The organism is Amycolatopsis sp. NPDC005961, assembly GCF_040629235.1.
In the GTDB taxonomy this organism is placed as follows: domain Bacteria; phylum Actinomycetota; class Actinomycetes; order Mycobacteriales; family Pseudonocardiaceae; genus Amycolatopsis; species Amycolatopsis camponoti.
On sequence record NZ_JBEXVF010000013.1, the window covers coordinates 112447 to 167819 of the forward strand.

The following is a 55373-nucleotide window of genomic DNA, read 5'->3' on the forward strand; positions in this document are numbered from 1 at the left end:
TGACCGCGGCCTTCGACGCCGCGTACGCCGCCATGTTCGGCAGCCGGCCGTGCGCGCCGATGTTCGACGCCATGTTGACGATCTTGCCGCCACCGTGCGCCCGCATGTGCGCGACCTCGTGCTTCAGGCACCGCCACAACCCGGTCACGTTCGTGGCCAGCACCGCCTCGAAAGCGTCCTCGTCGAGGTCGGCGACCGGGGCCGGCGACCCGAGGATGCCCGCGTTGTTGAACGCGACGTCCAGTGCGCCGTGTCGCGCGACGACCGTCTCGACCATCCGCGCCACGTCCGCCGAGTCGGTCACGTCGACCCTCACCGCACTCGCCGCGTCGCCGATCTCCTTGACCGCGGACGCGAGCCGCTGCTCGTCCCGGCCCGCGACGACCACCGTCGCGCCCTCGGCCGCGAACGCTTTCGCCGTCGCCAGCCCGATGCCCGAGCCGCCGCCGGTCACCAGGACGACCTTGCCCGCGAACCGTGCCCCCATGTCTGCCTTCTTTCTGGTCTGATCAGTCTCGAATGAGTACACGAATCGCCTGCGAGACGGCCGCGTGCAGCCGGCTCGCCGCGTCCGTGCCCTTGCCCAGGACGCGCAGTCCCTGGAGCACGGTGAGCAGGAACCGGGCCAGCGTCGCCGGGTCGCTGCCGTCCGGGAGTTCACCCTGCGAGCGAGCGCGTTCGAGTGCCATCGTCAGCGCGACTTCGAGCGTGTCCCAGCTGCGCTCCACGATCCGGGCGACCGCCGGATCGTGGGGGAGCAGCTCGATCGCCGCGTTGACTACGAAACAGCCGATCGGCCCGTCTTCGCCGAGGATATCCGCCACATAGCCGTCGAGAAGCCGCCGGACCGCAGCGACGCCCGGGCCCGGTTTCGACAGCTCGGACATGACCCGCGTGTCGGTCCGCTCGGCGTAGCGCTTCAGCGCCGTCACGTAGAAGTCGTGCTTCGTGCCGAAGGTCGCGTACAGGCTCGCCTTCGCGACGCCGAGGTGCGTGACGAGGTCGCTGACCGACGTCGCTTCGTAGCCTTGACGCCGGAAGAGCGCGAGTGCGGCGTCGCAGGCTTCGTCGACGTCGAACTCCTTGACCCTGGACATGATCGAACCCTAGCCATATCCAGAACGATCGGTCAAATAAACCGGCCGCGGTGTGTCGCCTCCGATGACGGCCCGTGCGGTGGCACGATGGCTGATCTGACGGCCGGAGGGGGTGAGCGATGCAGGACCTCACGCTGCCGCCGACGGTCCTCGCCACCCACCTGCGCTCCTGTGCCGAAGAGCTCGCCGCGAGCCTGCGCTGCGGCGGCCCGGGCGCCACGACCACCGAGCTGACCGACGTCGTCGCGCACCTGGTCGCAGGCCAGGAAGCCATCTCCCACGCGCTCGCCGGCCTCGCCGCCCGCGTCGAAGGCGGCACGAACGCGCTCGCCGCGGCCCCGCCCCTCGACGTCGAGGTCGTCACCGAGGTGCTCCGCGAGGCGGCGATCGCGGCCCGGTGCGCGGCCGAAGCGCTCGACGAGGTCACGCCGTCGTTCGAATGTGTGAGCGAATCCGTCGCGCCTGACACCCGTTTGTAGCTGTCGGGGCGCGCGGGCGCCTGTCTAGCCTGGGAGCTGCGGAGGTGGCTCGCATGCGCGCGATGTGGATGGGCACGATCGGGTTCGGCAGTTACGCCATTCCGGTGAAGGCGTACAGCGCGACCGAGGACCGCGAGATCCCGCTGCACCAGGTGCACGAGGCCGACGGCGGCCGCGTCCGGGTCAAGCGGGTGTGCGAGGTCGACGGCGCCGAGGTGCCGCCCGAGCAGATGGTCCGCGGGTACGTCGTGCCCGGCGGTGACGTCGTCCTGCTGTCGGACCACGAGCTCGCGTCGCTCCCGATGCCCGGCCGCACGATCGCCATCCGCGGGTTCGCGCCGCTCGCCGACGTCGACCCGATCTGGTTCGCGAAGAGCTACTACCTCGAGCCGGAGCCGGCGGGCACGAAGCCGTACGTGCTGTTCAGCGAGGCCCTGCAGCAGTCGGGGCGGATCGCGCTGGTCACGGTCGCCCTGCGCCGCCGCGAGACGCTCGGCGCCCTGCGCGTGCGCGACCAGGTGATCGTGCTGGAGACGATGTTGTGGCCCGACGAGGTGCGCACGCCCGACTTCCCGTTCCGGCACGCCGACGTCGACATCCGGCCCGGTGAGCTGCGGCGCGCGGTGAACCTCGTCGAGGAGCTGACCGGCGAGTTCGACCCCGGCCGCTATCCCGACCGTTACCGCGAGGCCTTTCAGGCGTTGGTCCAGGCGAAGATCGACGGCGCGGAGGTCGTCCAGCCGACGGCCGCCGCGCAGGCGGAGGGCGTCACGCGGCTGCTGGCGGCCCTGCAGGAGTCGGCGTCCGAAGCCGAAGACGAGCGCACCGCGTCCGTCGCGAAGGCCAAGGCTGCGGCGTCGAGGGCGGCGAAGGCGCGTACGACGGCGAGGCGGGCCGCGGCCCGCAACCGCGCGAAGACGTCTTGAGTAGTACTACCCACGGGTAATTGAGGGTTCTCCCACTGCTGGCCGGGTGCCCGGCGCGGCAAACTTCGTTCTGCCAGCGGGTACCGGACCGCTGGTGAGGGGGAGGAAACCGGACGGCCCCTGGGGAGGTGAGCCGTCCGGGCACCAGGGTTCCGGGGCGGGCCGACGGAGGAGCGGCCCGTTCCCGGAACCCGTGCCGCACCGCGGGGAGGCGGAGCGGAAGAGGGGATGGCCCGGAGCCGCCGTGGAGGGATCGAGGGGTCTCCGCGGCGGCTTTCAGGCGTCCGCGACCCGGAGCATCAGCTCCGAAGCCAGGCTCAGCAGCTGCCGCTCGGTCGGCGACAACGTCGACTCGATCGCGCCGGCCAGCCAGCGTTCCCGCCGGATGCTGTACTCGCGCAGCACGGCCAGCCCCGCCGGCGTGATGCTCACCAGCGAACGGCGCCCGTCCGCCGGATCCGGTGAGCGCGTCACCAGCTCGCGTTCGGTCACCCAGGCCAGGATCCGGGTCAGCGACTGCGGCTGCAGCCGCTCCGCCTCGGCCAGCTCGGTCGGCGTGTGCGTGCCCGCCCGGTAGAGCCTGCTCAGCACCGCCAGCACCGCCGGGCCCGGGCCGTTCGGGTCCCGCTCGGCGCGCATCCGCCAGTTCAGCCGCCCGACGCCCTCGCGGACCCGGCGGGCCAGGTCGGCCAGCTCGGCGTCCGCGCTGACCTGCAGGGTGACTCGGCCGGGGGCGTCGGGTTCGGGCTGCATGGCCCCAGGTTAGGCGGTTCCCCGGACCAGCCGGGCATAACGCCCGTCGCGCGCCAGCAGCTCTTCATGCGTCCCGCGTTCGACGATCCGGCCCTCGTGCAGCACCACGATCTGGTCGGCGTGCTCCACAGTGGACAGCCGGTGCGCGATCGTCAGCGTCGTGCGGCCCGCGGCGAGCCGGTCGAGCTCGGCCTGCACCGAGCGTTCGGTGCGGGTGTCGAGCGCGCTGGTCGCCTCGTCGAGGATGAGCACCGGCGGGTTGCGCAGCAGGATCCGCGCGATCGCCATCCGCTGCTTCTCGCCGCCGGAGAAGCGGTAGCCGCGCTGGCCCACGACCGTGTCGTACCCGTCGGGCAGCCCGGCCAGGGTGTCGTGGATGTGCGCGGCCTTCGCCGCCGCCTCGATCTCCTCGTCGGCCGCGTCCGGTTTCGCGAAGCGCAAGTTCTCGCGGACGGTGTCGTGGAACAGGTAGGTCTCCTGCGACACCATCCCGACGCCCGCCGCGAGCGAGGCGAGCGTGACGTCGCGGATGTCGGTGCCGTCGATCTCCACGGACCCGTCGCTCACCTCGTACAGCCGTGCCACCAGGTACGCGAGCGTCGTCTTGCCCGAGCCGGTCGAGCCGACCAGCGCCGTCGTGGTCCCGGCCGGGACGTCGAGGTCGATGTCGTGCAGCGTCAGCGGGCCTTCGTCGTCGTAGCGGAAGGAGACGCCGCGCATCGAGACGTCCCCACGCCGGACGTCCAGCGTGCCCGCGCCCGGCTTGTCGCTGATCTCCACCGGCAGGTCGAGGACCTCGAAGATGCGCCCGAACAGCGCCTTCGACGTCGCCACGTTCTGCCCGATCGTCTGCATCGCGCTGGCCGGCGCGACCAGGCGGTTGAGCATGCTGGTGAACGCCACGACCGTGCCGAGCGAGAACGGCGACGCGCCGCCCGCCAGCGCCAGCCCGGCGATCCAGTAGACCAGCGCCGGGATCACGGTCAGGCTCATCGCCCGCGACGCGAGCTGCCAGCGTCCGGCCAGCGCCGCCGCGCGTTCCAGCGACGCGATCTCCCGCGACTCCGCGCCGAACCGCTCGCGCATCGCCCGTTCGTTGCCCATGGTCTTGGCGAGCAGCACGCCGGTGACCGACAGGGACTCCTCGACCATCGTCGTCAGCCGGGCCATCCGCCGGGTCCGGCCGCGGGCCAGCGTCCGCCGCTTCTTGCCGAGCCGCAGCGTGAACAGCAGGAACAGCGGGACGACGATCAGCGAGAGCGCCGCGAGCTGCCAGTCGAGCGCGAACAGCGCCGCGGTGATGGCGATCGTCGTGGTCGCGTTCTGCACCATCGACCCGGCGGTCGTGGTGATGACGTTGTCGACGCCGCCGATGTCGTTGAACACCCGCGAGAGCACTTCGCCGCTCTTCGTCCGGGTGAAGAAGCCCAGCGACATCCGCTGCAGGTGGCCGTAGACGGTGACGCGCAGCTCGTTCATCACCCGCTGGCCGATGGTGTTGGACAGCCCGGTCGTGGCGACGCCGAGGGAGCCGCTGCCGACCGCGCAGGCGATCATCCCCGCCGCCAGGACGCTGATCAGGAGCGTGTCGCGGTGCGGGAGCGCGTCGTCGAGGATCTCGCGCAGCAGGAACGGCGAGACGACGCCGAGGCCGGCCTGCAGCACGATCAGCGCGAACAGTGCGCCGAGCGGCCCGCGGTGCGGGCGGAACAGGCCGGCGATCCGCCGGAGGGGGACCGGCTCGTCGGTGTCGGCGGCCGGTTCGGCGAGCGACGGCCGGGGTCTGGTCGCGGAAGTCATACACGCATGTTTACCTAATGCGGCCATCGTCACCAGTGAATTACCGTAATTAAAGGCAACTTTACGTCGATCTAGCCCGTGAAGTGGTACATTTATGTGTACTAATCGCGTGCGCGAACTTCGCGTACCCGTGAGGTGGGGGAGCCGGAGCGACTACCCTCGGGAGGGCCGGCCTCGTCCGGCGCGCCACTCTCGACCCAGCTGGAGCGTGCACACCCGTGTTCGACACCCTGTCCGATCGGCTCACCGCCGCCCTGCAGACGCTCACGCGCAAGGGCAAGCTGTCCGACGCCGACATCGACGCCACCGCGCGCGAGATCCGCATCGCGCTGCTGGAGGCCGACGTCGCCCTCGGCGTGGTCAAGACCTTCATCGCGCGGATCAAGGAGCGGGCGAAGGGCGCCGAGGTCTCCCAGGCGCTCAACCCCGCCCAGCAGGTCATCAAGATCGTCAACGAGGAGCTCGTCGGCATCCTCGGCGGCGAGACGCGCCGCCTGAACCTGGCGAAGAACCCGCCCACCGTGATCATGCTCGCGGGCCTGCAGGGTGCCGGCAAGACGACGCTCGCCGGCAAGCTCGCGCTGTGGCTGAAGAAGCAGGGCCACGCGCCGATGCTGGTCGCCTGCGACCTCCAGCGCCCGAACGCCGTGACGCAGCTGCAGGTCGTCGGCGAGCGCGCCGGGGTCGTCACCTTCGCGCCGGAGCCCGGCAACGGCGTCGGCGACCCGGTCGACGTCGCCCGCCGCGCCATCGCCGAGGCGAAGCACGCGCAGCACGACATCGTCGTGGTCGACACCGCCGGCCGCCTGGGCGTCGACGAAGAGCTGATGAAGCAGGCCGCGGACATCCGCGACGCCGTCCAGCCGGACGAGACGCTGTTCGTCGTCGACGCGATGATCGGCCAGGACGCCGTGACCACGGCGGAGGCGTTCCGCGACGGCGTCGGCTTCACCGGTGTCGTGCTGACGAAGCTCGACGGTGACGCCCGCGGTGGTGCCGCGCTGAGCGTCCGCGAGGTCACCGGCCAGCCGATCCTCTTCGCGTCCAACGGCGAGAAGCTCGAGGACTTCGACACCTTCCACCCGGACCGGATGGCGTCGCGGATCCTCGGCATGGGCGACGTGCTGACCCTGATCGAGCAGGCCGAGCAGGCCTTCGACCAGGACCAGGCCGAGAAGGCCGCGGAGAAGCTGTCGAGCGGCCAGCTCACCCTCGAAGACTTCCTCGAGCAGATGCTCGCGGTCCGCAAGATGGGCCCGATCGGCAACCTGCTCGGCATGCTCCCGGGCGCCGGCCAGATGAAGGACCAGCTCGCCCAGGTCGACGACAAGCACCTCGACAAGCTGCAGGCGATCATCCGCGGCATGACGCCCGCCGAGCGCGACAACCCGAAGATGATCAACGGGTCGCGCCGGCTGCGCATCGCCAACGGCTCGGGCGTCTCCGTCCGCGAGGTCAACGACCTGGTCAACCGGTTCTTCGAGGCCCGCAAGATGATGGCCCAGATGGCCGGCCGGTTCGGCTTCGGCGGCGGGGGCGGCGGCTCCAAGACGCGCAAGGGCAAGAAGGGCAAGAAGGGGCGCGGCCCGACGCAGCCCAAGGTCCGCGGCGGCTTCCCCGGCGGCATGCCGATGCTGCCTCCCGGCGGGCAAATGCCGGGCGGGATGCCCGACCTCTCGAAGCTGGGCGGCATGAACGACGTCCCGGGCTTCGACCCGTCGAAGTTCAAGCTGCCGAAGAACCCCAAGGACAATTGAGCACCGCGCTCCACGCCGCCGGGGTGGTCCTGCCCGGCGGCGAGTCCCGGGACCTCTGGATCACCGGCGGCCGGATCTCCTTCGAGCCGGTGGCGGACGCCGAGACGCTGGGCCGGGACGTCTTCCTGGTGCCCGGCCTGGTCGACGCGCACTGCCACCCTGGCATCGGCGTCGGCGGGCCGGTCTCCCTGGAAGAGGCGACGGAGCAGGCACTGGCCGACCGCGCCGCGGGCACGTTGCTCATCCGCGACTGTGGCCTGCCGATCGACGTCCGGCCGCTGCAGCGGCGCGCCGACCTGCCGACGATCATCCGCGCCGGGAAGCACCTCGCGCTGGCCAAGCGCTACATCCCCGGCCTCGGCATCGAGCTGGACGATCCCTCGCAGCTGCCCGAGGCGGTCGCCGAGCAGGCTCATGACGGCGACGGCTGGGTCAAGCTGGTCGGCGACTGGATCGACCGCGGTGCGGGCGACCTGGCGCCGCTGTGGCCGGACGACGTCCTCGCCGAAGCCGTCAAGGTCGCGCACGACCACGGCGCCCGCGTCACCGCGCACGTGTTCGGCGAAGCCGCGCTGCCCGGGCTGATCGCGTCCGGCATCGACTGCCTCGAGCACGGCACGGGACTGAGCGCCGACCAGCTCGCGGAACTGGCGCGCACCGACGTCGCGCTCGTGCCGACCCTGATCAACATCGAGAACTTCCCGGGCATCGCGGACAAGGCGGGCAAGTACCCGGCGTACGCGGACCATATGCGGGCCCTGCACGCCGGCGTCGGCGAGATGGTCGCCACGGCCATCGAAGCGGGTGTACGCGTCTTCGCGGGCAGTGACGCCGGTGGCATGGTCGAGCACGGCCGGCTCGTCGACGAGATCGAGGCGCTGCACCGCGCGGGCATGACCCGCGAGGCGGCCCTGGCGAGCGCGTCCTGGGCCGCCCGCGACTGGCTCGGCCACCCGGGCATCGCCGACGGCGCACCCGCCGACCTGCTCGTCTACGCGAGCGACCCGCGGGAGGACCTGGGCGTCCTGCGGCACCCGGAGCACATCGTGCTCGGCGGTGTCGTCTACGCGTAGACCCCCGCCGTTTTCCTTGCGGGGTCGGCACTTTAGCGTGGGGCGCGTGACGGACGACGACGGCGCACGACGTGTGCTCAAGGCGCACTGGTGTTTCGTGGCGTTCTTCACGGGCATCGCCGGCTACTACCTGATCAACCTCGTCATCGCCGCCGCGGTCAACCGCAACGTCGGCGAGTTCGACCCTCTCGAGCTGCACGACATCGGCCCGCTGCTGCTCCTGGCGTTCGTGCCCAACCTCCTGCTCGGCCTCGGCCCGGCGGTGGGCTCGTGGCGCTGGGGCGAGGGCCTGCGCGCGGACTTCGGGCTCAAGCCGACCTGGCGCGACGTCCGGATCGGCCTCGCCTGCGGCGCGCTCGCGCTGGTCGTCGGCTACGGCCTCAACCTGGTGCTGATCGCCGTCTACGGCGCCGACGACGTCTCCGACAGCCCGCTGAGCGACCTCGCCGACACCTTCGACGGCGATACCGTCTGGCTGGTGCTCGCCGCGGTGATCGTCATCGCCGGCGCACCGATCACGGAAGAACTGCTGGTCCGCGGCACGCTGTGGAACGCGCTGCAGTTCCACCGGGTCCCGCCGTGGGTGGTGCTCCTGCTCACCTCGCTGGTGTTCGCCCAGCTGCACGGCGAGCCGACGCGCACGATCGCCCTCTTCGGCCAGGGCATCGCGATCGGGCTGGCCCGGCACCTGTCCGGCCGGGTGAGCGCCGGGGTCATCGCGCACGCGGCCAACAACCTGCCGCCGGCGGTCCTGCTGTTCGTCGCGCACTGAGGGTGTTGCGATGATCGATGGACAGTAGTCGGACGGATACTGTGTGATCACTTCCCGGCCGCTAGGCTCGTCGTAGGAGCCGACCGATCGCGGAGGGCAACGCGTGACCACTTCCCAGCCCCGGGACCCGGCTCCCGACGCCGCGCCGTTCCCCGAGCCCGAGGAACCCGCCGCGACTGCCTTCCTGCCGCCCGCAAGGCGGCACCGGTGGGGCTTCGGGGCCTTCCTGCTCGTCGAGGCGGTGCTGCTGTCCTCGGCCGCGTTCGTGTCCGTCCTGGTCGGCGACACCGGCCCCGGCCCGCTGCCGATCCGGGTCGTGCTGCTCGGCACCATGCTGCCGACGATGATCGCGGCCGGCGTCGCCGTGCTGATCACGTACGTGCGTGGCAACGGGCCCGTGATCGACCTGCGGATCGAGTGGCGCTGGGCCGACGTGAAGACCGGGTTCCGCTTCGGCTGCGTCGGGCTCGTCTTCACCACCCTCGGCGCCTACCTGTGGACGCAGCTGGTCGGCAACGCCAACGCGACGTCGGCGATCAGCGCGCTGGTCGAGGACCGGAAGATGTCGATCTCGGCGGCCATCGTGATGTTCGTCTACCTGTGGCTGCTCGGGCCGATCTGCGAGGAGATCATCTACCGCGGCCTGCTCTGGGGCGCCGCCGAACAGCTGCAGTGGCGCAGCGAGCGCTGGGGCCGCGTCGCGGCGTTCCTGCTGTGCACGGCGGTGTTCGCGGCCAGCCACCTCGAGCCGCTGCGCACGACGTTGCTGCTGGTCATCGCGGTGCCGATCGGGCTGGCGCGGCTCGTCACCGGACGGCTGCCGGCGAGCATCGTCGCGCACCAGGTGAACAACTTCCTGCCGGCGCTCACGATCCTGCTCGGTGCGCTCGGAGTGGCCTCTTTCTGAGCCTCTTCCCAGGCCTCCGTCCCGGTGCGCGGGGGCCGTCTGGCAGAATGAGTCACTGCTTGCTTCCGCCGGACCCTCTCACCGCGCGAAAGCTCCTGACCTTCGGGTGCCCGCGTCCGTGTCCCCACTCGGACAGCGAGTGCCCACCCCAGCATCAGAGAGATACGAGGAGTACCCACACCCGTGGCCGTCAAGATCAAGCTGCAGCGCCTCGGCAAGATCCGTGCGCCGTACTACCGCATCATCGTCGCCGACGCGCGCACCCGCCGGGACGGCAAAGCCATCGAGACGATCGGCAAGTACCACCCGAAGGAAGAGCCGAGCCTCATCGAGGTCGTCTCCGAGCGCGCCCAGTACTGGCTGGGTGTCGGCGCGCAGCCGACCGAGCCGGTCCAGCGTCTGCTCGAGATCACCGGTGACTGGCAGAAGTTCAAGGGCCTGCCGGGCGCCGAGGGCACCCTGAAGGTGGCCGAGCCGAAGCCGTCCAAGCAGGACCTGTTCAACGCGGCGCTGGCCGCGGCCGGCGAGGAGCCCTCCACCGAGGCCACCACGCCGAAGAAGAAGTCCGCCCCCAAGAAGGCCGAGGCCGAGAAGGCCGAAGCCGCCGAGGGTGAGAAGGCCGAGTGAGCTTTCTGGCTGACTCCCTCGAGCACCTGGTGCGCGGGATCGTCGACAACCCGGACGAGGTCCGGGTCGAGCTGCTGACCACGCGCCGTGGCCGCACGCTCGAGGTGCACGTGCACCCCGACGACCTGGGCAAGGTGATCGGCCGGGGTGGTCGCACGGCGACCGCCCTGCGCACCGTCATGGGCGGCATCGGTGGCCGCGGCGTCCGCGTGGACGTCGTCGACACCGACCGCTGAAGCCTGTTCGGAAACGGTCATGGACGTCGTAGTCGGTCGCATCGCCAAGGCGCACGGAATCCGCGGGGAACTCGCGGTGGACGTGCGCACGGACTCGCCGGAAGAGCGGTTCCAGGTCGGTGCGGCCGTGACGACCAAGCTGCGTGACGGCAGCAAAAGGGAACTCACCATCGCAGCCGCCCGCGAACACAGCGGGCGGCTGCTGGTGCGTTTCGAGGAGGTCCCGACCCGCGACGTCGCCGAGACGCTGCGGGGCGCCCTTCTGCTCGCCGACACCGACACCCTGCCCCCGACCGGCGACGACGACGAGTTCTACGACCACGAGCTGGCCGGCCTCCGCGCCGAGCTGCTCGACGGCACGGTGATCGGCAAGGTCGTCGAGGTCGTCCACTCGCCCGCGGGCGAGCTGCTGCAGCTCGACGTCGAGGGCCGCGAGGTCCTGGTGCCGTTCGTCCACGCGATCGTCCCCACCGTCGACATCGCGGGCGGCCGGGTCGTGCTCGACCCGCCGGAAGGGCTCCTGGACGCCTGAGATGCGCATCGACGTCGTCACGATCTTCCCCGAGTACCTCGACCCGCTGCGCGCCGCGCTGCTGGGCCGGGCCATCGACCGCGGCCTGATCGAGGTCGGCGTGCACGACCTGCGCGACTGGACCCACGACGTGCACCGCGCGGTCGACGACGCGCCGTACGGCGGCGGCCCGGGCATGGTGATGAAACCGCAGATCTGGGGCCCGGCGCTGGACGACGTCTGCCGTCCGGAGACCCGGCTGGTCGTGCCGACGCCGGCCGGGCGGCCGTTCACCCAGGAGCTGGCCCACGCCTACGCCGCGGAAAAGCACCTGGTCTTCGCCTGCGGGCGGTACGAGGGCATCGACCAGCGCGTCGTCGACGACGCCGCCAAGCGGATGCCGGTCGACGAGGTGTCGATCGGCGACTACGTCCTGGTCGGCGGCGAGGCGGCGGTGCTCGTCATGGTCGAGGCCGTCGTCCGGCTGCTGCCCGGTGTTCTGGGGAACTCGCGGTCCGCGGCCGAAGACTCGTTCTCCGACGGCCTGCTCGAAGGGCCCAGCTACACGCGTCCCGAGGTGTGGCGGGAGCTGCCGGTGCCCGACGTGCTGCGGTCCGGGAACCACGCCCTGATCGACCGCTGGCGGCGCGACCAGGCCCTGGAACGCACCGCTCAGCGCCGCCCGGATCTCCTGGCGCGGCTGCCGGAAGGTAGTCTCGACAAGCATGATCGCGGGGTCCTGGAGGGCTTGGACCCCGCGCAGCCGTAGGGCCGGTTACTCCACCGGAACCCGGTCTGTAATACTTGACAGGTTGGCGTGAGTGGACCTCGTCGTCCACGAGCCCGCCAGCAGCCCCCTGGGTCGCCCGCAGCGGCACCGTTGCGCGCCCGGGGACGTGTACGCAAGCCATACGAAGACGAGGACGGACCACCGATGAACACCCTGGACGCGCTGGACAAGCAGTCACTGCGTTCCGACATCCCGGCCTTCCGCCCGGGCGACACGCTCAAGGTGCACGTCCGCGTCATCGAGGGCAACCGTGAGCGCAACCAGGTCTTCCAGGGCGTCGTGATCCGCCGTCAGGGCGGCGGCATCCGGGAGACCTTCACCGTTCGCAAGGTCTCCTTCGGCGTCGGCGTCGAGCGCACCTTCCCGGTGCACTCGCCGAACGTGGCCGAGGTCGAGGTCCACAAGCGCGGTGACGTGCGGCGCGCGAAGCTGTACTACCTGCGCGACCTGCGCGGCAAGAAGGCCAAGATCAAGGAGCGCCGCGAGAACCGCGAGACGGCTTCGGCTAACTGAGTCACAACCCGGTTACCGGTAGCCTGACGACGTGGCCGAACCCGTGTCCCAGAACGCTCCTGAGGATGACCCCGATCGCTCCGAGGAGGACCAGCCGAGGCGGTCCCGCTCCGAGGAGCGCGGGGGGTCCCGACGGCGGCGAGCCAAGCCCGCCAAGAAACGGTCGTTCTGGAAGGAACTGCCGATCCTGCTCGTGATCGCCCTGGTGCTCACGATCTTGATCCAGACGTTCCTCGCCAAGGTCTTCATGATCCCCTCGGGATCCATGGAGGCCACCTTGCACGGGTGCCCTGGCTGCACCGGTGACCGGATCCTCGTCGATCGGGTCACCTACGACTTCACCGAGCCCTCGCCGGGTGACGTGATCGTGTTCAAGGGTCCGCCGGCGTGGGTCAACAACGAGATCGCGCCGCAGGAGTCGAGCAACATCATCGTCCAGGGCCTGCGCGGTCTCGGCTCGCTGGTGGGGTTCGCCCCGCCGGACGAGCGCGACTTCGTCAAGCGCGTGATCGCGGTCGGCGGCCAGACCGTCCAGTGCTGCGACACGCAAGGTCGCGTCGTGGTGGACGGCAAGGGGCTCGACGAGCCGTACGTCCACTGGGAAGACGCGTCCAACCAGAACGAGCGCGCCTTCGAGCCGGTCAAGGTCCCCGCGGGGACGGTCTGGGTCATGGGCGACAACCGCAACAACTCCGACGACTCCCGGTTCCAGGGCGGCGGCGGCGTGAACGGCGCGGTTCCCGTGGACAACATCATCGGCAAGGCGCGGATCATCGTCCTGCCGCCGGGCCGGTGGGGCGGGATCACCGACCACAACCCGCAGGAAGCGGCCCAGCCGGCGGCGCTCGGCGCTCCGGCGTGGCAGAGCGGCGTCCCGCTCGGAGCCGGCATCGCGGCGGCCTGGCCGGCGCTCTTCCTCGGGCGCAAGCTCAAGTCCGGACTGCGCCGGGCGGCCGGGCGGAAACGCTAGCCACCCCGATCCGTGCCGGCAGACGGGTGATCCAGCCTTGACTCTTCCCGTTCCCCTCACCGCGGCCGAGCCGATCCGGCCGCCGCGGGCCGTGGTGCGCGGCGACCTCTTCTGGGGTCTGCAGGGCGCGCTCGACCGCCGTGGCCTCGGCCCGGTCGCCGGTGTGGACGAAGCCGGCGCCGGGGCGTGCGCGGGGCCGCTGGTGGTCGCGGCCTGCGTGCTCAAGCAGGGCGACGCGGCGAAGCTCACCGAGCTGACGGACTCCAAGCTGATGACGGCCAAGGCGCGTGACCGGGTCTACGACCTGGTCCTCGCCCGGGCCGTCGACTATTCGGTCATCGTCATCCCGACGGCCGAGGTCGACCTCTACGGCATCCGGGTGATGAACCTGGAGGGCATGCGGCGCGCCGCGGCGGCGTTGCGCGTGTCCCCGGGCTACATCCTCACCGACGGTTTCCGCGCCCCGGGCCTCACGGCCCCGAACGCGGCGGTGATCAAGGGCGACCGCTCGGTGGCGTGCATCGCGGCCGCGTCGGTGCTCGCGAAGGTGACGCGCGACCGCATCATGGCGGGCTACCACGACGACCTGCCGCACTACGGTTTCGACGTGCACAAGGGTTACAGCACGTCCGACCACCTGGCGGCGCTGCGCGAGCACGGCCCCAGCGACGTCCACCGCTGGTCGTACACGAACGTCGCGACGGTGGCCGTCAAGCACGGCGTGCGGCCCGCACGACCGGTCCTGCTGACCTACGCGGCGCTGGAAAAGGCCATGGAGGGCGGGGCCGGCGCGGAGCTCGCCGCGGTCCTCGACGAGGCACTCGAGCCACAACTCAGCCTGCCGCTGCATGCCCCGGCCGCGGGTGTGGGTCACAATGAACGCTCCGCCGGCGGAGCAGCAGCACGATCCCGAGGAGGGGCGCGGATTTCATGAGCGCAGAGGATCTCGAGAAGTACGAGACCGAGATGGAGCTCTCGCTGTACCGCGAGTACCGCGACATAGTGGGTCAGTTCTCGTACGTGGTGGAGACCGAGCGGCGGTTCTACCTGGCGAACGCGGTCGACGTCCAGGTCCGCGACGGTGGCGGCGAGGTGTACTTCGAGGTCCGCATGTCCGACGCGTGGGTCTGGGACATGTACCGCCCGGCCCGCTTCGTCAAGCACGTCCGCGTCATCACGTTCAAGGACGTCAACGTCGAGGAGCTCGACAAGCCGGACCTCCGGCTGCCCGAAGACGGCCCGTTCTCGGGCTGAGCCCGGTCTTCCACCCGCGCCGGTTCGTCCCTGGACGAGCCGGCGCGGTGCGTTTGGCGTGTCGACCCTCCGGTCACGTGAGTTGCCCCCTTAGCACAGCAGTCCGACGGTTCGGGCCGTTCCGGCGCGTTCGGTGGACCGGTTGTCCACATACCCCCGGTTGTCCACAGTCCGGCGATCCTGCTCTGGTTTCGCCGCCCCGCTCCCTGGCATCGTCGAACGCACACGCACCGTGATCGCCGAGACCTCCTCGGTGACCGGGCGTGCCGACGAGGGGGCGACCACGATGACGGGCACCGACCAGCTCGCAAGACACCGCCGCGACCTGGGCGCGTGGGGTGAGGACCTCGCTTCCCGGCACCTGCAGGACCGCGGCCTGGTCCTGCTCGGCCGCAACTGGCGCTGCCGCGAAGGCGAGATCGACCTCATCCTCACCGACCGCACCCGCGTCGTGTTCTGCGAGGTCAAGACCCGCACCGGCACCGAGTTCGGCCTGCCGTCGGAGACGGTCTCGGAGGAGAAGGCCGGCCGCGTACGCCGAGCGGCCCAACGCTGGCTGCGCGAGTTCCGGATCGGCTGGTGCCCGGTCCGCTACGACGTGGTGACGATCCTCGCCGAGCCGGGCACGCGCGCCCGCGTCCAGCACATCGAGGCGGCGTTCTGATGCCCATCGCCAAAGCCTGGTCCGTTGCCTTGCTGGGCATCGACGGCCGCGTCATCGAGATCGAGGCCGACCTCGGTGGCGGCCTGAGCCGCGTCACCCTCGTCGGTCTCCCCGACGCCGGGCTGCGCGAGGCCAAGGACCGCGTCCGCTCGGCCGTCCGCAACTCCGGCCAGCCCTGGCCGGACGGCAAGGTGACGCTTGGCCTGTCCCCGGCGAACCTCCCGAAGGTCGGCTCGGCGTACGACCTCGGCATCGCGGCCGCGGTGCTCGCGGCGACGGGCTCGGTCCCGGCGACGCGGCTGCTCGGCACGGTGCTGCTGGGCGAGCTGGCTCTCGACGGCCGCGTCCGTCCGGTCCGCGGCGTCCTCCCGGGTCTCCTGGCGGCCCGCGCGGCCGGCTACGAACGAGCCGTCGTCCCGGCGGACTCGCTGGTCGAGGCGGGGCTGGTGGACGGCATCGACGTGGCGGGCGCGGCCCACCTGCGCGATCTGGTGGCGTGGCTGAAGAGGGAGGCCGACCTCGTGGCGCCGGAGCCCCCGGTACAGCCCGTACCGCCGGCGGTACCGGACCTCGCCGACGTCGTCGGCCAGCCGGAGGCGCGCTGGGCGCTGGAGGTCGCGGCCGCAGGCGGGCACCACCTCCTGCTCACGGGCCCACCGGGCGTCGGCAAGACGATGCTGGCGCGGCGGTTGCCCGGTCTCCTGCCGCCGCTGTCCCACGAAGAATCCTTGGAGGTGACGGCGGTGCATTCGGTCGACGGGTCGCTGTCGAGGTCGTCGCCCTTGGTCACGGTGCCGCCGTTCGTGGCCCCGCACCACTCGATCACGGTGGCGGCACTGATCGGCGGCGGCAGCGGCCTGGCCACCCCGGGGGCGATCAGCCGTGCCCACCGTGGGGTCTTGTTCTTGGACGAGGTCTGCGAGTTCGGCGGCCAGCGCCTGGAGTCGCTGCGCACGGTCCTGGAGGAGGGCGAGGTCCGCATCGCGCGGGTGAAGGGCTCGATCACGTACCCGGCGCGGTTCCAGCTGATCCTGGCGACGAACCCGTGCGCGTGCGCGCCCCCGAAGGAAGTCGACTGCGTGTGCTCCCCGGCGGCCCGCCGCCGCTACCTCGGCCGCCTGTCCGGCCCGCTGCTCGACCGCGTCGACCTCCGCGTCCGCCTGAGGCCCCTGAGCGCGATCAACGCTCACGACACGGGAGCGACGGAGTCGTCGGAGACGGTTCGCACCCGGGTCTTGCAGGCCCGCGACCGGGCAGCCCACCGCTGGCAGGCCCACGGCTGGCGGTCGAACTCGGAGGTCCCCGGCCCAGCTCTGCGGCGCGAGTTCACGCTCTCACCGGCAGCGACGCAGCCACTGGACCGGGCAATGGACCGCGGAGCCCTGAGCGGCCGCGGAGCAGACCGCTGCTTGCGCATCGCCTGGACCCTGGCCGACCTGGACGGAGAGCCACGCCCAGGCCCAGACCAGGTCGGCTCGGCCCTGGCCTTCCGCGAGCGGGTGGTGGCATGAACCCCGACGAGCCGCACCTCGCCGCAGGCGTGGAAATGAGCCTCTTTGGAGCGCACCCTGCTGCAGCCGGTGGCATGAGCCTGGCGGAGTCGTGCCGTGGCGCAGGTGGCGGTACGAGTCTGGACGAGCCATACCCCGCTTCGGGTGGCACCAGCCCGGTGGAGTCGGGCCGTGCCGCAGGTGGCGGTACGAGTCCCGACGAACCAACCCCGACTTCGGGCGGCGACACGTTCCCGGCGGAGCCGTGCTCCGCGGTTTGCGACATGAGCCTTGGGGATTTCCGCACTGCTGCAGCCGTGGGCGCGCGCCCAGAGGAGTCACACCCTGCCGCAGGTGGCGGCAGGAGTCCCGACCGGCCGCGCCCCGCCGCGAGAGGCGGCACGGCTTCCGACGAGTCGCGTAGTGCTGCGTGTGGTGGCCTGAATCCCTGCGAGCAACGCCCTGCCGCAGGTGGGGAAATGAGCCCGGACGAGTCACGCCATGCTGCTTGCGGCAGCACGAGTTCCGACGAGTCACGAGCTGCCGTAGGCGGCGGCACGAGTGCCGACCAGCCGCGCCACGCCGCGCGTATCGGCGCGAATCCCGACGAGTCGCGCCTTGAGGCAAGTGGCGGTAAGAGCCCGGACGGGCAGCCCAAGTCGCTCCCTACCGCAACCGCGGCAGTCGACGAGTTGCGCCGAGCCCGCGCCTACCTCCTGCGGGTGGCCGAACCCCCGGCCCCCGCGCTGGTCGCCTTCGTGGCCCGGCACGGTCCGATCGACGCCGCCGCCCGGGTCCGTCGCGGCGACTGTCCGCCGGATGTGCTCAAGGCGACCGAAGCCCGCCGCGAGTACGACCTCGTCGGCCAAGACTTCGCGCGGGCCGCCGCGGCCGGGGCCCGGCTGGTCGTTCCCGAAGACGACGAGTGGCCCGCCTGGCCGCTGCTCGCCCTCGAACTCGCGGCCCGGCGCGGAGTGACCGAAGCCGTGCCTCCGCTGGCGCTCTGGGTCTCCGGTGAGGTCGCGCTCGGCACCGCCGCCGATCGCGCCGTCGCTGTCGTCGGGGCGCGGGCGGCCACCGAGTACGGCGAACACCACGCCGCCGAGCTGTCCTACGGTCTCGCCACCCGGGGCGTCCCCGTGTTCTCGGGTGCGGCCTACGGAATCGACGGCGCCGCTCACCGAGGTGCGCTCGCCGCCGGAGGGGTCACCGTCGCGGTGCTCGGCTGCGCCGTCGACGCGGGCTATCCGGCGGGGCACGTCGGGCTGCTGAACCGGATCGTCCGCAACGGCGGTGCGGTCGTCAGCGAATACCCGCCCGGCACCCCGCCGGCCCGGCACCGCTTCCTCGTCCGCAACCGGCTCATCGCCGCCCTCACCGAGGGGACGCTGGTCGTCGAGGCCGGGCGCCGCAGCGGGGCCCGCAACACCGCCGGCACCGCCGGCGCCCTCGGCAAGGTGGTGATGGCGGTGCCGGGGCCCGTCTCGTCCGGGATGTCCGTCGGCTGCCACGAACTGATCCGCGACGCCCGGGCGACACTTGTCTCGACGGTCGACGAGGTCCTCGAGACCGTGGGCCGCTTCGGCATCGCCGAAGACCAGGCCGCGCGGCCGAAACGCCCGACGGACCGGCTGGGACCCGAGGCGTTGCGGGCGTTTGAGGCGCTGACCGCACGTTCCGACCGGTCGGACACCGAAATCGCGGCCGAATCCGGGCTTCCGCTGCGGAAAGTGCGGGCCCTGCTGCCCGCGCTGGAGATCGACGGATTCGCCGTCCGCGGGGAAGCGGGGTGGCGACGACGGAGGGAAAGCGCGTGAACACCACGAAATCCGGGCGAAATCGTCGAAAGTGTTCGGCCGGTCCGGTGGGCCCGCGTGGCGATCCTTGACCGATGGCGGTTGTTCGCGCAGCGTGACAGCCATGCCGCCGCCATCACGCTCCGGCCGGGAGCGCCGCCCGGACCTGCGCGCGCTCCGGGCCGCGTTGCCCGCGCCGGTCCAGGACGTCGTCACCGGCTACGAACGGCACCTCGGGCTGGAGCGGGGGCTGTCCGCGCACACCGTCCGGGCGTACGTCGGCGATGCGGTGGCGCTGCTGGGGTTCGTCGTGGACGGCGGTGGCGGGCTCGCGGAGCTGGACCTCGCCCGGTTGCGGGCGTGGCTCGCCGCCCAGCAGTCCGGTGGGGCGAGCCGGACGACGCTCGCGCGGCGCGCCGCCTCGGCGCGGACGTTCACCGCCTGGGCGCACCGCACTGGCGTCCTCGCGACCGACCCGGGCGGGCGGCTCGCCGCCCCGCGGGCGCACCGCACCCTGCCCGGGGTGCTGCGGGCGGCGCAGGCGGGGGAGGTCATGCAGGCGTCGGCGGCCGGCGCGGCCCAGCGCGATCCTGTCGCACTGCGTGATCGCGCGATGGTCGAGCTGCTCTACGCCACCGGCATCCGCGTGTCCGAGTTGTGCGGGTTGGACGTCGGCGAGGCCGATTTCTCCCGTCGTGTCGTGACGGTGCTCGGCAAGGGCGGCAAGGAACGCGTGGTGCCGTTCGGCGTTCCGGCGGCGGAAGCGCTGGACGACTGGATCACCGGTGGGCGGCCGAAGATCGTCGCGGAATCCGCCGGTGACGGCGTCGAGCCCGCGCTTTTCCTCGGTGTCCGAGGGAAACGCGTCGACCCGCGCGCGGTACGGCGTGTCGTTCATGACGCCGTCACGGCGGTGCCCGGAGCGGCCGACATGGGGCCCCATGGCCTGCGGCATTCGGCGGCGACGCATCTGCTGGAGGGGGGTGCCGATCTCAGGAGCGTTCAGGAACTGCTTGGTCACGCTACGCTTGCCACGACGCAGCTCTACACTCATGTGACCGTCGACCGGTTGAAAGCGATCCATGACCGAGCGCACCCCAGGGCCTGAGGCGGCCCGGGGAGTCTCGCCGGGGTCGTCGCCAGCGGGTCCGGCGGCGCACGCGCATCCGCACGAGCACGGAGACGACACTGAGCCGCATGCCGAGAACGACTGTGCAATGACCGCAGGACCGCACGTGACCGACGCCACCGGAGTGACCACTCACGGTGACGCCGCCGTGTCCGCGGAAGCACGGGCCGGCAACGACGTCGACGCCGGGATCGCGGCGCTGTGGCGGCAGTTCGCCGACAGCCCCGACCAGGCGTCGCGCGATCGGCTCGTGCTGCACTACGCCCCGCTGGTCAAGTACGTCGCGGGCCGGGTCGGCACCGGTCTGCCGACCCACGTGGACGTGGGTGACCTCGTGCAGTCCGGCATCTTCGGGCTCGTCGACGCGATCGAGAAGTTCGACCCCGAGCGCGGCCTGCGCTTCGAGACGTACGCGATGCAGCGCATCCGCGGCGCGATCCTCGACGACCTCCGTTCGCAGGACTGGGTGCCGCGCGCGGTCCGCAGCAAGGCCAAGGAGGCCGAGCGTGCGATGGAGCGGCTGGGCGCCCGTCTGAACCGCACCCCGACCGACGCCGAACTCGCCGCCGAGCTGGGCATCGGCCTCGACGACCTGCGCGACTTCTACGGCCAGCTGCAGCTGACCAGCGTCGTCGCGCTGGAGGACCTGGTGGCCGCGGGCAAGGACAGCGGCTCGCTGGTCGACACGCTGCCCGACGACGACGCCGTCGACCCGGTCGCGGTGCTCGTCGACCAGGACAACCGCCGTCAGCTCGCGCAGGCCATCGCGCAGCTGACCGAGCGCGACAAGATCGTGGTCAGCCTCTACTACTTCGAGAGCCTGACGCTCGCCGAGATCGGCAAGGTCCTCGGCGTCACCGAGTCGCGGGTCAGCCAGCTGCACACGCGGGCGGTCATGCGGCTGCGCGCCAAGCTGGTCGAGCAGACCGGCTCCTGATCAAGGACCACCTCCCCACGGCTTGAGCCGGAACTCGCCCACCTCACCGGTCAGGGCGAGGGGATCGACGTACTCGTCGCCCCGGCGCACGCCCCAGTGCAGGCAGGCGGCGATCGTGCAGCCGGGGTGCCCGGCGAGGACGGACCCGAGCACCTGCCCCCGGTAGACCTGGTCGCCGACGGCCACCTTCGGCTCGACGGGCTCGTAGGTGGTGCGCAGGCCGCCGTCGTGGTCGACGGAGATCACGGGGCGCCCGGCCACAAGCCCGGCGAAGACGACGACACCGGCATCGGCGGCCAGCACGTCCTGGCCGGGCGCGGCGGCCAGGTCGACGCCGCGGTGGCCGGGACCGTAGGGCGTTTCCGGGGCGTCGAAGTACTTCATGACCACTGGAACGGGTGAAAGTGGCCAGGACAGCCGCGCCTGCGGCACGGCTCGCGGATCGGCTGCCGGGATCCAGCGGTCGGCCGAGGTGCCCGGCCTGACCGGGATCGCCATGGGTGCGACGGCCCGCGCTTCGGTCGGCGGCAGCCTGACTGCCACGGCCGTTGCGACCGACCCGCCACCTGGCGCCGAAGCCCAAGCACAAGCTCCACCCACTCCGACAAAACCGGCCGTGACCAGGGTGATCACGACCAAACCACGCCCCATGACCCACCGCCGGAAAGCATTGATCAACTCCATCTCTCCAGCCTGCGGCACCGTCGGCTGCCGTGGGGACCCGCAGCGGAATCTGTGGACAACCGGACCCGATGTGGACAACTGCGTCCGTCCGCGGCCGCCGGTGGGGGAGGGGCTGGTGGCAGGGGGTAGAATCTTTTCCGCGGTCCGCGTGAGCGGGCTGACTTCGCGTGCACGTGCGCGATCCCCCGGCTTTCGCACCACCTGGCCGGGCGAGTCGCACGGCGTCCGGCGGTCCCTGGGGTTCCTCACTCCTCGGGGTCCGGACACCGCCGCGGGCACCAGGGCGAGCGGCCACCCGGCCGCGAGCGACAAAACCGAGTAGCGCGTGACCGGCGAACCGCCGCGAGCGCGCACGACACAGAAGAGGTTGATTCCGGCAATGGCCGTCGTCACCATGAAGCAGCTGCTCGACAGCGGCGTGCACTTCGGGCACCAGACCCGTCGGTGGAACCCGAAGATGAAGCGCTACATCTTCACCGAGCGCAACGGCATCTACATCATCGACCTGCAGCAGACGCTGACCTACATCGACCGTGCCTTCGAGTTCATCAAGGAAACCGTCGCGCACGGTGGCACGATCATGTTCGTCGGCACCAAGAAGCAGGCTCAGGAAGCCATCGCGGCCGAAGCCTCGCGCGTGGGCATGCCCTACGTCAACCAGCGCTGGCTCGGCGGCATGCTGACCAACTTCCAGACCGTGCACAAGCGTCTCCTGCGCCTCAAGGAGCTCGAGTCGCGTGAGCAGACCGGCGGCTTCGAAGGTCTCACCAAGCGCGAGATCCTGACGCTGACCCGCGAGAAGGACAAGCTCGAGAAGACCCTCGGCGGTATCCGCGACATGGCCAAGGTGCCGAGCATCGTGTGGATCGTCGACACGAAGAAGGAGCACATCGCCGTCGGCGAGGCTCGCAAGCTGAACATCCCGGTCGTCGCGATCCTGGACACCAACTGCGACCCGGACGAGGTCGACTACCCGATCCCGGGCAACGACGACGCCATCCGGTCGGCCGCGCTGCTGACCAAGGTCGTCGCCGAGGCCGCGGCCGCCGGTCTCATGCAGCGCTCCAGCCGCAACGGTGCGTCGGCCGACTCCAAGCCGGAGCCGGGCGTCGCCACCGACGAGCCGCTGGCCGAGTGGGAGAAGGAGCTGCTCGCCGGCTCCGAGACCGCCGCCGCCGACGCGACCGAGGCCGCCGCGGCCGTCGACGCTCCGGTCGAGACGCCGGCCGAGGCCCCCGCCGAGCAGGCGACCGCCTCCTCCTGATGCACCGCTGCCCGTGCGGCCGGCCCGGTTCCCGGCCCGGCCGCACGGGTGTAGCACCCCCCAAAGATTTCACGTACCTGAAAAGGACGGATTTAGCAGAATGGCGAACTACACCGCCGCTGACGTGAAGCGCCTGCGCGAGATGACCGGCGCCGGCTTCATGGACTGCAAGAAGGCGATGGAGGAGAACGACGGCGACTTCGACAAGGCCGTCGAGTTCCTCCGCATCAAGGGCGCCAAGGACGTCGGCAAGCGCGCCGAGCGCGCCACGGCCGAGGGCCTGGTCGCCGGCGACGGCGGCGTCCTGATCGAGCTCGACTCCGAGACCGACTTCGTCGCCAAGAACGCCGACTTCCAGGCGCTCGCCGCGAAGATCGTCGAGGTCGCGAAGACCGTCAAGACCAGCGACGTGGACGCCCTCAAGGGCGCCGAGCTGGACGGCAAGACCGTCAACGAGGTCGTGCAGGAGCTGTCCGCCCGCATCGGCGAGAAGCTCGAGCTGCGCCGGGTCGTGTCCTTCGAGGGCCAGACCACGAACTACCTGCACCGCCGCGGCTCGGACCTGCCGCCGGCCGTCGGTGTGCTCATCGAGTTCACCGGTGACGACACCGAGGCCGCCCGCGCCGCCGCCATGCAGGTCGCCGCGCTGCGCGCGAAGTACCTGACCCGCGACGAGGTGCCCGCCGAGATCGTCGAGAACGAGCGCTCCATCGCGGAGAAGACCGCTCGTGAAGAGGGCAAGCCGGAGCAGGCCCTCTCGAAGATCATCGAGGGCAAGGTCAACGCTTACTACAAGGACAACGTCCTGCTCGAGCAGCCGTCGGTCAAGGACAACAAGAAGACCGTCAAGGCCCTGCTCGACGCGGCCGGCGTGACGATCACGAAGTTCGCGCGCTTCGAGGTCGGCCAGGCCTGAGGCCAGGTCCGGGTATAGGTTTCACCCCCAGTGCCCCGTCTCCGTCCATCGGGGACGGGGCACTGTCAGGTCCAGAAGAAGATTCTTGAGGGTCCAAGGACCTAGGAGGCGACATAGATGGGTGACCGGGTCGAAGGTGGCTACCGGCGGGTGCTGCTGAAGCTGGGCGGCGAGATGTTCGGCGGTGGTTCGATCGGCGTCGATCCGGATGTCGTCCACTCGGTCGCGCAGCAGATCGCCGACGTCGCCCGCACCGGCGTCCAGGTCGCGGTCGTGATCGGCGGCGGCAACTACTTCCGGGGCGCGGAGCTCTCGCAGCGCGGCATGGACCGCGACCGCGCCGACTACATGGCGATGCTGGGCACCGTGATGAACTGCCTGGCGCTGCAGGACTTCCTGGAGAAGGAGGGCCTGCCCACCCGCGTGCAGACCGCCATCACGATGGGCCAGGTCGCCGAGCCCTACATCCCGCGCCGCGCCGAGCGGCACCTGGAGAAGGGGCGCGTCGTGATCTTCGGCGCCGGGGTCGGCATGCCGTACTTCTCCACCGACACCGCGGCCGCGCAGCGGGCGCTCGAGCTGGGCTGCGAAGCCGTGCTGATGGCGAAGGCCGTCGACGGCGTCTACACCGCGGACCCGAAGGCCGACCCGACCGCCGAGATGTTCCGCGAGATCACCCACCGCGAGGTGCTGGAGCGGGACCTCAAGGTCGCCGACGCGACGGCGTTCAGCCTCTGCATGGACAACAACATGCCGATCATCGTGTTCAACCTGCTCACCGAGGGGAACATCGCCCGCGCGGTGAGTGGTGAAAGAATCGGCACGTTGGTCAGCACCCCCGCCGACGGGGTGCCGGCCTAGACCTGCTGGGATCAGCAAGCGCCACACCATCACAACACCGGGAGTAGCCGTGATCGACGAGACCCTCCTCGACGCCGAGGAGAAGATGGAAAAAGCGGTGTCCGTCGCGAAGGACGACCTGACGTCGGTGCGTACCGGCCGGGCCACTTCGTCGATGTTCTCGCGCATCGTGGTCGACTACTACGGCGCGCCGACCCCGCTGAACCAGCTGGCCAGCGTCAACGTGCCCGAGGCGCGGATGGCGCTGATCAAGCCCTACGACCAGACCCAGCTGAACGCCATCGAGAAGGCGATCCGCGAGTCCGACCTCGGGGTCAACCCGAGCAACGACGGCAACGTGATCCGGATCGTCATCCCGCAGCTCACCGAAGAGCGGCGCAAGGAGATGGTCAAGGTCGCGAAGAGCAAGGGCGAGGACGCGCGGGTGACCATCCGCAGCATCCGCCGCAAGGCCAAGGAAGAGCTCGACCGCATCGGCAAGGACGGCGAAGCGGGCGAGGACGAGGTCGTGCGCGCGGAGAAGGAACTGCAGAACCTCACCGACACCTACTCGCACAAGGTCGACGAGCTGGTCAAGCACAAGGAAGCCGAGCTGCTCGAGGTCTGATGGCACAGGTGAGCGAGGAACGCGAGGACCGGGTGGAAGCCACCGGAGACCAGCCGGCGGCCGCTCCCGGGACGCCGGGCACGGCGGACGCCGGCACTCCGGCGACGCCGGAGTTCCCGGGTACCACCGGGGAGGGCCGCACTCCGGACGTTCCGGCGACCTCGGGTTCGGGCTCGGGTTCGGCCGAGACTCCCGCGGTGCCGGGCACTTCCGGAAGCGGCAGCTCGGCGGCTTCGGGTGCGGCGACTCCCGCGGTTTCCGGCACCTCCGGCGCCGGAAACCCGGCGATATCCGGCGATGCGGCGGAAACGCCAGTGGCGGCCCCATCGCCGGGAAGTACAGTGCCGGGCAATGCCGTGCCGGAAGGTGCCGTGCTGGGAACCGGCGAAGCGGACCGGTTGTCCGCCGCCGGGAGCGCCACGGCCGGACCGGCGGTGGCGCCCGAGGCCAAGAAGGCCTCCAAGGCCGGCCGGAACCTGCCCGCGGCCATCGGCGTCGCCCTGCTGCTCGGGGCCGCGATCATCGTTTCCCTGCTCACCGTGCGCTTCCTGTTCATCGGGATCATCGCGGTCGCGATCGCCGTCGGCACCTTCGAGTTCGCCGGGGTGCTGCGCCGGGTCGCCGACACCCGGGTCGCCATGATCCCGGTGCTCGTCGGCGGGCAGGCGATGATCTGGCTGGCCTGGCCGTTCGGCCGCGAAGGCGCGCTCACCGCGTTCGTCCTCACCGTGCTCGCCTGCCTGCTGTGGCGCCTGCCCGGCGGCGCGAAGGGCTACCTGCGCGACATCAGCGCGTCGGTGTTCGCCGCCGCCTACCTGCCGCTCTTCGGCGCCTTCGCGGCGATGCTCGTGCCGCCGTCGGACGGCGTCGGGCGCGTTCTCACGTTCCTGATCGGCGTCGTCGCGTCGGACACCGGCGGCTACATCGCCGGCGTGCTCGGCGGCAAGCACCCGATGGCGCCCGCCATCAGCCCGAAGAAGACCTGGGAAGGCTTCGCGGGTTCGGTCGTCGGCGGCGTCGTGGCCGGGGCGCTGACCCTCAGCCTGCTGCTGGACGGCCACGTCTGGCAGGGCGTGATCTTCGGTGTCGCGATCGTGTTGACGGCGACCCTGGGCGACCTCGTCGAGTCGCTGATCAAGCGCGACCTCGGCGTCAAGGACATGGGCACGCTGCTGCCCGGGCACGGCGGGATCATGGACCGCCTCGACTCGCTGCTGCCGTCGGCCGTGGTGTCCTGGCTGCTGCTTTCGGCGTTCGTGCCGCTCGGCTGACCTGCGGTGCGAGGCTCCGCCTAACAGACCTAGACGACGCGTCGTGGACCACCGAAGCTTCCCCGGGTTTGACTGGGGGCATGCTCACCGAATCCCGCGCCCGGCTCGCGCTCGCCGCCGTCTGCCTGGGCTTCGTGATGATCACGCTCGACGCGACCATCGTGAACCTCGCCCTGCCCGCGATCGGCGCCGACCTCGGCGAACCGTCGACGGCGGCGCTGCAGTGGATCGTCGACGCCTACACCGTCACGCTCGCCGCGTTCCTGCTCACCTGGGGCGCCGCCGGTGACCGGTGGGGCTCGCGTCGCGTCTTCGAAGTGGGCGTCGCCTTGTTCGTCGTCGCGAGTGTCGCCTGCGCACTCGCCGGTGACGCCGCCTGGCTGATCGCCGCCCGGGCGGTGCAGGGCGCGGGCGCCGCCGCACTGCTGCCGTCGTCGCTCGCGCTGATCGTCCACCAGTTCCCGGACCCGCGGGAGCGCGCCCGCGCCCTCGGCGTGTGGGGCGGCATGAGCGGCGTCGGGCTCGCCGCCGGGCCGGTGCTCGGCGGGCTCGCGGTCGGCCTCGCCGACTGGCGGCTCGTCTTCGCGGTCAACGTCCCGGTCGGCATCGTCGCGATCGTCCTGACGCGGCGCGCGGTCGCCGAGCCGCCCCGGCACGAGACGACCCGTCTGGACCTGGCCGGGCAGCTGACGGGCACGGCGTCGCTCGCGGGGCTCGTCGCCGGGTTCATCGAATCCGGGCACGCCGGCCGGCTCGCGCCGACGACGATCGCGCTGCTCGCCGCGGGAGTGGTGGCCGGCGTGGTGTTCGTGGCGGTCGAGCGGCGCGTCGGGGAACCCGTGCTCCCGCTCGGGATCCTGAAGATCCGGAACTTCGCGGTGGCGACGGCGATCGGCGGCCTGTTCAACTTCTGCCTCTACGGCACGCTCTTCTGCCTCGCGCTGTACCTTCAGCGTGCCTGGTCGCTCGGCGCGCTCGCGGCCGGGCTGACCCTGGTGCCGCTGACGGTGGTGGTCGCGCTCAACGCGTTCTTCAGCGGCCGGCTGACCGGGCGGTCCGGCCCGCGCGTCCCGATGATCGCGGGCGCGCTGGCCGGGCTCGTGGGCTCGGCCGGCTTCGCGCTGCTGCCGGCGGACCGCGCACTCGTGCTGTTCGTCGTGGTCTCGGCGGTGTACGGCTGCTGCTCGCTGGCCATGCCCGCGATGACGTCGCTGGCGATGAACTCCTTGCCGGGCCAGGCCGGGCTGGCCGCGGGCGTGCTCAACGCGTCGCGGCAGACCGGGGGAGCGATCGGGGTCGCGCTCGTCGGCGCGCTGCTGCCCGCCACCGGGATGTGGCTGGTGGCGGGCGGGTTCGCGCTCGTCGCGGGACTCGCGCTGGTCGAGCGTCAGTCGTCGTAGGGGTCGTCGACCTCCGCGCGGCCCCAGTCTTCGGAGACGCGTGAGTGGTCGATCACCGCGAAGACGGCGCCTTCCGGATCGGCGAGGATCGCCATCCGGCCGAACGGCGTGTCGTAGGGCTGGATCACGACGGTGCCGCCGTTCATCAGCGCTTCGCCGGCGACGGCGTCGACACCGCGGGCCGGGTCGATGTCGAAGTAGACGAGCCAGTGCGGCGGGGTGTCGAGGCTGTACTCCGAGCCCATCACGTACCGGTACAGCACCGGCTCGTGCTCGATGAGCCATTCGACGTAGTCGAGCGACTCGCCGTCGCCGATCTGGTGGCTCCCGTAGGTGAAGAGCTTGGTGTAGAAGTGATCCGCCGCGACGCCGTCGTGGGTGTTGAGGTCCGCCCCGCTGAAGGTGTTGGGGATCCCGGTGACGAACTCCCAGTCCGGCGGCACCTCCCAGAACACCACCGGCGCGCCGCTCGTGTCGTAGGCGTGCAGGATGGTGCCGCGCTCGGGGATCGGCATCGGCCCGAGCGTCAGCCGGCCCCCGAGGTGCTCGACCCATTCGGCCGCGCTCGCGGTGTGCGGTACGGACAGGTGCGGCATCCAGCCCAGCGGCGCGCCCTGGGCGGCGCGGTAGAGACCGCCCACCGGGACGGCGCCGAGCGTCGCGATGGCGTACCGCCCGTCGGACGTCGCCGGGTCGCGCTGAGTGGCGTAGGTCCATCCGAAGAGGGCACCGTAGAATCTTTCCGCCACGGCCTGTTCGCGGCAGGCCAGCTCGATCCAGCACGGGATTCCGGCCGGGATCGGGGACGCGGTGGTGGACGGGTCGATCGCCATGGGTGCTCCTCCCGAGACCCACCGAATTCTATGCGTGAACCGTGTGGTTTCCGCCAAGATTCGGCCGCCGGAAAATCACTGCCGGCGGGGGAAGGCCCCGAAAGGAGCAGCGGTGCGGTGGTCGTCCCGGCGCGCGGAGGTCGTGCCGAGTCCGAACATCTGGTACTACCAGGCCGATTACGAGCTGGAGAACCGGGCGCAGGACAGCGGCGGCGAGATCTGGCGCGTGCTGCGTGAAGAGGGCGACTGGGCCGGCCGGGACGTGCTGGACGTCGGCTGCGGGGACGGGTTCCACTTGCCGCGCTTCGCCCGCGACGCGCGTTCGGTGCTCGGGGTGGAGCCGCACGAGCCGCTGGTGCGAAGCGCGCTGAAGCGTGTGGCGGGACTGTCGAACGTGGACGTCAAGATGGGCCGGGCCCAGCGGCTGCCGGTCCGCAGCGCGAGCGTCGACGTCGTCCACGCGCGCACGGCGTACTTCTTCGGGCCCGGCTGCGAGCCGGGGCTGGCGGAGGCCGAGCGGGTGCTGCGGCCGGGCGGGGTGCTGTTGATCGTCGACCTCGACGTGACCAGCGAGCCCTACGGCTCCTGGATGCGCGCCGACCTACCGCGCTACGACCCGGCCGCCGTCGAACGGTTCTTCGCCCGGGCCGGCTTCGGGTGCCGCCGGGTCACCACCGAGTGGCGGTTCGAGACGGCGGCGGACCTCGAAGCGGTGCTGAAGATCGAGTTCAGCAAGCGCGTCGCCGAACAGGCGATCGCGGAGTCGGTGCAGCGTAATGGGAATCGCGCGCACGACCTGACGTTGCCGGTGGGCTACCGCGTCCACGCGCGGGTCAAGCCCACCGGCCTCGTCCTGCCAGGTCACTCGGCTGCTTCTTCGGAAGAGGCCGAGGACTCGTCCTCGTCTTCGCCGAGGATGCCGTAGAGCGAGCGCCGGGCGTCGTTGAGGACCTCGGCCGCGCGGGCCTGTTGGCTCTCGGTGCCCGCGCGCATGATCTGCACGACGGCGGCGGCCAGGTTCTTGCCCGCCTTCGCGAGCCCGACCTCGGACGCGTCGACGTCCTGCGCGATGTGCTCCCACGGCGGGGTGCTGTCTTGCTCTTCCGCGGCGGTGCGGCCGGCGTCGGTCAGCTCGAAGAGCTTCTTGCCGTGCTCGTCCTTGCTGATGACCAGGCCTTCGTCGGCCAGCAGCTGCAGCGTCGGGTAGACCGAGCCGGGGCTCGGGCGCCAGAAGCCGCCGGAGCGCTCGCCGATTTCGCGGATGATCTCGTAGCCGTGCCGGGGCTGCTCGGCGAGCAGCGCCAGGATCGCGGCGCGGACGTCACCGCGGCGGCTACGCCGTCCGCCGTGACCCCGCCGGCCCGGCCCGTGACCGCGACCGCGGCCCCGCCCGCCGGGACCGAAGCCCGGGGGGAAGTCGCCGAAGCCACCGAAGGGAGCGCGTCCGCGTTCCTGGGCGAAGGGGTGGTCTTGCATGAAGGGGTGTCGTTGCCTACGCATGTCGTTGTTCCTTTCTCGAACGGTTGCGACTGGTTCACGATATATCGGAAACAGTCGGATTGCAACCATGCTTCGGTGATCCCGCTCACGGAACCCGAGGCGCACTCGCGGCCGGCACGCTGCTCGTCGCCTGTGGTCGGCCCGAGAGGCCGAGCGCGTCCGGCGTCGGCGACCAGGTCTTCTGCTCGAGCTACAGCGCGGGCCTTCGCGAGCTGTGGGCTGGGCGTGGTCAAGGCCCGGCGCGCCATCGCGGTCGACGACGACGTGGTTCCCCGGCCTCGGCCCGATCCGGGCGAGGCAGGTCCTCGACGACCCGACGAAGGACCTGAACTGAGAAGATCGGGCCGTGCCCGAAACCATCGACGAGATCGACGCGCGCCTGCTGGAAGCGCTGGGGGAGGACCCGCGGTCCACGGCGGTCGCGCTGGCCGAGCGGCTGGGCCTGTCCCGCAACACCGTGCAGGCCCGGCTCGCGCGGCTGGAGCAGCGCGGCGTCCTCGGGTCGTTCGAACGCCGCATCGACCCGGCGCGGCTGGGCTACCCGCTGCGGGCGTTCGTCAACGCGCAGGTCGACCAGCGGCGGCTGGCGGAGATCGCCGACGCGCTCTCGACCATCCCCGAGGTCACCGAGGTGTGCGGGCTGACCGGGGCGAGCGACCTGATGGTGCAGGTGGTGGCCGTCGACGCCGATGACCTCTACCGCATCGCCGGGCGGATCCTGGCCTCGCCGGGGGTGGAGCGGACGAACATCTCGCTCGTCATGCGCGAGCTCGTTCCCTACCGCCTGACGCCCCTGCTTGAGCGCGTGCATTCTGCGCACCCGGAGGCCTGAGCCGTCCGATTCCCGTGTGCATTCTGCGCACTCGGCGGGGCATCGGTTGTGCGTTGCGTCCACCAGTGGTGTCCTGGTGTGCGCTTCCTGCACGAAAGGTGTCGACGATGACCCAGACCACCCCGGCGGCTCAGGCGACGGGCACGCTCGCCTCCATCGAGCAGCGGGTGCTGTGGCTCGCGACGGCGATCGTGCACCAGGCCAACCGCGTCCGGCCCAACCCGTCCGGGCTGAAGGTCGGCGGGCACCAGGCGTCGTGCGCGTCGCTCGTCTCGATCATGACGTCCCTGTGGTTCCGGCACCTGCGTCCCGAGGACCGCGTCTCGGTGAAGCCGCACGCGTCGCCCGTGCTCCACGCCATCAACTACCTGCTCGGCGAGCTGGACGAGGCCTACCTGCCGACGCTGCGCGAGTTCGGCGGCCTGCAGAGCTACCCGAGCCGCGCCAAGGACCCCGACCCGGTCGACTACTCGACGGGCTCGGTCGGCATCGGCGCGACCGCCCCGATCTGGGGCGCGCTGGCCCGCCGCTACCTGACCACCCGGGGCTCGAACGCCGGCACCGGACGGCAGTACTCCCTCGTCGGCGACGCCGAGCTGGACGAGGGCGCGATCTGGGAGGCCATCCTGGACCCGGGCGTCGCGGAGCTGGGCGAAATCGTCTGGATCGTCGACCTGAACCGGCAGTCGCTCGACCGGGTCGTGCCGAACATCGCGGCCGGGCGGCTGCAGGGCATGTTCGACGCGGCCGGCTGGCAGGTGCTGACGCTGAAGTACGGGCGGCTGCTGGAAGAGCTGTTCACCCGGCCCGGCGGCGCCGAGCTGCGCGCGCGGATCGACGCGATGCCGAACCCCGAGTACCAGCGGCTGCTGCGTTGCGACGCGGCCCAGGTGCGCGACCGGCTGCCCGCGGGGAACGCGGCTCTCTCCGAGCTGGTCGCCTCGCTCGACGACGAGACGCTGCTGGCCGCCATCCGGAACCTCGGCGGCCACGACCTCGGTTCGCTCGACGAGGTCTTCGCGTCCATTTCGGACAGTCGCCCGACGGTGATCTTCGCCTACACCGTCAAGGGGCGCGGTCTCCCCACGCAGGGGCACCCGCAGAACCACTCCTCGCTGCTGACCGTCGCGCAGATGGAAGAGCTGGCGACGTCGCTCGGGACTGACCTCGCTTCGCCGTGGGAGGGCTTCGCATCGGGCTCGCCTGAAGCCGCGTTGTGCACTGAAGTTGCTTCGCGCCTTCGCCGTCCCGCTGTCCCTTCGGCGCCTTCGCTGGAGCTGCCGGTCGATATCGGCCGGACGCCGTCCGGGACCGCGACGACGCAGGCCGCGCTGGGCCGCGTCCTGCTCGACCTGACGCGCGAAGCGCCCGAAGCGGCGAAGCGCGTCGTGACGGTCAGCCCCGACGTCAGCTCGACCACCAACCTCGGCGGCTGGGTCAACAAGGTCGGCGTCTGGTCCGCGACCGAGCGCCGCGACTGGTTCGACGACGATCCCGAGACGATCATGCACTGGCGGGAGAAGCCGACCGGCCAGCACGTCGAGCTGGGCATCGCCGAGACGAACCTGGTCGGCCTGCTGGGCGAGCTGGGCGCGACCTGGAGCCGCTGGGGCGAGCCGCTGCTGCCGATCGGCGTCATGTACGACCCATTCGTCGAGCGCGCGCTGGAGCCGTGGTCGTTCGGGATCTACGCGGGCGGCCAGTCGATCCTGATCGGCACGCCGTCCGGCGTCACGCTCGCGCCGGAGGGCGGCGCGCACCAGTCGATCACCACGCCGTCGATCGGCATCGAACAGCCCGGCTGCGTCAGCTACGAACCGGCGTTCGCGATCGACACGGAGTGGACGCTGCTGGCGGCGCTCGGCCGGCTCGGCAAGCCGGGCGGCACGTCGTCGTACTTCCGGCTCTCGACGCGGCCGGTCGACCAGACCCTGGCCGACGTGCCCACGGACCCGGCGGCGCGCGAACGGCGCCGCCGTCAGGTCGTCGCGGGCGCGTACCTGCTGCGTCGCGCGGCTTCCCCGGCGGTCACGCTGGTGGCGATGGGCGCGCTGGTGCCGGACACCCTGGCGGCGGCCGAACGGCTGGCCCAGGTGGGCGTCGAGGCCGACGTCGTGTGCGTGACCAGCCCGGGCCTGCTGTTCGAGGCCCTGCAGGCCCGGTCGGGCCGGGGCAGCGGGGAGTCGTGGATCCTCGACCAGGCGTTCCCGGCGTCGCGGGCGAAGCCGCTGGTCACGGTGCTCGACGGCCACCCGCACACGCTGGCGTTCCTGGCCGGGGTCAACCGGGTGCCGTCGGTCGCGCTGGGCGTCACGGGCTTCGGGCAGTCCGGGTCGCTGGAGGACGTGTACCGCCACCACAGCATCGATGCGGACGCGATCATCCGGGCCGCGCTGGACGTCGTCAGCTGAACGTCGCCGAGGCGAGCATCGCGTCCATCTTCGCGTCCCAGTCGGCCGCGGACCCGTACTCGACCACGAGGATCTTGCTCGTCGGCAGCCACCACATCCGGACCTGGTTGTTCCGGGTCGCGTCCTCGCAGGTGACCTGCCACTTGCCGTACTCGGCCTTCTTCGGGCCGATCGGCTTGAACCCGGAGTCGAGCAGGTCGCTGCCGGTCGCGACGGGGGCGTCCCCGGGCGGCGAGGTGGCGGTGATGCACGTCGGGACGTCCGTGCCGGTGTACCAGCCGAAGGGCCGCTTCGCGCTGGGGAGGTTGATGGGCGCGTTGGGGTCCGAAGTGGCTTCGCGCAGGTCCAGCAGCCGCGCCCGGCAGACGGCGCTGCCTTCGGCGACACAGCCGTCGAGCAGGCCGTCCTGGCTCTTGCCGGTGTACGTCGCGCCGGCGGGCAGGGCGACGCGCATGGTCGCGACCTCGACCTGCGGCCCGGCGACCTTGGTCACGGTCGGGACGGGCTGCGCCTGGCCGGCGGTGGAGGTGCTGCAGGCGGCAGCGCCCAGCACCAACGCGACGGCCAGGAGGAAACGGCTCCGCACGGGTTCACCTCTTTCGTCCGCTCTTGGACTCACGACCGCCCCGGCCGGTTTCCCGGGCGATCGACAATCTAGCCAGGCGTCCGGACGCGGTGTCGTCCAGGCGGGTGACCTGGCGTACATCCGGCGAGGGCGGCCCGGGCGGCGGCTTCGGGCCCATGGGACACTGGTTCGGTTATGACTGCCCTCCCGCTCGTCTTCGACGCTCCCAAGCGCGGCCTGCCGCCGCGCCACCTCGCCGACCTCACGGTGGCCGAACGCGCCGCCGCCGTCGCCGAGCTGGGGGAGAAGCCGTTCCGCGCGAAGCAGCTGTCGAACCACTACTTCTCGCGCCTGACGGTCGACCCCGCGGAGATGACGGACATCCCGGCGGCGTCCCGCTCGCGCCTCGTCGAGTCGTTGATGCCGACGCTGCTGACCGAGGTCCGCGCGCTGGAGGCCGACAACGGCGCGACCCGCAAGACGCTGTGGCGCGCGCACGACGGCACGTTGCTGGAGAGCGTCCTGATGCGCTACCCGGACCGCGCGACGCTGTGCATCTCGAGCCAGGCCGGCTGCGGCATGGCATGCCCGTTCTGCGCGACGGGCCAGGGCGGTCTCGACCGCAACCTGTCGACGGCGGAGATCGTGGACCAGGTCCGCTCGGCAGCGGCGGTCATGCGCGACGGCACGATGCCGGGTGGTCCCGGGCGGCTGTCGAACATCGTCTTCATGGGCATGGGCGAGCCCCTGGCCAACTACAAGCGTGTGGTGGCGGCGGTCCGGCGGATCACCGATCCGGCGCCGGGTGGTTTGGGGATCGGTCAGCGGTCGGTGACGGTGTCGACGGTGGGTTTGGCGCCGGCGATCCGGAAGCTGGCGGACGAGAAGATGCAGGTTCGGCTGGCGGTGTCGTTGCATACGCCGGATGACGAGCTGCGGGACACGCTGGTGCCGGTGAACGAGCGGTGGTCGGTGGACGAGGTTTTGTCCGCGGCTCGGTACTACGCCGATACTTCCGGGCGTCGGGTGTCCATTGAGTACGCTTTGATCCGGGACATCAACGACCAGCCGTGGCGGGCGGAGCTGCTGGCTCGCCGGTTGCGGAAGCATCTGGGGCAGTTGGTGCACGTGAACGTGATCCCGTTGAACCCGACGCCGGGTTCGAAGTGGGACGCGTCGCCGAAGCCGGTGGAGCGGGAGTTCGTGCGGCTGGTGAACGCGGGCGGGGTAGCGTGCACCGTGCGCGATACGCGTGGCCAGGAGATCGCCGCTGCTTGTGGTCAGCTGGCTGCCGAAGGCTGAGTTTTCGTTTCTATGATGGAGTGTTTGTCGTGATGTATGCCCCCAGCCTGCTGGATCCGGCTGCGGAGTCGTTGAAGCTGGCGGACTTCGTCGGCGCGACGGATGTCGCCCGTGAAGCGCGGACCCTGCTCGGTGAGCGGTTCAGCTCGGTGACGTTCATGTACGTGCTGATGCGGGCGTTCGAGGTCGAGTACACGGCGGCGTGTGACGCGTCGCGGTGGCACGAGTTCCACGGCGGCCCGCGGGCGTTGTCGGATGCCGATCTGGAGAAGCTGCTCGCTCCGTGGCTTGATCGCTGATCTTCGCGCACACTCGCACGAACGCGATGCCTGGCGAGAGTCACCCTCGCCAGGCATCGGTGCGTCAGGCGGGGTTGTCCAGCGTCAACGCCGTGCAGCGGATTCCGCCGCCGCCCTTGCGGAGCTCCGTTGTGTCCAGCTCCGTCACCGTCAAGCCGAGCGAGCGGAGGTCCGCCGCCAGCCGGGGTGCTCCCGCGGTCATCGTCACCGTGCGGCCGTCGCTGATCAGGTTGAGCGCGAACGCCGCCGCCTCGGCCGGTGCCACCTCGATCAGCTCCACGCCCAGTCCGCGCAACGTCCGCAGGCTGGGTGCGTCCAGCGCCCACGGGTTGTAGGCCAGCAGGCCCGGAGCGATCACCGCCACCGCCAGGTCCAGGTCGTACCACTGGGAACTCGTCGTGCGCAGCGGCACGATCTCGTAGTCCAGGTGCCGCGCCAAGGTGCGGAACGCGCGGATGTCCGTGCGCTGTCCGTGTGCTGCCAGCAGCAACGGCCCGCACGCCAGCGCGTCACCCTGTCCGCTGAACGCGTACCGCGTCGAAGCCACTTCGAACTCGTGGGACTCCAGCCACGCCCGGTGGTGCGGCGTCTCGGGAGCCCGCTCGGCGGGCAGCGTCGCCAGCACCGCGCGGTTTCCCCGCACCACGGCCGCGTTGGCGGTGTAGGTCATGTCGGGGCACGCCGGGTCCGCGTCGACGAACTCGATCTTGCGGCCCGCCGCCAGGTGCGCTTCCACGATGTTCTCGTGTTCCACGATGGCGGCTTCGAGGTCGGGCTGGACGTCGACGTGCATGTACGGGTTGATCTCGTAGTCCACGCGGAAATACCGCGCGGAACACATCAGGAGTCGTTGGTGGGTCATGGTTCACTCGATTCGTCGGAGTGGGCGGGCGGTCCGGGGCGGGGGAGAACCCCGCCCGGGAGGCGCGCGGCCGACGAAGCGAGCGAGCCGGGTCAGCCCAGGCCGCGCAGGCGGAACAGCTCGATCGTCATGAGGTAGTCCGGTTGCGACCGGGCCGCGTCGATGCGCTGCGCGACCGTCGTGGCCGACGGGGCCGGACGCAGGGCCGCGCTCACCACGCGCACCAGTTTGGTGATCATTGCTTCTTCCTTTCTCCGGGGAACTCGGGGGAAACCCAGGGTGCCGGTGCGCGGGGCCACCGGTCTGGCCAGATCCGGACAGCTTCATCGGGTGGCGTTCAGGAAGCCGATGACGACCGCGCCCCACCAGCACAGCTGCGAAACCGCCGTGGTGAGCCCGCCCCGCACGAGCAGGCGCACGGGGACCGGGCCGTCGACGAGCGCCATGCGGTGGCCCAGCACCGTCGCGTGCACGCCGTTGACGGCGAGGACGCCGACGAGGCACAGCTTCACGATCGTCGCGGCGGAACCGAGGTCGGGGGAGAGCAGCGCGCCGCTCGCCACCAGGCCCGTCAGCCCGCCCCACACCAGCAGGTGCAGCCGGGACGCGCTGCGGACGGCCTCGGCGAACGGCACGCGCCCGAGTGCCCACAGGGCGAAGAGGTAGTCCGCGACGAGGACCGCGCCGAAGCCCAGCACGAGGGACGCGAGGTGCGCGAACAGCGCGATGTCGTGCCACGCCGTGTTCGGCCGCAGCCGCGTCGACAGCCAGATCGCGCCGGCGAGGAGCATGATCGAAGCAGACATGGCGTAATAGGCCGCGTAGCGTCGGTGAACACCGAGCCCCGGCGGACGCGGGGCGGGCGGGATCCGTACCGGGATGCCGTTGTCGAGCATGACCTGTCCTTCCGGGAAATCCGTGGGGGAACGGGTTCCGCCGGAACGACCGGTGCGTCCGACCTGCCTGCGTCAGCGGGAAACCCGTGCTGTGCTGATTACAGGCCATCGCGGACTTGGCTGGGAGCGTTGTCCGCAAAGGACAATCAATCCCGGTCTTTCGGGGAGAAGACAGGGGCGGCGGCGCCGTTGCCGGGCCGTCCCGGGCTAGGCGGACACGGGCCCCGCGAGGGCCGAAAGGTCGTGTCCGCCGGCTTCGGCGGTGCTGAGCACGAAGTCGCGCACCGGCGGGGGCACCCCGCGACCGTCGAGGTACGGGTCGGCGTGGGTGAGCAGGCCCGCGTCGGCGATCTCCTCGACGAGCTCGTCCAGTGCCGCGGTCACCGCGTCGAACCCGCCGGGAGGCGTCCGCGCCAGCTGCTCCAGCAGTTCCCGCGCGGGCGCGCTGAGCGTGCGGTAAGCCGACTCGAAGGAGTCGCGCAGGGAAAGGTCCCCGACGCTCAGCCAGTCCGCGCTGTTGCCGTTCAGGCGCCACTCTTCGACGACCCGCCGCAGCGTCAGCCGCGGCCGCGAGGCGATCTTGCGCAGCGCCAGGTCGAGCGCGAGCGGCAGGTCGCCGCACAGCTCGGCGAGGCGGTCGCAGTCGGGACCCGCGGAGACGGCGACGTGCGGGAGCGCCGTGGTGATCATCGCGATCGAGTCGCCGCGCGGCAACGGGGTCAGCTGCAGGCGGTGGACGTCGCGCAGGCCCAGCAACCGCTTGCGGCTGACCAGCAGCGTCGTGCTCGTGGTGGTCTCGGCAAGCAGCGGGCGCACCTGCTGCTCGTCCTGGACGTTGTCCAGCACGACCACGAGCCGGCGTTCGGCCAGCAGCGTGCGGTACAGCCCCGCCCGGTGGTCGAAGGTGCCCGCCAGCTGGTCGTCGTCGACGCCGAGCGCCCGCAGGAAGCCGTCGAGGACGTCGGTGGGCGCCGGTGCGGGTGGAGCCCCGCCGCTGTGGCGCAGGCCGCCTAGGTCGGCGTAGAGCTGCCCGTCGGTTTCCTCCGCGGCGATCGAGTGCGCGTAATGCAGCGCGAGGTCGCTCTTCCCGACGCCGGCCGGGCCGCTGATCACCAGCGGGGTGTCACGGGGCGACCGCAGCCAGGCCAGCTCGGCCGTGCGGCCGGTGAACCCCCGTGGTCGTTGCGGTAGCTGCGCCGGGTGCGGTGCGCCGCCCCGTCGCTGGAACAGGGTCGGTCTTCTCTTGCGCCCCCCGAACGGAGACTGCGTATAGCCGCTCGTCGCGACGTGCCAGTGCCGGCGCCACGCCTCGTCGTCGCCGCCGCACGCGGCGACGAACGCGAGCGTCACCTGCAGCGACGGCATCCGGTTGCCGCTCGCGGCGCTCGAGAGCACCGACGACGAGAACATCGCCGACCGGGCCATTTCCCGGTAGGTCGGGTTGCCGGCCCGGGCCCGCAGTTCCCGCAATTCCCGGGCGAACTGGGTCGCGATGCCACCGGACGTGTTGACGGGCTTTTCTGGTCTGCCCATGTGATTCCCCTTCCCCTCACTTACTCAGCGTCGCTCTTCGCGCCCGGTGTCTCTTCCGCTGTCTGGCGGTCTTGTTAGCCCGTTCGTGCATTGCTCTGACGCTTCGTGGATCATTACCGGTGCTTATTTACGTCATTCAGGTGAATTGCGGCAACACTCGACGGCCGCCCGCGTGCAGCGGACGGCCGTCGGGGTGGCGGAGCTCAGGGGGTGGCGGGGCGGGCCGTCATGCCGAGCAGGGCGCACAGCGCCGCGACCAGGCCGAGCGCGCCGCACAGCCACCAGACGCCGTTGCCGAGCGCGACCCACGCGGCGACGCCGAACAGCGGGCCGAGTGCCATGCCGAGGCCGAAAGTCGCCTGGTGGGCACTGATGTAGCGCGCTTTGACCGCGGCCGGGAACGTCGAGGGGTAGGCGAACATCGTCGGTCCATTGACCATGATCCCGAACACGAACACCACCGTGCACGCGACGAGCGCGACCGCCGAGCCGCCGCTGAGGCCGAAACCCGCGACGCCCAGGCCCATCAGCACGGTCCCGGCGGTGGCGGCGACGTGGCCCGGCCAGCGCGTGACGAAGGAGGTGATCTTCAGCTCGCACAGGATCAGCACGGCCGACGCGGTCACGAGCACGACGCTGTAGAGGCCGGCGGAGTGGCCCTCGGAGGTGATCTTCAGCGGCAGCGAAACCGTGTACTGGACGTAGATGACCGACCCGATCAGCACCGAGGCCAGGAAGAACCAGAAGCGTCCGTCGCGCAGCAGGGCCCCGTACGCGGCCCGGGTTCCGCTCTCCGCCGGCGCCTGCGCTTCACGGCCGACGCGGAGGTCGGGCAGTAGCCGGCCGGCCAGCACCGCGTAGAGCAGCGCGGTCGCGGCGTCGAACCACAGCAGGAGGTTCCAGTCGAGCAGGATCAGCCCCGCCGCGATCAGCGGGCTGAGCGCCGCGCCGAGGTTGAGGGCGATCCGCATCATCGAGAAGCCCATGACGCGGTCGGAATCGGGCAACAGCTCGCTGAGCAGGACGGCGGCCGCGGGCCGGTAGCTCTGGGTCGCGAGGCCCGCGAGCAGCAATGCGGCCAGCAACGGGACGAAGAGGCCGGGACGGCCGAAGAACGGGACGAGAGCGAGGATCACGGCCGAACCGGACATCGCGGCGGTGATGGTGGCGCGCGGGCCGATGCGGTGCACCAGCTCGCCGCCGGCCAGGCCGCCGAGCACCGAACCGATGCTGTACGCGGCGATGGCGATGCCGGCCTGTCCCGCGGAGAAGCCGCGGAAGACCAGGTACAGCACCATGAACGTCTGGACGAACGCGCCGAGCTGGTTGACCAGCACACCGCCCAGCAGGTAGCGGACGGGCGTCGGTGTCCGGCGCAGGACGGCCAGTACGCCGGCGGGTTTTTCGGTGGTGGTCACGGCCGAGCCTCCAGGGCGTGCGAAGGGGGGTGCCGCACCTCGGTCGGGTGCCGGCTTCTCCATTGCAGCGGCCTGGCCGGTTGACCGGCAGAGTTGTTTCCACCGGAAAATCAATTCCCGCGTGACGTGGACTACGCCGGTAATCGGAGCGTAACGCCGTTGTCGCGGAATTCGTCTTACCCGCGCCCGGCCGGACGCGGCGATTGCTGCATCCGGCCGGTAAGCGGGGAAATCAGAGCCCGACGACCAGTTCGTGGTCGATTTCGACGAACTCGGTGATCAGGTCGGCGAACTTGCCGGAGATCAGTTCCTTGTAGGCGGCCGAGCCGGTGTGCGCGTCGTAGGCGGCCTGGTCGGCGAAGTGCTCGACGAACAGCAGGAAGTCCGGCTTGGCGGGGTCGCGGTACACGCGGAAGGACAGGGTGCCGTCCTCCTGCCCGGGGCCGAGCGGCGCGAACTCGTGCACGAGCCGCTCGGCCTCGGCCTGCTTGCCCGGCTTGAGGGGGATGGGGAACACCTTCGCCAGCATGGGAAACCTCTCGGTAGTGCGGTGCTTGTCCGGCGACCACTCTGCCGAGCGCGCGCGCTCGCGTCCGGCCAGATCCGGACACGTCTCTGCTGACTCGGGGCTTCGTCACCCGGCCCCCGCGGGAAAGTCTTCTCCCGGGGTGCGGACCTGCGCGGTCATGTCCGGATGTGGCTAGCGCCGGCCGGGGCTGATCCCCTACACCTGGGACATGACGACTTTTTCGGCCGTGGTCACGACCGGCATCTACTGTCGTCCCGGGTGCGGGGCGAAGCCGCTCGCGGAGAACGTGAAGACGTTCGAGCTGGCCGCGGAGGCCGAGGCGGCCGGGTTCCGGGCGTGCCTGCGCTGCCGTCCCTACCGCGTCGCCGGCCCGGTCGGCGCGGACGCGCCGGAGCTCGTCTGCCGCGCGGTGCAGCTGATCATCGCCGGGGCACTGGACACCGGCACCGAAGCGGAGCTGGGCCGGCGGCTGGCGGTGTCCCCGCGGCACCTGCGCCGGCTCTTCCACGACCACCTCGGCGTGACGCCGGACCAGCTCGCCCGCTCCCGTCGCGCCCACTTCGCCCGCCGCCTGCTCGACGACTCCGACCTGACCGTCGCGGACGTCGCGTTCGCCGCCGGGTTCGGCAGCCTGCGCCAGTTCAACCGGGACATGAAGCTGGTCTTCCGCGCTGCGCCGGTGGAGCTGCGCAACCGGCGGCGGCGGACCGACCGGCTCGCCGCGGACGGCGGCCTGATGATGCGGCTGCCGTTCGCGCCGCCGCTGCACTGGGAGGCGCTCAGCGCGTTCCTCGCCGAACGCGCGGTCCCCGGCGTCGAGTCGGTGCAGGACGGCGTCTACCGGCGCACGATCAGCCTCGACGGCGAGGCCGGCGTCATCGAGGTGCGCCGCGGGGGCGAGGACCACCTGCTGCTGACCGCGCACATTCCGTTCTGGGAGGGCCTGATCCACGTCGTCGACCGCGTCGGGCGGATGGTCGGGGTCGACGCCGACACCGCGCCCGCCGAAGCCGCCTTCGCCGACGATCCGGTCCTGGGCCCGCTGCTGCGCAAGCGGCCTGGCCTGCGGGTGCCGGGCGCCTGGGGCTTCTTCGAGGTCGCGGTGGAAGCCGTGCTCAGCCAGTACGGCGTCCGCACGCGCGTGCGGCGGCAGCTGGCCGCGCTCGTCGAAGCGGCGGGCCAGCGGGTGCCGGGCCTCGAGCACGGCCTGACCCACCTGTTCCCCTCGGCCGAGACCCTGGCGCAGGCGGACCTGGAGGGGGCCCGGCTGCCCGCCGCGACCGCGCGGACGCTGCGCGCGTTCGCCTCCGCCGTGGCCGCGGACGAGACCCTGCTCGACCCCGGGGCGAGCCTGGCCGACTGCACCGCCGCGTTGACGGCGTTGCCCGGCATCGAGCAGAGCACCGCCCAGCAGATCGCGCTGCGGCTGGGGCACGCCGACGCTTTCCCGGCCGCCGAGCGCACGGTCGAGGCCATGCTGCTCGACCACGACGTCTTCGCCGCCGCCGGCCGCCTGGCCGCCGCCTGGCACCCGTGGCGCGCCTTCGCCGCCACCCACCTGATCGCCGCCGGTGTACCGACATCGGCCGCCTGAACACCCAGAAGGAGAACGGATGTCTGCCACCCGGCTCGCCGAACGGCTGCGCGCCCTGCACACCGACCACACCTTGGTGCTGCCGAACGCCTGGGACGCCGCCAGCGCGGCCCTCATCGCGCGGGCCGGCGCCCCGGCGATCGCCACCACCAGCGGCGGGGTCGCCTGGTCCGCCGGGCGCCCCGACGGGCACGGCCTCACGCGCGAGGAGATGGCCGAGCTGGTCGCGCGGATCGTCCGCGTGGTCGACGTCCCGGTGACCGCCGACATCGAAGGCGGCTACGGCCCGTCCGAAGCCGACGTCGCGGCGACCGTCCGCGCGATCATCGAGGCGGGCGCGGTCGGGATCAACCTCGAGGACTCGACGGCCCCCGGCGGCCCGCTGTTCGACGTCCCGGCCCAGGTCGGGCGGGTCCGCGCGGCCCGTGACGCGGCGACCGCGGCCGGCCTGCCCGAGCTGTGGATCAACATCCGCACCGACGTCTACCTCTTCGGCGTCGGCGAGCCCGAAGGCCGCCTGGACGACGTCCTGACGCGGGCGGGCGCGTACGCCGCGGCGGGCGCGGACAGCCTGTTCGTGCCCGGCCTGATCGACCTGGAGACGCTGCGCGTCCTGGTCAAGGAGAGCCCGCTGCCGGTCAACGTGATGGTGTGGCCGGGCGCCCCGACCGTGGCGGAGCTGGAAGCGGTCGGCGTCCGCCGCATCAGCGTCGGCACGGCGATCGCGCAGGGCGCCTACGCGGTCGCCCAGCGCGCCGCGGTGGAGCTGCTGGAGCACGGGACGTACACCGCGCTGGAGGGCGGCCTGGACTTCGGCGCCCTCAACAGCGCCGTGACCGCCTGATCTTCCCCCGGACAGGGCCGCGACGGATCTTCGTCGCGGCCCTGTCTACTTCCGCGGTGCACCCCGTTGATTTTCCTTGGTGGACAACCGTTTCCATCAATTAAACCGCTGGCTTCAATCACTTCCACGACCGAGAAGAAGACCTCGAGGGAAGTGATGTGATGACCGTAGTCGAGCCGCTGCCGGTGCGTCCGCCGGAAACCGCGGTGGAGATCCTCGCCCGGGCCCAGGCCCTCGCCCCGGTGCTGCGCGAACGCGCCGAGGAGATCGAACGGGCCCGGCGGCTGCCCGCGGACGTCGTGGATCTGCTGCGCGGCACCGGAGTGTTCCGGATGGGGTTCTCCCGCGCTCACGGCGGACCCGAGCTGACGTCGATCGAGCAGACCGAGGTGATCGAGGCACTGGCCTACGGCGACGCCGGGGCCGCGTGGTGCGCGATGATCGGGTCGGACACCGGCCTCTACGCCTCGTTCCTGGACCACGCCGTCGCCGAAGAGATGTTCCCCAGCCTGGACATGGCGACCGCGGGGCTGCTCTTTCCCAACGGCCGGGCGGAAATCGTCCCGGGCGGCTACCGCTTGACCGGCCGCTGGCAGTTCGGCAGCGGCGTCACCCACGCCGACTGGGTCGTCTCCGGAGCGTTCCTGTACCGCGACGGCGGGCCCGTGCACGACTCGATCCTGCTCATGGTGCCGAAGGCGGACGTCGAGGTCCTCGACACCTGGCACACCACCGGCCTGGCGGGCAGCGGCAGCTGCGACTACACGATCACCGACGTGTTCGTCCCGGCCGAGCACACGTTGACGTTCGCCGAGGTCCGCGGCGGCACGGGCCCGCTGGCCCAGCCCGAGGTGCACATGCGGAACATGCCGGGCGTCGCGCTCGGCGTCGCCCGCGCCGCACTCGACCACGCCACGGACGCCGCCGTCTCCGCGGGTCGCGAAGACGACTACCGCACGCAGACCACGATCGCCGACTGCGAAGGCGACTTCGCCGCGGCTCGCGAGGGCGTCTACGGCGCTCTGCGGCGCCAGCACGAAGTCCTGTCCGCGGGCGGCTGCCTCGACGACCTGACCCCGCGCGAGCGGGCCGCGCTCCCGCTGTCGCGGCGGCACGCGTTCCGCACCGCCCGGGCGATCGTCACCCGCCTCTACGACCTCGTGCAGACCACCGCGATCTACCGGCCCTCGCCGCTGGACCGGTGGCTGCGCGACACCACCACGATGTGCCAGCACATCGTGGCGCAGGACCGGATCCTGCAGACCGCCGGCGCCCACCTCCTCGGTGGCCGCCCCGCGTTCCCGCTGGCCCTCGGCATCACCTCCAGCCGGCGCTGACTCCACCCCCACCCCACCGAAGAAGGAAGACACCCATGCGAAAGCTCCGGGCCGCCGTGTGCGCGGCCGCCGTGCTGGCCGTCACGCTCAGCGCGTGCAGCACCCCGAGCGGCACCACCGCCGCTCCCGCGCCGGACGGCGCCGCCGCGCCCGCCGGCGCGGCGAACATCGACCGCGACGCGGTCATCAGCTACAGCGAGACCGAACCGGCCAGCCCGCTCGTGCCGGGCAACACGACCGAGGTCGGCGGGATCAGCGTGCTGGGCACCCTGTTCCGCGGTCTCATCGAGTACGACGCCAAGACGGCCGCCCCGCACAACGCCGTCGCGGACTCGGTCACCACCACCGACTCCAAGGTGTGGACGATCAAGCTGAAGGACGGCTGGACGTTCCACGACGGCACGTCCGTCACCGCGAAGAGCTTCGTCGACGCGTGGAACTACACCGCGTATTCCCCGAACCTGATGGCCGGCGCCAGCTACTTCTCGCACGTCGTGGGCTTCTCCCAGGTCAACAACGCGACCGCGGACGGCAAGCAGCCGGCGGCCCTGCCGGCCGCCAAGACGCTGTCGGGCCTGAAGGTCGTCGACGACAGGACGTTCACCGTCACGCTCGACGCGCCGTTCTCGGAGTTCGGCGTCCAGCTCGGCTACGCGGCGTTCTTCCCGATGCCCGCGAGCTTCTTCGCCGACCGCAAGGCGTTCGAGGCGCACCCCGTCGGCAACGGGCCGTTCAAGTTCGACTCGTACACGCCGGGCAAGGACCTCGTCGTCAAGCGGTTCGACGGCTTCTCCGGCGCGCAGAAGCCGAACATCGGCGGCATCGACTTCCGCTTCTACACCGACCTGGACAAGGCCTACGCCGACGTCCTCGCGAACAAGCTCGACTTCCTCTCCTTCACGCCGTGGACGTCGACCCAGGGCGGCAAGATCAAGAAGGACCTGCCCGACGACCGGCGCAAGACCTACACCTACCTCGGCTACCAGGCGATCGCGTTCCCGCTGTTCGACAAGCGCTACGAGAGCCCGCAGTTCCGCCAGTCCATCTCCATGGCCATCGACCGGAAGGCGCTGATCCAGCAGGTGTTCAACGGCGGCCGCACGCCGGCCGACGGCCTGGTCGCCCCGAACGTCCAGGGCCACCTGGACAACCAGTGCGGCGAGCTGCGCACCTACCAGCCGCAGAAGGCCAAGCAGCTGTTCGACGCGTCGGGCTTCCAGGGTGACATCGAGCTGACGTCGAACATCGACTCCGGCAACCAGGAGTGGATGGAGGTCATCTGCAAGCAGATCCAGGCTTCGCTGGGCCACACCTGCAAGTTCACTCCGCAGACGACCCTGGGCGACTTCCGCAAGCAGCTGAACAACCGGACCGTCACCGGCATCTACCGCTCGGCGTGGGTCGCGGACTACCCGTCCATCGAGAACTTCCTCAACCCGCTGTTCCGCACCGGGGCGGCCTCGAACGTCGGCCAGTACTCGAACCCGAAGGTCGACGACCTGCTCAAGCAGGCCGACGCGGCGCCGTCGCAGCAGCAGGGCCAGGCGCTCTACCAGCAGGCCGAGAAGCTCGTCCTGCAGGACATGCCGACCATCCCCATCTGGTGGCAGTCCGGCACCGCCGCCTGGGCGTCCCGGCTGCGCAACGTCCAGCCGACCCAGTTCCGCGAGCTCGACCTCTTCAGCGTCACCGTCAGCAAGTAGCTCCGTGCGGCGCGCCGCGACCCGGCGCGCGCACGTCGATCAGGAAAGAAGTACAGAGATGACTGTCCACGAAGTGGATGTCCTGATGATCGGGGCCGGCCCGGCGAACCTCGCGCTGGCCGTGGCCCTCGAGGAGTGCGGCCGGGCCGGGGTGGCCCGCGGTGCGATGATCCTCGAACAGCACGAAGACGTGAAGTGGCAGCGGAACCTGATGCTGCCGTGGGCGCGCAGCCAGGTGTCGTACGTCAAGGACCTGGTGACCCTGCGCAACCCGCGCAGCCGCTTCTCCTTCCTCAACTTCATGCACGAGCGTGGCGAGCTCGACGAGTTCGTCAACCTCGGCACCTTCAACCCCTTCCGCTGGCAGATCTCCGCCTATCTGCAGTGGGTGGCCGACTCGCTGGAGCAGGTCCGGATCCGGTACAACGCCCGCGCCGAGCGGGTCCTGCCGATCCACTCGGAGTCGGGCCAGGTGCTCGGCTTCACCGTCCCGCTGTCCGACGGCGACACGATCCTCTGCCGCGACCTGGTCGTCGGCGGGGGCCGGGACGCCCACGTGCCCGAGGTGTTCCGCGGGCTGCCGGCCGAGCGGGTCGTGCACAGCACCGAGTTCAGCACCCGCGTCGCCGAGACCACCGCGCTCGCCCGCCCGGGCAAGCCGCTGCGGCCGGTCGTGGTCGGCGGCGCGCAGAGCGCGGCCGAGATGTTCATGGCCCTGCACCAGGAGGCGCCGGGCTCGTCCCCGACGCTGCTGCTACGCGCGATCGCCCTCAAGGACTACCAGACCAGCAAGTTCGTCAACGAGCTGTTCTTCCCGTCCTTCGTCGACGAGTTCTTCACGATGTCCGACGCGGCGCGGGAGAAGGTGCTCGCCGAGATGCACCTGACCAACTACGGCGGCCTGGCCGCGCCGTTCCTCGAAGAGCTCTACACCATGCTCTACAAGCAGAAGATGCTCGGCCAGCCGGTCTCCACGATCCGCGGGTCCGCCGACGTCGTCGGCGCCCGGGCCGAGGGTGACGAGCTCGTGCTCGACGTCCGCGACCTCAAGCACGACACGGTCGAGCAGATCCGCTGCGACGCGGTGTTCCTCGGCACGGGCTTCGACCCGCGGATGCCGTCGATGGTCCGCGGCCTGGCCGACGCGATCGGGCTGGACGCGGTCTCCGTGAACCGGCGGTACCGCGCCGACCTCGGCGCCGGCGCCTACGGGGCGCTGTACCTGCAGGGCGTCAACGAGGCGACGCACGGCATCTCGGACTCGCTGATCAGCGTGCTGGCCCAGCGGTCGGCCGAGATCGCCGGGGACATGGTCGAACGCCGCGTCACGGGCGCGGGCCCGGACGACGACCTCCGCCGCACCGGCGAGTCCGTGGTGGTGGCGGTATGATCGACATCCGCCCCCTCGACCGCACCAACCTGGAACGCGCGTACGGGCTCGACTCGCAGCGGCTGCTGCCCTGGCCGGAGCTCAACGCCCCGTTCGAAGGCGCCTGGTGCGTCCTGCGCCCGCACACGACGTCCACCGCGCACTCCCACCACGAGTACGAGATCTTCATCGCCCTGGCCGGCGTCGCCACGCTGGTCGTCGACGGCGTCCGGCACCTGTTCTCCGCCGGCGACATCGTCCGGCTGCCGCCCGGCTCGAACCACTGCGTCACCAACGAAGGCGACAAGGACTTCGAGTACTACGGCGTCTGGTGGGACACCGAGATGTCGGCGCAGTTCACGGCCCGCCACGAAGCGGGCGTGTCATGAGCGCCCGGACGGTCGTCATCTCGCCCGCCCCGACGGCGAACGGCGACCTGCACCTCGGGCACATCGCCGGGCCGTTCCTGGCCGCCGACGTGCACACCCGCTACGCCCGGTCCCAGGGCCGGGAAGTGTTGCTGGGCACGGGTTTCCAGGACACGTCGACGTTCGTGGTGACGACCGCGCACCGCCGCGGCGTCACCCCGGCGGAGCTGGTCTCCACGTCGGCCGCGCAGATTTCCGCCAGCCTCGAGGCGATGGGCATCGGCGTCGACGGCTACACCGGCGACGACGACCGGTTCACCAAGTGGGTCGTCGACTTCGTCGCCCGGCTGCACTCGGCGGGCAAGCTGGAACTGCGCACGATGAAGTTCCCGTACTCGTCGCGTTCGGGCGAGTTCCTGGTGGACGGCTTCGCGTCCGGCAGCTGCCCGGAGTGCCTCGCCGAATGCTGCGCGGGGCTCTGCGAGAGCTGCGGGCAGCTGGTCGCCGCCGGGGACCTGCTGGACGTCCGGTCCACTTTGGACCCGTCGGACCCGGTGGTGCTGCGCGAAGCCGACGTGCTCGTGCTGCCGGTCGAGCGGTACCGGTCCCGGCTGCGGGCGCATTTCGCCGCGCACGCTTCGGGGATGCGGCCGCACATGGCGCAGGCGATGGCGGCCATGCTGGCGCGGCCGTTGCCGGACTTCCCGGTGACGTACCCGACCTCGTGGGGCATCGAGGTGCCCTTCCCGGAGGTCGCGGGGCAGCGCGTCAACCCCAACGCCGAGCCGATGGCGTGGAGCATGCACTGTTCCGCGCTGTCCGCGGAGAAGCGTTCGGGCCCGGTGTCGTCGGAAGACGCCTTGTGGCTGGCCGGCGCGGGTTCGGAGATCGTGTACTTCCTCGGGTTCGACAACATCTACCCGTTCGCGATCGCCGGCCCGGCCATGCTGCTGGCGCTGGACGGCCGCTACGACCTGCCGACGCGCTACCTCACCAACGAGTTCTACGAGCTGGACCACCGGAAGTTCTCGACCAGCCGCGGGCACGTGGTGTGGAGCCGCGACCTGGCCGCCGAGGTGCCGCGCGACCTGATCCGCTTCCACCTGGCGGCGACCAGCCCGGAGCACCAGCGGACGAGCTTCAGCCGGGACGCGCTGGCGCGGGTGACTTCCGCGCGGCTCGTCGCGCCGTGGAACCGGGTGGCCGACAAGGTCAACCGGTGGGTCGGCCTCGGCCCGCTGCCGGTGTCGTCACGCTCGCGTCGCGCGGCTTCGCGGATGGCTTCGCGGTTCGCGGAGTCGTACGAGCTGGCGGGGTTCAGCCTGAACCGCGCGGCGGAGACGATCGCGGAGCAGCTGGGCCGCCTGGACGGCCGCACGGTGACGGGCGCGGACGCGGGCGACTTCTGCTTCGAGGTCGACCGCCTGGTGCGGGGAGCCGCGCCGATCCTGGTGGACCTGGCATCGCAGGTCCTGGGGGCGGACGCGGGGGTGGACGCGGAGTCGTTCACCCCCGTCGCGCTGCCCCGGCTGCGGGAAGCGGAGGCCGGGAGATGAGCACCGGCATCCGGCAGCGAAGCGCGGCCGTCGCGGTGGATGGTGCGGCGTCGCCGCTTTCCCGGGAAAGCGGCCACCTGGGCCGGAGCTTGCACGTGAAAGCTCCGGCCGGGGTGCGGCGCGACGGCCTGCGGGTCGTCGTCGTCGGTGGGGGGATCAGCGGGCTGCTCACCTCCATCCGGTGCGTGCTCGCCGGGCATCGCGTCGTCCTCCTCGAACGCGGGCCCGTGCCGCATCCCGGGGCCACCTCCTTCGACCAGCACCGGGCGCTGCGGGCGCTCGTCGTCGGGGATCGGGCCGCCACGCGGCGGGCCGCCGAGCTGCACCGGCGGTGGCGGGAGCTCGATGCGCTGCTCTGCGATCACCTGCCGGGTGCCGGGCTCTACCGGCGCGTCGGGGTGCTTCAGGCCCTGCCGCCCGGGCTCATCCCCGCGGCCGTCGCCACCGCGAGCGCCGCCGGCGTTCCGCTGCGGATCGTCCACCCGTCCGCCTACCCCCTCATCGGGTTCCCGCGGGGCAGCGGTGCCGTGTTCGAGCCGCACGCCGGGACGCTGCTCGCCGACCGCGTGCTGCACGCCGCCGCCCGCTGGCTGCGGCACCACCCGGACGCCGAGCTGCGGCCCGGCCGGGAAGCCGTCGCCGTCGACCCGGACCAGGCGAAAGTCCACCTGGCCGACGGCACGACCGTGCCCGGTGACGTCGTCCTCGTCGCCGCCGGGCCGTGGACCGCGGCGCTGGTCGACCGGCCGGTCGCGCTGCACCGGCAGACGATGGTCTACCTGCGCCCGCCCACCGCGCTCGCCCACGCCTGGGCGGCGACGCCCACCGCGGGCGGGCTCGGCGCCGACGGGCGGGCGTGGCTGCTGCCTTCGGTGGCGGGCACGCTGCTCAAGGTGAGCACCGACGCCGTCCGGCGCGAGGTGACCACCCTCGCCGGCCCCGACGACGACGCGGGCTGGGCGGCACGCGTCCTCGCGGCCGGCGTCGTGTCCGATGTGGACGGTTACGACGTCGTGCGCGTCAAGCACTGCCACTACGCCACCGCCGAAGGCGGCGACACGGGCTTCGTCCGCGTCGGGCCCGCCGCCTGGGCCCGCCCGGCCAGCGGCCCCGACGGCTTCCGCACCGCTCCGCAGGCCGCGGACGCCGTCGTCGCCGAGCTCGCCGGCGAAGCCCTCGTTCCCTCGATCCGAAAGGACCTTCGATGAACCCGAACCCGGGCGCGCTGCTCGTCATCGGCAGCGGCCTCAAGCTCTACCGCGAATACCTCGTCCGATCCGTCGCCGCCCGCGCCCGCGAAGCCGGGCTGCGGCTGGTCCTGATCAACAACCTCAAGCCGACCTGGCAGCACGAGTACTTCGACGACATCACCGTGGTCAACGTCTTCGACCACGTGCTGCTCACCGAGACCGCGCGCGAGCTGGCGACGCACTACAGCGTGGCCGGCGTGCTCTGCTGGGACGAGCCGCTGGTCATGCCCGCGGCCGAGCTGGCCGCCGAGTTCGGCGTGCCCGGCCTCAGCATCCCCGGCGTGCACGGCTGCCGCGACAAGCACAGCTGCCGCGTCCGGCTCACCGCCGCCGGCCTGCCGCAGCCCGGCTTCCACCTGGCCGTCGACCTCCACGACGCCCGCGCGGCGGTCACCCGCATCGGCTTCCCGGTGGTCGTCAAGCCCCGCGCGCTCGGCGCCAGCATGGGCGTCTCCCTCGCCCGCGACGCGGGGGAGTTCGACGCCGCCTACCGCGTCGCGCACGAGGCCAGCCTCGTCGGCGACGAGCCCTACCGCGGCGGCGCGATCATCGAGGGCTTCGCCGACGGTCCCGAGATCAGCATCGACGGCGCCGTCCACAAGGGCGAGTACCTGCCGATGTTCATCGCCCGCAAGAGCACCGGGATGCCGCCGTTCTTCGAGGAGACCGGTCACCTCGTCGACGCGGGCGACCCGCTGCTGCGCGACGAAGAGCTGCTGCGCGTCCTGACCGAAGCGCATCGCGTGCTCGGCGTCGAGAACGGCATCACCCACACCGAAGTCCGGCTCACGACGAACGGCCCGGTGATCATCGAGGTCAACGGGCGCCTCGGCGGCGACCTCATCCCGTTGCTCGGCAAGACGGCCACCGGCATCGACCCGGGCAGCGTGCTGTTCGACGTCGCCACCGGCCAGCGCCCGGACGTCACCCCGACGCGGTCCGGGGTCGCCGGCATCCGGTTCGGCTACCCGGACCACGACTGCGTCGTGCACTCGGTCGAGGTGCCGTGGGACGCCCCCGGCCTGGTCATGGCCTCGCCCATGGTCGAGCCGGGCACCACGCTGCGGCTGCCGCCGGGCGGGTACATCGCGCGGCACTCGTTCGTCGCGTGCGAGGCGGGCGACGCCGAGACGTGCCGTCAGCGGCTGGCGCACGCGGCCTCGCTGGTCGAGGTGGACGCCGTCGAGATCGAGCCGCCGCCCGCCGGCACCACCCTGGCGATGCCGGCCGGACTCCTGGACGTGGACGAATGAGCATCCACTACGACGGCCGCCGGTTCCGCGCGCTGGGCGGCGGCGACGGCACGTACGCGGAGTACCGCCAGCACGGCGACCTGGTGTGGGCCGAGTTCGAGGGCGGCCACGTCCGGCGCGGCACGGTGACCGGCACCTGCGACGCCGCCGGCGTCCTGCGGCTGGCCTACACGATGGTGCTCGAGAGCGGCGAGGTGATCGCGGGGAACAGCGTGAACACCCCGCAGTGGCACGGCGGCACCCTGGTGCTGCGCGAAGTCTGGGAACGCCACGGCGAGCACGCGGCCACCGGCGTCTCCTACCTCGAAGAGGTCGCGCTCGAAAGCCGCGCGTCATGACGACGTGGGACGGCCTGCGCGGCCTGGGCGAACTCCGGTTCCCCGGCGACCCCGGCTTCGCCGCCGCGGCGCCGGTGAACCGGCGGTTCGCCGCCACCCGGCCCGCGGCGGTGCTGACCGTGACGAGCGCGGCCGGCGTCGCCCGGGCCGTCGAGTGGGCCCGCGCGGAGTCCGTGCCGCTCGCGGTCCGCGGCGGCGGGCACAGCTACGCGGGCCACTCGGCGGGCCCCGGCCTGGTGCTCGACCTCGGGCGGCTGTCCGGGATCCGCGTCGACCGCGGCACCGGGCTGGTCACCGTCGGCGGCGCGACGCCGATGAAGGCGCTCTACGCCGGGTTGCGGCCGTGGGACCTGACCTTCCCGCTCGGCAACTCCGACACCGTCGGCATCGGCGGCCTGACCCTCGGCGGCGGCGTCACGACGATCTCCCGCGCGCACGGCCTGACGTGCGACGCGCTGGTCTCGACCGACGTCGTGCTCGCTGACGGCTCGCTGGTCACGGCGTCGGCCACGGAGAACCCGGACCTGTTCTGGGCCTGCCGAGGCGGCGGGGGCGGCACCTTCGGCGTCAACACGAGCTTCACGTTCCAGGCGCGCCCCGCGCCGTCCGGCTCGACGTGCGTCGTGCTCTGGGCGTGGCCGCACGCGGTCGAGGTCCTCGCGGTGATGCAGGAGATCATGCTCGCCGCGCCCGAGGAGTTCTCCGCGCGGATCGGCATCGCGCGCTCGGCGGGTGAGGACGGCGTCGTTTCCGTGGTGGGCCACCACCTCGGCCCGGCCTCGGAGCTGGGGGAGCTGCTGGCGCCGGCCTTCGCCGTCGCGGCTCCCGACCGCGTCGACATCGAAGACCGGGACTTCTGGGACGCGGCGTCCTTCCTGCACCACAGCAGCGAAGGCGGCGCGTTCGCCGTCCGCACGCGCTGCACCCCGCACGCGATCGCGGACGCCGGGCTGGAGGCGCTCGTCCGGGCCGTCGAGAAGTGGCCCGGCAGCGGCAACCCCGACGGCGCCGGGGCCGCGTTGTTCGCGTGGGGCGGGGCGATCGGCCGCGTCCCGGTGGCGGACACCGCTTTCCCGCACCGCGACACGAAGTTCCTGCTCAGCCTGGACACTTCGTGGACCGAGCGGGACGCGCCCGGCGTCGTCGCGGCGAACCTGGACTGGCTGCACGCACTGCACGCCGAGACGGGCGAGTTCGCGCCGGACGCGTCGTACGTCAACTTCACCGATCCGGACCTCGAGGACTGGCGCGGCGCCTACTACGGCGCGAACGCCGCCCGGCTCGCCGAGGTCAAGCGCCGGTACGACCCGGACCGGTTCTTCTCGCACCCGCAGGGGTTGTGATGGCTCCCGATCTCCGTGGCGCGATGCGCACCTTCGCGACCGGCGTGTGCGTCGCCACGACGTACCGCGACACCTCCGGCGGCCGGCGGCACGACGCCGTCACCGTCAACTCCCTGGGGTCGATCTCCCTCGACCCGCCGCTGGTTTCGCTGTCCTTCCGCAAGGAGTCGGCGTTCCTGGCGGACCTGCTGGACGCCGGCCGCTGGGTGGTGTCGATCCTGCCGGCGGACGCCCGCGACGTGGCCCGCCGGTTCGCCGGCCCGCGTGCGGCGCGGGCGTCCGAAATCGCCGTCCTGGAAGCGAAGCCGGGGTCGCTCACCGGGGCGCTGGTGCTCGAGGGCGCGAGCTGGCTGGAGTGCGCCCTGGCCGAGAAGATCGACCTGGGCGACCACACCCTGGTCGTCGGCGAGGTGCTGGCCACGGGCCACGACCGGCACGCGCCGGCGCTGGTGTTCGTGCACGGCGGCTACCACGCGGTCACCGATCCGCGCGCCGTTTCCGGGCCGGGCCAGTGGGGCGAAGCGCTGTAGGGGTCGTGTCCGAATCTGGCTAGCCCGGCCTCGCCGGGCCGGGCATGCTCGGCGGAGTGAGTGGAGAAGCGATGCGCTGGAGCGGCCAGCGCACGGACCGGGTCGACGAAGGAACGCTGCCGGGCCTGGCCCGGCTGACCGGGTTCGTGCGCAGCGTCCGCACGCCGGAGTTCCGGGACGTGACGTTCCACGAGGTGCTCGCGAAGAGCGCGTTGAACCACGTCCCGGCGGACGCGCGCATGCTGCCGGGCGAGTACACGATCAACCCGTACCGCGGCTGCACCCACGCGTGTCAGTACTGCTTCGCGCGCAACACGCACACGCGTCTCGGCCTGAACATCGCCGGCGACTTCGACAACGAGATCATCGTCAAGACGAACATCGTGGAGGTGCTGCGGGGCGAGCTGGCCCGCAAGCGCAAGCTCCCGCCGCGCGTGGCGTTCGGCACGAACACGGACGTCTACCAGCGCGCGGAGGGCCGGTACGAGTTGATGCCGGGCATCATCGACGCCCTGGCGGGGCACCGGGTGCCGTTCTCGATCCTGACCAAGGGGCCGCTGATCCGCCGGGACCTCGATCACCTGGCCCGGGCCGCCGGGCGGACGACGGTGCACCTGGGCGTGTCGCTGTCGATGCTGGACGAGGAGCTCCAGCAGTCGGTGGAGTTCGGCACGGCGACGACGACGGCCCGGCTGGCGACGGTCCGCGCGATCCGCGACGCGGGGCTGGAGTGCACGGTGTTCCTGTCGCCGATCCTGCCGCACCTGTCGGATTCGGTCTCGCAGCTGGAGTCCTTGGTGGCGGCGGTGGCCGCCGCCGGGGCGACGGACGTGCTGTACCACCCGCTGTACTTGTCTTCGGGCGTCAAGGACGTGTTCTTCGCTTGGCTGCGGCGGGCGTACCCGGCGTTGGTGGGGGAGTACACGAAGCTGTACTCGTCCGGGTCGGAGACGTCCTACCGGCATGAGATCGGCGCCCGGATCCGGCCGCTGATCGCGAAGTACGGGTTCCCGGAGCCCAGCAAGGAGATCGAGGACAAGTTCGCGTTGAACGGCCGGCGGGGTCGGCCACCGCAGGAAGAACCGGCCCAGGCCACGCTGTTCTGACTACCGGGCACCGCCCGGCGCCCACAGGCCGTCGGCGTCCCCGGCGGCCAGACGTCCCCGGTAAACCCCGATCTTCCGGTCGATCAGCCGCAGGTTCTCCTCCAGCTCCGCCAGCCGGGCCAGGACGTCGTCGCGGTGGGACTCCAGCAGTGCCAACCGCTCCTGCTCGTTCCCGTGGCCCGCGCCGACCAGCTCCGCGTAGCGGCGGATCACCTTGATCGGCATGCCGGTGGCCCGCAGCTTGGTGTAGATCCTGATCCAGTCCAGGTCGAGCTTCCGGTACCGGCGCCGGCCGCCCGAAGTGCGGTCGACCCGCGT

The 55373-nt window shown here is 71.5% G+C and carries 58 protein-coding genes (2 of these 58 only partly in view); 43 read left to right on the forward strand and 15 right to left on the reverse strand.

Annotated elements, in window-relative coordinates:
• Together ABZ342_RS14860 and ABZ342_RS14865 are read right to left on the reverse strand one after the other, a co-directional pair.
• Positions 1-487, reverse strand: the 5' portion of a protein-coding gene (locus ABZ342_RS14860) for a glucose 1-dehydrogenase (protein ID WP_360472995.1). The gene continues 266 nt to the left of window position 1, outside the view; the window shows 487 of its 753 coding nt (coding positions 1-487); the start codon lies at positions 485-487; its stop codon lies off the left edge, out of view.
• Positions 488-509: 22 nt separating this feature from the next.
• Entirely contained in the window at positions 510-1097 is a 588-nt protein-coding gene (locus tag ABZ342_RS14865; RefSeq protein ID WP_360472998.1) for a TetR/AcrR family transcriptional regulator, read from the reverse strand.
• 119 nt (positions 1098-1216) lie between these two features.
• Here ABZ342_RS14865 and ABZ342_RS14870 point away from each other — a divergent pair, with 119 nt between their 5' ends.
• Complete coding sequence (locus ABZ342_RS14870) at positions 1217-1576, forward strand: hypothetical protein (RefSeq protein ID WP_360473001.1); 360 nt, start codon at positions 1217-1219, stop codon at positions 1574-1576.
• A gap of 53 nt (positions 1577-1629) precedes the next feature.
• Positions 1630-2502, forward strand: a complete 873-nt coding sequence (locus ABZ342_RS14875) for a Ku protein (RefSeq protein ID WP_196425525.1) — start codon at positions 1630-1632, stop codon at positions 2500-2502.
• Between the two features lie 276 nt (positions 2503-2778).
• Here ABZ342_RS14875 and ABZ342_RS14880 read toward each other — a convergent pair whose 3' ends face one another.
• Positions 2779-3255: a MarR family transcriptional regulator gene (locus ABZ342_RS14880; RefSeq protein ID WP_360473005.1), complete on the reverse strand. Its 477-nt coding sequence runs from the start codon at positions 3253-3255 to the stop codon at positions 2779-2781.
• 9 nt (positions 3256-3264) lie between these two features.
• The gene (locus ABZ342_RS14885) at positions 3265-5055 is read right to left on the reverse strand and encodes an ABC transporter ATP-binding protein (protein WP_360473008.1); all 1791 of its coding nucleotides are present in this window, start codon (positions 5053-5055) and stop codon (positions 3265-3267) included.
• Between the two features lie 218 nt (positions 5056-5273).
• On the opposite strand from ABZ342_RS14885, the gene ffh reads away from it, so the two are divergent.
• The 17 genes from ffh (at position 5274) to ABZ342_RS14970 (ending at position 20481) form a co-directional block, all read left to right on the forward strand.
• A complete protein-coding gene (ffh, locus tag ABZ342_RS14890; protein WP_360473010.1) occupies positions 5274-6812 on the forward strand; it encodes a signal recognition particle protein in 1539 nt (512 codons plus the stop codon).
• Positions 6809-7885: an amidohydrolase family protein gene (locus ABZ342_RS14895; protein ID WP_360473013.1), complete on the forward strand. Its 1077-nt coding sequence runs from the start codon at positions 6809-6811 to the stop codon at positions 7883-7885. The genes ffh and ABZ342_RS14895 overlap by 4 nt, the downstream gene beginning before the upstream one ends.
• Positions 7886-7931: 46 nt before the next feature.
• The gene (locus ABZ342_RS14900) at positions 7932-8657 is read left to right on the forward strand and encodes a type II CAAX endopeptidase family protein (protein WP_360473015.1); all 726 of its coding nucleotides are present in this window, start codon (positions 7932-7934) and stop codon (positions 8655-8657) included.
• A 103-nt stretch (positions 8658-8760) separates the two neighbouring features.
• Entirely contained in the window at positions 8761-9564 is an 804-nt protein-coding gene (locus ABZ342_RS14905; protein ID WP_155545315.1) for a type II CAAX endopeptidase family protein, read from the forward strand.
• Positions 9565-9747: 183 nt separating this feature from the next.
• The gene (rpsP, locus tag ABZ342_RS14910; protein ID WP_086680523.1) at positions 9748-10191 is read left to right on the forward strand and encodes a 30S ribosomal protein S16; all 444 of its coding nucleotides are present in this window, start codon (positions 9748-9750) and stop codon (positions 10189-10191) included.
• The gene (locus ABZ342_RS14915; protein ID WP_003103110.1) at positions 10188-10427 is read left to right on the forward strand and encodes an RNA-binding protein; all 240 of its coding nucleotides are present in this window, start codon (positions 10188-10190) and stop codon (positions 10425-10427) included. The genes rpsP and ABZ342_RS14915 overlap by 4 nt, the downstream gene beginning before the upstream one ends.
• A 19-nt stretch (positions 10428-10446) precedes the next feature.
• The gene (gene rimM, locus ABZ342_RS14920; RefSeq protein ID WP_360473019.1) at positions 10447-10959 is read left to right on the forward strand and encodes a ribosome maturation factor RimM; all 513 of its coding nucleotides are present in this window, start codon (positions 10447-10449) and stop codon (positions 10957-10959) included.
• A 1-nt stretch (position 10960) separates the two neighbouring features.
• A complete protein-coding gene (trmD, locus tag ABZ342_RS14925) occupies positions 10961-11707 on the forward strand; it encodes a tRNA (guanosine(37)-N1)-methyltransferase TrmD (RefSeq protein WP_360473021.1) in 747 nt (248 codons plus the stop codon).
• Between the two features lie 165 nt (positions 11708-11872).
• Positions 11873-12241, forward strand: coding sequence for a 50S ribosomal protein L19 (rplS, locus tag ABZ342_RS14930; RefSeq protein ID WP_155545319.1), 369 nt, complete (start codon positions 11873-11875; stop codon positions 12239-12241).
• A 31-nt stretch (positions 12242-12272) separates the two neighbouring features.
• Positions 12273-13211 (forward strand): signal peptidase I, encoded by a 939-nt coding sequence (gene lepB, locus ABZ342_RS14935; RefSeq protein ID WP_155545320.1) that lies wholly within the window; start codon positions 12273-12275, stop codon positions 13209-13211.
• 91 nt (positions 13212-13302) lie between these two features.
• Entirely contained in the window at positions 13303-14145 is an 843-nt protein-coding gene (locus tag ABZ342_RS14940; RefSeq protein WP_155547291.1) for a ribonuclease HII, read from the forward strand.
• Entirely contained in the window at positions 14142-14465 is a 324-nt protein-coding gene (locus tag ABZ342_RS14945) for a DUF2469 domain-containing protein (protein ID WP_003096226.1), read from the forward strand. Before ABZ342_RS14940 ends, ABZ342_RS14945 begins: the two co-directional genes overlap by 4 nt.
• 286 nt (positions 14466-14751) lie before the next feature.
• Positions 14752-15129 carry a YraN family protein gene (locus tag ABZ342_RS14950; RefSeq protein ID WP_155547292.1) on the forward strand — a complete coding sequence of 126 codons (378 nt, stop codon included), beginning with the start codon at positions 14752-14754 and terminating at the stop codon, positions 15127-15129.
• Positions 15129-16640, forward strand: coding sequence for a YifB family Mg chelatase-like AAA ATPase (locus tag ABZ342_RS14955; protein ID WP_360473025.1), 1512 nt, complete (start codon positions 15129-15131; stop codon positions 16638-16640). Before ABZ342_RS14950 ends, ABZ342_RS14955 begins: the two co-directional genes overlap by 1 nt.
• 701 nt (positions 16641-17341) lie before the next feature.
• Positions 17342-18436 (forward strand): DNA-processing protein DprA, encoded by a 1095-nt coding sequence (dprA, locus tag ABZ342_RS14960; RefSeq protein ID WP_360473028.1) that lies wholly within the window; start codon positions 17342-17344, stop codon positions 18434-18436.
• 103 nt (positions 18437-18539) lie between these two features.
• Complete coding sequence (locus ABZ342_RS14965) at positions 18540-19523, forward strand: tyrosine recombinase XerC (protein WP_360473031.1); 984 nt, start codon at positions 18540-18542, stop codon at positions 19521-19523.
• A 109-nt stretch (positions 19524-19632) separates the two neighbouring features.
• Entirely contained in the window at positions 19633-20481 is an 849-nt protein-coding gene (locus ABZ342_RS14970; RefSeq protein ID WP_155545323.1) for a FliA/WhiG family RNA polymerase sigma factor, read from the forward strand.
• Here the strand turns inward: ABZ342_RS14970 and ABZ342_RS14975 are convergent, their stop codons facing one another.
• Positions 20482-20979, reverse strand: coding sequence for a M23 family metallopeptidase (locus ABZ342_RS14975; protein WP_360473166.1), 498 nt, complete (start codon positions 20977-20979; stop codon positions 20482-20484). It lies immediately after the preceding gene.
• Between the two features lie 565 nt (positions 20980-21544).
• Between ABZ342_RS14975 and rpsB the strand changes: the two genes are divergently transcribed.
• The 6 genes from rpsB (at position 21545) to ABZ342_RS15005 (ending at position 27484) form a co-directional block, all read left to right on the forward strand.
• Positions 21545-22429: a 30S ribosomal protein S2 gene (gene rpsB, locus ABZ342_RS14980; protein ID WP_155545325.1), complete on the forward strand. Its 885-nt coding sequence runs from the start codon at positions 21545-21547 to the stop codon at positions 22427-22429.
• Positions 22430-22529: 100 nt separating this feature from the next.
• Entirely contained in the window at positions 22530-23345 is an 816-nt protein-coding gene (gene tsf / locus ABZ342_RS14985; protein ID WP_155545326.1) for a translation elongation factor Ts, read from the forward strand.
• A 117-nt stretch (positions 23346-23462) separates the two neighbouring features.
• Positions 23463-24206: a UMP kinase gene (gene pyrH, locus ABZ342_RS14990; protein ID WP_003065595.1), complete on the forward strand. Its 744-nt coding sequence runs from the start codon at positions 23463-23465 to the stop codon at positions 24204-24206.
• A 49-nt stretch (positions 24207-24255) separates the two neighbouring features.
• Positions 24256-24813 carry a ribosome recycling factor gene (gene frr / locus ABZ342_RS14995; RefSeq protein WP_155545327.1) on the forward strand — a complete coding sequence of 186 codons (558 nt, stop codon included), beginning with the start codon at positions 24256-24258 and terminating at the stop codon, positions 24811-24813.
• 398 nt (positions 24814-25211) lie between these two features.
• A complete protein-coding gene (locus tag ABZ342_RS15000) occupies positions 25212-26084 on the forward strand; it encodes a phosphatidate cytidylyltransferase (RefSeq protein ID WP_230862936.1) in 873 nt (290 codons plus the stop codon).
• A gap of 80 nt (positions 26085-26164) precedes the next feature.
• On the forward strand, positions 26165-27484 hold the full coding sequence (locus ABZ342_RS15005) for an MFS transporter (RefSeq protein ID WP_360473035.1): 1320 nt from the start codon (positions 26165-26167) through the stop codon (positions 27482-27484).
• Here the strand turns inward: ABZ342_RS15005 and ABZ342_RS15010 are convergent.
• A complete protein-coding gene (locus ABZ342_RS15010; protein ID WP_155545330.1) occupies positions 27472-28317 on the reverse strand; it encodes a VOC family protein in 846 nt (281 codons plus the stop codon). The two genes, ABZ342_RS15005 and ABZ342_RS15010, sit on opposite strands and share 13 nt — an antisense overlap.
• Before the next feature lie 112 nt (positions 28318-28429).
• Between ABZ342_RS15010 and ABZ342_RS15015 the strand changes: the two genes are divergently transcribed.
• On the forward strand, positions 28430-29242 hold the full coding sequence (locus ABZ342_RS15015) for a class I SAM-dependent methyltransferase (protein ID WP_360473037.1): 813 nt from the start codon (positions 28430-28432) through the stop codon (positions 29240-29242).
• Here ABZ342_RS15015 and ABZ342_RS15020 read toward each other — a convergent pair.
• Positions 29179-29817: a PadR family transcriptional regulator gene (locus tag ABZ342_RS15020; protein WP_360473040.1), complete on the reverse strand. Its 639-nt coding sequence runs from the start codon at positions 29815-29817 to the stop codon at positions 29179-29181. The two genes, ABZ342_RS15015 and ABZ342_RS15020, sit on opposite strands and share 64 nt — an antisense overlap.
• A gap of 346 nt (positions 29818-30163) precedes the next feature.
• On the opposite strand from ABZ342_RS15020, the gene ABZ342_RS15025 reads away from it, so the two are divergent.
• Both ABZ342_RS15025 and ABZ342_RS15030 read left to right on the forward strand, forming a co-directional pair.
• Entirely contained in the window at positions 30164-30649 is a 486-nt protein-coding gene (locus ABZ342_RS15025; protein ID WP_155545332.1) for an Lrp/AsnC family transcriptional regulator, read from the forward strand.
• A gap of 107 nt (positions 30650-30756) precedes the next feature.
• Positions 30757-33060: a pyruvate dehydrogenase gene (locus tag ABZ342_RS15030; protein WP_360473043.1), complete on the forward strand. Its 2304-nt coding sequence runs from the start codon at positions 30757-30759 to the stop codon at positions 33058-33060.
• Here the strand turns inward: ABZ342_RS15030 and ABZ342_RS15035 are convergent.
• Complete coding sequence (locus ABZ342_RS15035) at positions 33053-33646, reverse strand: hypothetical protein (protein ID WP_360473046.1); 594 nt, start codon at positions 33644-33646, stop codon at positions 33053-33055. The two genes, ABZ342_RS15030 and ABZ342_RS15035, sit on opposite strands and share 8 nt — an antisense overlap.
• 174 nt (positions 33647-33820) lie before the next feature.
• Here ABZ342_RS15035 and rlmN point away from each other — a divergent pair, with 174 nt between their 5' ends.
• Positions 33821-34927: a 23S rRNA (adenine(2503)-C(2))-methyltransferase RlmN gene (rlmN, locus tag ABZ342_RS15040; protein WP_360473049.1), complete on the forward strand. Its 1107-nt coding sequence runs from the start codon at positions 33821-33823 to the stop codon at positions 34925-34927.
• 32 nt (positions 34928-34959) lie between these two features.
• Positions 34960-35226, forward strand: a complete 267-nt coding sequence (locus ABZ342_RS15045; RefSeq protein ID WP_155545336.1) for a hypothetical protein — start codon at positions 34960-34962, stop codon at positions 35224-35226.
• 64 nt (positions 35227-35290) lie between these two features.
• Here ABZ342_RS15045 and ABZ342_RS15050 read toward each other — a convergent pair whose 3' ends face one another.
• The 6 genes from ABZ342_RS15050 to ABZ342_RS15075 all read right to left on the reverse strand — a co-directional run bounded on the left by ABZ342_RS15050 (position 35291) and on the right by ABZ342_RS15075 (position 40464).
• Positions 35291-36088 carry an arginine deiminase-related protein gene (locus tag ABZ342_RS15050; RefSeq protein ID WP_360473052.1) on the reverse strand — a complete coding sequence of 266 codons (798 nt, stop codon included), beginning with the start codon at positions 36086-36088 and terminating at the stop codon, positions 35291-35293.
• 92 nt (positions 36089-36180) lie between these two features.
• Positions 36181-36327, reverse strand: a complete 147-nt coding sequence (locus tag ABZ342_RS15055) for a hypothetical protein (protein ID WP_155545338.1) — start codon at positions 36325-36327, stop codon at positions 36181-36183.
• Positions 36328-36411: 84 nt separating this feature from the next.
• Positions 36412-36894 carry a hypothetical protein gene (locus ABZ342_RS15060; protein ID WP_360473055.1) on the reverse strand — a complete coding sequence of 161 codons (483 nt, stop codon included), beginning with the start codon at positions 36892-36894 and terminating at the stop codon, positions 36412-36414.
• Positions 36895-37191: 297 nt separating this feature from the next.
• Positions 37192-38517 (reverse strand): helix-turn-helix domain-containing protein, encoded by a 1326-nt coding sequence (locus ABZ342_RS15065; protein ID WP_360473058.1) that lies wholly within the window; start codon positions 38515-38517, stop codon positions 37192-37194.
• A 203-nt stretch (positions 38518-38720) separates the two neighbouring features.
• A complete protein-coding gene (locus tag ABZ342_RS15070; RefSeq protein ID WP_360473061.1) occupies positions 38721-39935 on the reverse strand; it encodes an MFS transporter in 1215 nt (404 codons plus the stop codon).
• 232 nt (positions 39936-40167) lie between these two features.
• Entirely contained in the window at positions 40168-40464 is a 297-nt protein-coding gene (locus ABZ342_RS15075; protein ID WP_196425526.1) for an antibiotic biosynthesis monooxygenase, read from the reverse strand.
• Between the two features lie 208 nt (positions 40465-40672).
• On the opposite strand from ABZ342_RS15075, the gene ABZ342_RS15080 reads away from it, so the two are divergent.
• The 13 genes from ABZ342_RS15080 (at position 40673) to ABZ342_RS15140 (ending at position 55055) form a co-directional block, all read left to right on the forward strand.
• Positions 40673-42058, forward strand: a complete 1386-nt coding sequence (locus ABZ342_RS15080; protein ID WP_360473064.1) for an AlkA N-terminal domain-containing protein — start codon at positions 40673-40675, stop codon at positions 42056-42058.
• 19 nt (positions 42059-42077) lie between these two features.
• The gene (locus tag ABZ342_RS15085; RefSeq protein WP_360473067.1) at positions 42078-42902 is read left to right on the forward strand and encodes an isocitrate lyase/phosphoenolpyruvate mutase family protein; all 825 of its coding nucleotides are present in this window, start codon (positions 42078-42080) and stop codon (positions 42900-42902) included.
• A 161-nt stretch (positions 42903-43063) separates the two neighbouring features.
• Entirely contained in the window at positions 43064-44239 is a 1176-nt protein-coding gene (locus ABZ342_RS15090) for an acyl-CoA dehydrogenase family protein (RefSeq protein WP_360473070.1), read from the forward strand.
• Between the two features lie 35 nt (positions 44240-44274).
• Positions 44275-45942, forward strand: a complete 1668-nt coding sequence (locus ABZ342_RS15095; RefSeq protein WP_360473073.1) for an ABC transporter substrate-binding protein — start codon at positions 44275-44277, stop codon at positions 45940-45942.
• Positions 45943-46000: 58 nt separating this feature from the next.
• Entirely contained in the window at positions 46001-47332 is a 1332-nt protein-coding gene (locus ABZ342_RS15100; RefSeq protein ID WP_360473076.1) for a SidA/IucD/PvdA family monooxygenase, read from the forward strand.
• The gene (locus ABZ342_RS15105) at positions 47329-47700 is read left to right on the forward strand and encodes a cupin domain-containing protein (protein WP_360473079.1); all 372 of its coding nucleotides are present in this window, start codon (positions 47329-47331) and stop codon (positions 47698-47700) included. The genes ABZ342_RS15100 and ABZ342_RS15105 overlap by 4 nt, the downstream gene beginning before the upstream one ends.
• Entirely contained in the window at positions 47697-49235 is a 1539-nt protein-coding gene (locus ABZ342_RS15110; RefSeq protein WP_360473082.1) for a class I tRNA ligase family protein, read from the forward strand. Before ABZ342_RS15105 ends, ABZ342_RS15110 begins: the two co-directional genes overlap by 4 nt.
• On the forward strand, positions 49232-50443 hold the full coding sequence (locus ABZ342_RS15115) for an FAD-dependent oxidoreductase (RefSeq protein ID WP_360473085.1): 1212 nt from the start codon (positions 49232-49234) through the stop codon (positions 50441-50443). The genes ABZ342_RS15110 and ABZ342_RS15115 overlap by 4 nt, the downstream gene beginning before the upstream one ends.
• Positions 50440-51738, forward strand: a complete 1299-nt coding sequence (locus ABZ342_RS15120; protein WP_360473088.1) for an ATP-grasp domain-containing protein — start codon at positions 50440-50442, stop codon at positions 51736-51738. The genes ABZ342_RS15115 and ABZ342_RS15120 overlap by 4 nt, the downstream gene beginning before the upstream one ends.
• Entirely contained in the window at positions 51735-52076 is a 342-nt protein-coding gene (locus ABZ342_RS15125) for a hypothetical protein (protein WP_155545351.1), read from the forward strand. Before ABZ342_RS15120 ends, ABZ342_RS15125 begins: the two co-directional genes overlap by 4 nt.
• On the forward strand, positions 52073-53419 hold the full coding sequence (locus ABZ342_RS15130; RefSeq protein ID WP_360473092.1) for an FAD-binding oxidoreductase: 1347 nt from the start codon (positions 52073-52075) through the stop codon (positions 53417-53419). The genes ABZ342_RS15125 and ABZ342_RS15130 overlap by 4 nt, the downstream gene beginning before the upstream one ends.
• Positions 53419-53949: a flavin reductase family protein gene (locus ABZ342_RS15135; protein ID WP_360473094.1), complete on the forward strand. Its 531-nt coding sequence runs from the start codon at positions 53419-53421 to the stop codon at positions 53947-53949. Before ABZ342_RS15130 ends, ABZ342_RS15135 begins: the two co-directional genes overlap by 1 nt.
• Positions 53950-54005: 56 nt before the next feature.
• Positions 54006-55055: a radical SAM protein gene (locus tag ABZ342_RS15140; RefSeq protein ID WP_360473096.1), complete on the forward strand. Its 1050-nt coding sequence runs from the start codon at positions 54006-54008 to the stop codon at positions 55053-55055.
• On the opposite strand, the gene ABZ342_RS15145 is transcribed toward ABZ342_RS15140, so the two are convergent.
• A protein-coding gene (locus ABZ342_RS15145; protein ID WP_360473098.1) for a MerR family transcriptional regulator crosses the window boundary here: on the reverse strand, positions 55056-55373 show its 3' portion. 114 nt of this gene lie beyond the right edge of the window; 318 of the gene's 432 nt are visible here — the last part of the coding sequence; its start codon lies beyond the right edge, outside the window — the gene reads right to left on this strand; the stop codon is at positions 55056-55058.

Excerpts from the sequence above, each read along its gene's own strand:
- ABZ342_RS15030 (WP_360473043.1), top strand. The coding sequence starts at position 30,757 with ATGACCCAGACCACCCCGGCGGCTCAGGCGACGGGCACGCTCGCCTCC.
- ABZ342_RS14885 (WP_360473008.1), bottom strand. The coding sequence starts at position 5,055 with ATGACTTCCGCGACCAGACCCCGGCCGTCGCTCGCCGAACCGGCCGCC.
- rplS (WP_155545319.1), top strand. The coding sequence starts at position 11,873 with ATGAACACCCTGGACGCGCTGGACAAGCAGTCACTGCGTTCCGACATC.
- ABZ342_RS14950 (WP_155547292.1), top strand. The coding sequence starts at position 14,752 with ATGACGGGCACCGACCAGCTCGCAAGACACCGCCGCGACCTGGGCGCG.
- ABZ342_RS15090 (WP_360473070.1), top strand. The coding sequence starts at position 43,064 with ATGACCGTAGTCGAGCCGCTGCCGGTGCGTCCGCCGGAAACCGCGGTG.
- ABZ342_RS15020 (WP_360473040.1), bottom strand. The coding sequence starts at position 29,817 with ATGCGTAGGCAACGACACCCCTTCATGCAAGACCACCCCTTCGCCCAG.
- ABZ342_RS15075 (WP_196425526.1), bottom strand. The coding sequence starts at position 40,464 with ATGCTGGCGAAGGTGTTCCCCATCCCCCTCAAGCCGGGCAAGCAGGCC.
- ABZ342_RS15050 (WP_360473052.1), bottom strand. The coding sequence starts at position 36,088 with ATGACCCACCAACGACTCCTGATGTGTTCCGCGCGGTATTTCCGCGTG.
- ABZ342_RS14965 (WP_360473031.1), top strand. The coding sequence starts at position 18,540 with ATGCCGCCGCCATCACGCTCCGGCCGGGAGCGCCGCCCGGACCTGCGC.
- ABZ342_RS15120 (WP_360473088.1), top strand. The coding sequence starts at position 50,440 with ATGAACCCGAACCCGGGCGCGCTGCTCGTCATCGGCAGCGGCCTCAAG.
- ABZ342_RS14865 (WP_360472998.1), bottom strand. The coding sequence starts at position 1,097 with ATGTCCAGGGTCAAGGAGTTCGACGTCGACGAAGCCTGCGACGCCGCA.
- ABZ342_RS15065 (WP_360473058.1), bottom strand. The coding sequence starts at position 38,517 with ATGGGCAGACCAGAAAAGCCCGTCAACACGTCCGGTGGCATCGCGACC.
- ABZ342_RS14975 (WP_360473166.1), bottom strand. The coding sequence starts at position 20,979 with ATGGCGATCCCGGTCAGGCCGGGCACCTCGGCCGACCGCTGGATCCCG.
- trmD (WP_360473021.1), top strand. The coding sequence starts at position 10,961 with ATGCGCATCGACGTCGTCACGATCTTCCCCGAGTACCTCGACCCGCTG.
- pyrH (WP_003065595.1), top strand. The coding sequence starts at position 23,463 with ATGGGTGACCGGGTCGAAGGTGGCTACCGGCGGGTGCTGCTGAAGCTG.
- ABZ342_RS15125 (WP_155545351.1), top strand. The coding sequence starts at position 51,735 with ATGAGCATCCACTACGACGGCCGCCGGTTCCGCGCGCTGGGCGGCGGC.
- ABZ342_RS14970 (WP_155545323.1), top strand. The coding sequence starts at position 19,633 with ATGACCGCAGGACCGCACGTGACCGACGCCACCGGAGTGACCACTCAC.
- rlmN (WP_360473049.1), top strand. The coding sequence starts at position 33,821 with ATGACTGCCCTCCCGCTCGTCTTCGACGCTCCCAAGCGCGGCCTGCCG.
- ABZ342_RS15005 (WP_360473035.1), top strand. The coding sequence starts at position 26,165 with ATGCTCACCGAATCCCGCGCCCGGCTCGCGCTCGCCGCCGTCTGCCTG.
- rpsB (WP_155545325.1), top strand. The coding sequence starts at position 21,545 with ATGGCCGTCGTCACCATGAAGCAGCTGCTCGACAGCGGCGTGCACTTC.
- ABZ342_RS15080 (WP_360473064.1), top strand. The coding sequence starts at position 40,673 with ATGACGACTTTTTCGGCCGTGGTCACGACCGGCATCTACTGTCGTCCC.
- ABZ342_RS14945 (WP_003096226.1), top strand. The coding sequence starts at position 14,142 with ATGAGCGCAGAGGATCTCGAGAAGTACGAGACCGAGATGGAGCTCTCG.
- ABZ342_RS15010 (WP_155545330.1), bottom strand. The coding sequence starts at position 28,317 with ATGGCGATCGACCCGTCCACCACCGCGTCCCCGATCCCGGCCGGAATC.
- ABZ342_RS15115 (WP_360473085.1), top strand. The coding sequence starts at position 49,232 with ATGAGCACCGGCATCCGGCAGCGAAGCGCGGCCGTCGCGGTGGATGGT.
- ABZ342_RS14875 (WP_196425525.1), top strand. The coding sequence starts at position 1,630 with ATGCGCGCGATGTGGATGGGCACGATCGGGTTCGGCAGTTACGCCATT.
- ABZ342_RS15055 (WP_155545338.1), bottom strand. The coding sequence starts at position 36,327 with ATGATCACCAAACTGGTGCGCGTGGTGAGCGCGGCCCTGCGTCCGGCC.
- rimM (WP_360473019.1), top strand. The coding sequence starts at position 10,447 with ATGGACGTCGTAGTCGGTCGCATCGCCAAGGCGCACGGAATCCGCGGG.
- ABZ342_RS15130 (WP_360473092.1), top strand. The coding sequence starts at position 52,073 with ATGACGACGTGGGACGGCCTGCGCGGCCTGGGCGAACTCCGGTTCCCC.
- ABZ342_RS15110 (WP_360473082.1), top strand. The coding sequence starts at position 47,697 with ATGAGCGCCCGGACGGTCGTCATCTCGCCCGCCCCGACGGCGAACGGC.
- ABZ342_RS15045 (WP_155545336.1), top strand. The coding sequence starts at position 34,960 with ATGTATGCCCCCAGCCTGCTGGATCCGGCTGCGGAGTCGTTGAAGCTG.
- ABZ342_RS14870 (WP_360473001.1), top strand. The coding sequence starts at position 1,217 with ATGCAGGACCTCACGCTGCCGCCGACGGTCCTCGCCACCCACCTGCGC.
- ABZ342_RS15105 (WP_360473079.1), top strand. The coding sequence starts at position 47,329 with ATGATCGACATCCGCCCCCTCGACCGCACCAACCTGGAACGCGCGTAC.
- ABZ342_RS15085 (WP_360473067.1), top strand. The coding sequence starts at position 42,078 with ATGTCTGCCACCCGGCTCGCCGAACGGCTGCGCGCCCTGCACACCGAC.
- ABZ342_RS14880 (WP_360473005.1), bottom strand. The coding sequence starts at position 3,255 with ATGCAGCCCGAACCCGACGCCCCCGGCCGAGTCACCCTGCAGGTCAGC.
- ABZ342_RS15095 (WP_360473073.1), top strand. The coding sequence starts at position 44,275 with ATGCGAAAGCTCCGGGCCGCCGTGTGCGCGGCCGCCGTGCTGGCCGTC.
- tsf (WP_155545326.1), top strand. The coding sequence starts at position 22,530 with ATGGCGAACTACACCGCCGCTGACGTGAAGCGCCTGCGCGAGATGACC.
- ABZ342_RS14955 (WP_360473025.1), top strand. The coding sequence starts at position 15,129 with ATGCCCATCGCCAAAGCCTGGTCCGTTGCCTTGCTGGGCATCGACGGC.
- ABZ342_RS15100 (WP_360473076.1), top strand. The coding sequence starts at position 46,001 with ATGACTGTCCACGAAGTGGATGTCCTGATGATCGGGGCCGGCCCGGCG.
- ABZ342_RS15060 (WP_360473055.1), bottom strand. The coding sequence starts at position 36,894 with ATGTCTGCTTCGATCATGCTCCTCGCCGGCGCGATCTGGCTGTCGACG.
- ABZ342_RS15135 (WP_360473094.1), top strand. The coding sequence starts at position 53,419 with ATGGCTCCCGATCTCCGTGGCGCGATGCGCACCTTCGCGACCGGCGTG.